Source organism: Segatella copri (assembly GCF_003465495.1).
GTDB classification, from domain to species: domain Bacteria; phylum Bacteroidota; class Bacteroidia; order Bacteroidales; family Bacteroidaceae; genus Prevotella; species Prevotella copri_G.
In genome coordinates this window covers 1-57,671 of sequence record NZ_QSAV01000006.1, presented here as the reverse complement: position 1 = coordinate 57,671, position 57,671 = coordinate 1, and the positions used below count along the sequence as shown (strand labels likewise).

Sequence of the window (57,671 nt, the reverse complement as noted above, 5' to 3'; positions counted from 1 at the left end):
GAGACTCCTACAGCTTTGATCTTCTCTCGCCAGGGCATCGCTAAGTTGCCAGAGGGTACAGACTACGAGCAGGCTGCCAAGGGTGCTTACATCGTAGCAGGCAGCGACGAGAATCCAGACGTTATCTTGGTAGCTAGCGGTTCTGAGGTTTCTACATTGGAGGCTGGTTGCGAGGCTTTGCGTGCCGACGGCATCAAGGTTCGCGTAGTAAGTGCTCCATCAGAGGGCTTGTTCCGTGGTCAGAGCAAGGAGTATCAGGAGAGCGTATTGCCAAAGAACGCTAAGATCTTCGGTATGACTGCCGGTCTTCCTGTAACACTCCAGGGTCTCGTAGGCGCTAATGGTAAGGTTTGGGGTATGGAGAGCTTCGGTTTCTCAGCTCCTTACAAGGTACTTGATGAGAAGCTCGGTTACACAGGCGAGAACGTTTACAAGCAGGTAAAGGCTTTCTTGGCAGAGGCTTAATTAGCATAAACTAAACAGGAGTTGGAAGCTGGAGTTGGAGATCTTGCCGGATGGCAGATTTCCATTTCTGGCATCCGACTCCTTTCACTCTTTTAACATTAACCTTGTGAAGGATAAGGGTTTACACCGGTTTCTTCACTTAAAAACTTAAGTATTATGGAAGTAAAGACAGTTGGTATTGCATGCGATCACGCAGGTTTTCCATTGAAGCAATTCGTTTTGGAATATTTGGAAAAGAAGGGTTATCCTGTAAAGGATTATGGTACATACAGCGATGCGAGTGTAGACTATCCTGACTTCGGTCATGCTCTTGCTAAAGGCATTGAGAGCGGTGAAGTATATCCAGGTATCGGCATTTGCGGCAGCGGCGAAGGTATCGCCATGACATTGAATAAGCATCAGGGTGTACGTGCCGGATTGGCATGGTGCAAGGAGATTGCTCATTTGGTTCGTCAGCACAACGATGCCAACGTATTGGTACTTCCAGGTCGTTTCGTAGACAACAAGACCGCCGAGGCTATTCTCGACGAGTTCTTTGCCACAACATTCGAGGGTGGCCGTCACGAGCGTCGCGTCAAGAAGATTCCTGTTCAGCAGTAAAGTTCTGAATGGATTAAAAAGAATTAAGGCTGAGTCATCGCATGATGGCTCAGCCTATTTTTATGGAAGACGGACATACCAAGAAGATTTTTACGACACATGAACAACTTCAATAAATGCACACAAGCGTAAGATACAATCGCAGAATACGGAAGAAGTTGTCGGAAAAGACAGATGAAGTTGTCGGAAAAGATAGTATAGGTTATCGGAGAAGTTAACTCCGTAGGCCGCACAACAGCTGTTGTGCGCTTGCATAACAGCTGATATGCGCTCGCACAACACCTGTTGTGCATGCGTAGACCAGCTGATGGGCGCCTACAGCAAACCAACATTACTCGCTGATGTTTTTATCAATCATTTTGCCACAAAAAACACAGTCCTATTTGTTATCTTACCGGAACAACCCTACCTCAAAGAAATAAAAAAAGGGATGCCACACCAGGTGACATCCCCCTATGAGAATCAAATACTTATTTGAAGTTCAATCTTTACTTGCTCTCTTCCTCAGCCTTCTTGGTCTCAGGTGCATTAGGACCATAGTAACCATAGTAAGCCTGGTAACGGGTGTAACCCCAGTTAGCCTGAGCCTTCTCTGGATCGAGCTGCTTAGCCTTATCGAGAACCTTAATAGCCTCCTGGTAAACAACCTTGCGGCCGTTAGGATCCTGCAAGTTACCAGCCTTGCTGTTGTAGCATGCACCCAGATAAGTAAGAACAACTACGTTATCCTCCTTTGCAGCAAGAGCCTGCTTCAAACACTTGATAGCGTTGTCAGCATCGTTCTTCTGGATATACATCATACCCTTGTTGGCAAGAGCTACGAAGTTGTTAGGGTTCTTTGCAATAGCTGCGTCCAAAAGTTCAGTCTGCTCCTTCTCCATCTTCAATGAAGAGTACATAGAGTTCAAACCATCGAGAACAACCTCATTGGTCTCGTCCTGAGCAAAGATACCCTTGAGTTTGTTAACGTAGGCGAGAGAATCCTCGTGAGTCTTCAAGCCGTCCTTCATTACATAGAGCTTGAGGTTGAGGGCATCCTTAGCCTCCTTCTCACTCTTCATGGCGATGTCGCAATACTTCTCGCAACGGGCAGCATCCTTAGCCTGGTATGCATAACGGGCTGCAAAGAGAGCTACCTGACCGATATAGTCCTTCTCGCTATCCTTCTGCTTCTGGTCTACAGAAGCGAAGAGAGGCTCATTGTCTGTATCGAGGAATGCACCCCAATACTTCAATACCTCATCAGCCTTATTATTCTGAGCTGCAGTCTGACCCGCATTAACGAGCTGAACACGAGCACCCCATACACGGCTAGCGTTGTTGTTAAACTTAGGAGCAACCTTACCCTTAGCGTTAGGAAGCTGGTCGTACTTGTAGCACTCAATAGCATTGATCAATGCATTGTATGCGCCCTCAGACATAGCAGCCTCGTCAACCGGGTCGTTCTTCTTCATGATCTGATTGGTCTGCTGGATGCTCTGCTGGTCGTTGAACTGCTTCATAGCGAGATCAACGAGCTTGTTGTAAGCCTTGGCCTTCTCTGCATCGTTAGCCATCTGACCCAAATTCTGCTTAACCAAAGCCTCAGCCTCGGCATAAGACTTAGCCTTCATGACAGCCTTGAGAGCGTCACTGTCGCCTGCGAATGCTGATGTGGCACCTAGTACCATCATTGCAGCTACTAAAAACTTTTTCATTTTTCTTAATGAGTTTAAAAGTTGTTGTTATTTATTTTTTACGCGTCTTTTCTTTTATTCGAAATCTACGTTGCCCGAATCGGTATCCTCAGCTTCAGATGCTTCGTCAGCGAGATGAGCCTCAGCCTCAGCAGCCTCTTCAGCAGTCTTGGCACCTACGGTATCATTCTCTATCTCCTCGCTCTTCTTAGCCCAGGCAGAACGGCTCTCCTCTTCTACAGAAGCCTCGAGCTCAGAACTCATCACCTTGCATACGCTGGCAATGACATCATTCTTCTTGGCAAGATTGATGAGGCGCACACCCTGGGTAGCACGGCCCATGACACGGCAATCAGCTACAGCAAGACGAATCACGATACCACTCTGGTTGATAATCATGAGGTCGTTATCATCGGTTACGTTCTTGATAGCTACCAGTCGACCGGTCTTATCGGTAATATTCAGGGTCTTCACACCCTTACCGCCACGCTTGGTAACGCGGTAATCGAGTACATCAGAACGCTTACCATAACCCTGCTCGCTCACTACCATCACGGTTTCCTTCTCAGGATCGTTGACAACAATCATACCTACTACAGCATCATCACCCTCATCGAGGCGCATACCACGAACACCGGTAGATGTACGGCCCATTGTACGAATCTCGTTCTCGTCGAAACGGACAGCACGACCATTGCGGTTGGCAATAATCAGCTCGTTATGACCATTTGTCAGACGAACATCTACCACCTCATCGCCCTCTACGATGTTGATAGCAATCACACCGTTGGCACGTGGACGGGAATATGCCTCCAGACAGGTCTTCTTCACCGTACCATTCTTGGTAGCGAAGACTACGTAATGGTTGTTGATGAACTCTGCATCATTCAATCCCTTCAAGCGGAGGAATGCATTCACCTGGTCATCGCTCTCGATGTTGAGGAGATTCTGGATGGCACGGCCCTTGGAGTTGCGGTCGCCCTCAGGAATCTCGTAACACTTCAACCAGTAGCAGCGGCCCTTCTTGGTGAAGAACAGCATGGTCTGGTGCATGGTAGCAGGATAGATATACTCGGTGAAGTCCTTATCACGGGTACGGGCTCCCTTAGAACCTACTCCACCACGAGCCTGCTCACGGAACTCTGACAATGGAGTGCGCTTGATATATCCGAGATGACTCACGGTGATAACCACTGGGTCGTTTGGATAGAAGTCTTCTGGATTGAACTCATGGTCATCTGGCTTAATCATGGTACGACGTGCGTCACCATACTTCTCCTTCACCTCGTTGAGTTCATCCTTCATTACCTTCTTGCAGAGCTCAGGATCGTTCAGAATCTGGTTCAAGTAGTCGATGGTCTTCATCAACTCGTTGAATTCATTATGCAACTGCTCCAGACGCAGGCCTGTCAACTGGCTGAGGCGCATATCCACGATGGCCTTACTCTGAAGTTCATCGAGTTCGAAGCGCTTCTCCAAGTTGCGCTGAGCATCAGAAGGAGTCTTGCTGGCTCTGATAATATGTACCACCTCGTCGATGTTGTCGCAGGCAATGATCAAGCCCTCGAGAATATGAGCACGCTCCTGAGCCTTCTTCAGTTCGAACTGGGTGCGGCGGATCGTAACATCATGACGATGCTCTACGAAATACTTCACACACTCCTTCAAGCTCAAAAGGCGTGGACGGCCATTAACAAGAGCGATGCAATTCACTGAGAATGAACTCTGAAGAGCTGTCAGCTTAAAGAGTTTGTTCAAAAGAACATTAGCATTGGCATCACGCTTCACATCAACAACGATACGCATACCCTGACGCCCAGACTCATCGTTTACGTTAGCGATGCCATCTACTCTGCCTTCCTTGGCAAGGTCAGCAATAGCCATCACGAGCTGCTCCTTGTTAACACCATAAGGAATCTCGGTGATAACAATCTTGTCATGGTTTTCACCACTTTCAATCTCGGCAGTGGCACGAACCACGATTCTGCCTCGACCCGTTTCGTATGCATCCTTCACACCCTGTATACCATAGATGGTAGCACCGGTTGGGAAGTCAGGAGCAGGGATATACTGCATCAATCCATCTGTATCAATGTCAGGATTATCGATGTATGCACAGCAACCGTCAATTACCTCACCCAGGTTGTGGGTAGGCATATTGGTAGCCATACCTACGGCAATACCATTACCACCATTTACCAGAAGATTAGGAATCTTGGTAGGCATCACGGTAGGCTCCTGCAAGGTATCATCGAAGTTGTTGGTCATATCAACCGTTTCCTTGTCAAGGTCATCCATGATATGCTCACCCATCTTGGAGAGGCGGCACTCTGTATAACGCATGGCAGCAGGAGAGTCACCGTCAACAGAACCGAAGTTACCCTGTCCGTCAATCAAGGTATAACGCATGTTCCACTCCTGTCCCATACGCACCAGAGCGCCGTAAACAGAAAAGTCACCATGAGGGTGATACTTACCGAGCACCTCACCAACAACACGCGCACATTTCTTATAAGGTTTGTCACTGGTGTTTCCAATGCCGAGCATACCGTAAAGAATACGGCGGTGCACAGGCTTGAAACCATCGCGTACATCAGGGAGGGCACGAGCCACGATAACTGACATCGAATAATCGATGTAGCTCGACTTCATCTCCTCCTCAATGTTGATCTTCATGATTCTATCATGATCCATTGTCTGATTTTCGTCCATTTCTTATATTAATGTATTATTGTTTATTCGTTACTTTCAAAACGCCTGTTTTCCATCCAGAAATCGCGTTTAAGGGCATTTCCTTGCGTTCTAAGCCGTTTTACCCTTTTGAAATTCCCGACAAAGATACAAAAAAAAATGATACTAAAACGCTTTAGAGGCGAAAAATCGCATTATTTTAGCATTATTTGTATTTTAACAATGCAAAAAAGTTGGCATATCATTTGCTATTATTGAAAATAATGTGTACTTTTGCACTGAGATTTTTTAAAAATATAAGCAAATATGATAAATCCGTTCTCACATATACAGGACATACTGAACAGAAGTAGCAAAGAAGCAGCACGCACCTTGGGAAGAGAAATCAGCGTGGAGCATCTGATGCTGAGTCTGATCAGCCAGAACGACAGCGATGTCAACAAGCTCCTGAAGGGCGCAGACATCAGTCCGATGGCTTTCAGCGGAGTCCTTAACAGCAAACTGGAAAAGCGTGTGGAAGAAACTCCTGCCGATAACGTGAAGGAGAACAGCCACATCCCATTCAGCCAGATAACAGACAGCATTATCAGAGACTCTATCCGCGAGGCAAACAACTACGAGCACTCCAAGATTGTAGAGCCAAGACATCTGCTGCTTGCCATCTTGAGAAATGACAAGAACCCTGTAGCCAACTGGCTGAGTCAACTGGGCTTAAGCTACGACCGTGCCATCGAAATGCTCTATCCTACTGACAAGGATGATGAGCAGAAGACAGAAGAGTCGAAGGATTTCAAAATGGAACCACAAACACCAGATTCAGAAACCCCTGATGCTGACAGGCAGGAGGAAGCAGAGAATCTGGAGATGGCAGGTGGAATAGAAGCAGAAGATGACTACAACGAGCAGAACGACATGATGGAAACTGACGAAGAGCCATTCGACATGGAAAAGGACCAGAACCCGATGAGACTGTCTACCCGTTCAAATGGAACTCCACGCAAAAAGAGCAGCACCCCTACCATCGACAAATTCAGTTTCGACCTGACCAAGGCTGCAGCCGAAGGAAAGCTGGACCCTGTCGTTGGCAGAGAGAAGGAGATTCAGCGCGTGCTTGAGATTCTGGGTCGCAGAAAGAAGAACAATCCAGTATTAATAGGTGAACCGGGCGTAGGAAAGAGTGCCATCGTAGAAGGACTGGCACAGCTCATCAACAATCAGGAAACATCACCTATGTTCTTCAACAAGCGTCTGGTTAGTCTCGACCTCACTGCCATCGTTGCAGGAACCAAATTCCGCGGACAGTTTGAAGAGCGCATCAAGAATGTCATCAAGGAACTGGAGGACCATCCGGAGATCATCATCTTCATAGATGAGATTCACACCATGATAGGCGCCGGTTCCGGCGAAGGAAGCATGGATGCCGCCAATATTCTGAAACCAGCCCTGGCAAGAGGTATCATCCAGTGTATCGGTGCCACCACGCTCGATGAGTATCGCAAGAGCATTGAGAAGGACGGAGCCTTGGAGCGCCGTTTCCAGAAGGTTATCGTTGAACCGACTACACGCGAAGAGACCCTGCTGATACTGCACAACATCAAGGAACATTACGAGAAGCATCACTGTGTGAGATATACAGACGAGGCTCTCGAGACATGTGTCAAACTGACAGAGCGCTATATCACCGACCGCCACTTCCCAGACAAGGCTATCGACGTGATAGATGAAGTCGGCTCGCGCGTACATATTAATAATGCAAGTGTTCCAGCTCCATATATCAAGCTGGAAAAAGAACTGAAAAAGATAATCAGCAAGAAGCAGCAGGCTGTAGCAAACCAGAACTTCGAGATGGCAGCCTCATGCAGAGATGCCCAGACCAAGATCGAGAAAGAGATTGAGGACATGAAGGCGCAATGGCAGCAGGGAGAGATTGGCGAATATGTTGAGGTGACAGCCGAAGACATTGCCAACGTTATCAGCATGATGACCGGCGTACCGGCCCAACGCATGGCAGAGGGTGAAAGCAAACGTCTGAAAGAGCTGGAACACAACCTGAAGCACAAGGTGATTGCTCAGGATAATGCCATCAACAAGATGGTAAAGACCATTCTGAGGAACCATGTAGGCTTGCGCGACCCTAACCATCCTATTGGCGTATTCATGTTCCTGGGTCCTACAGGTGTAGGTAAGACCTATCTTGCCCAGAAACTTGCCGAGGAAATGTTTGGGTCGAAAGATTCACTCATAAGAATAGACATGAGCGAATTCTCCGAGAGTTTCAACGCCTCACGTCTGGTAGGTGCGCCTCCAGGATACGTAGGCTATAACGAAGGTGGACAGCTGACCGAAAAGGTACGCCGCAAACCATACAGCATCGTATTGCTCGACGAAATAGAGAAAGCCAACAGCAAGGTATTCAACCTGCTCTTACAGGTACTCGACGAAGGCAGACTTACCGATGGCAACGGCCGACTTATCGACTTCCGCAACACCATCATCATCATGACCTCTAATGCAGGAACCCGCCAGCTGAAAGATTTCGGCAGAGGCGTCGGCTTTACTTCTGCAGGTATAAAAGGCGGATTGGCGATGGATGAGAAAGACAAGGAGTATGCCCGCAGTATCGTCCAGAAGAGTCTGAGTAAGCAGTTTGCTCCAGAGTTCCTGAACCGTCTCGATGACATCATCACCTTCGACCAGCTGGATCTCAATGCCATCAAGCGCATCATCGACCTCGACCTGGAAGGACTGGTCAAGAGAATAGAAGACTTGGGATTCCATTTCCAGATTACCGAAAAGGCAAAGGAGATGGTAGCCAAGAAGGGATACGATGTACAGTTTGGTGCCCGCCCACTCCGCCGCGCCATCCAGACCTACATCGAAGATTCCGTTTGCGAGATGTTACTCGATGGCACAATGAAGCCAGGCGATACCATCTCGGTAGGCAAAAATTCGAAAAAAGAAGAATTGACATTCAAGAAACTATAATCTGAAGAGGGACTATCCACTGGCGATAGTCCCTCTTTTATTATGAACCCGGTATAGCAACCAACTAACTTTAGTTAATAAGAGTTAACCACAAGAAAAGTTTAGGCAATAATTTCTTATTTCAAAAAATATTCATTACCTTTGCATCTGCTTTCGGGCAAAAAGCCATGATGGCTCAGTTGGTAGAGCAACGCATTCGTAATGCGTGGGTCGCGGGTTCGAGTCCCGCTCGTGGCTCTTTCTTGTGAAAGGAGTTAGTATTTTCCTTCGCGAGATTAGCACATCGGTAGTGCACGGGCTTCCCAAGCCTGTGAGGCGGGTTCGACTCCCGTATCTCGCTCAGAACATCAGTAACCCAGGGTTGAACCCTGGGTTTCTTGTTTTTATTAACATCTTTTCAGCCTTCTATAGCAACAAAATCACTTTTTTCGAGTTATTACATAAATATAACTAAGATAATAGAACAATAATGAAGAAACATATCATACTTGTACTGGCGCTCGTCCTGTCTTCAGGACCACTTTTCGCACAGAGTTCTCACATGACCGATGATCAGGTCATGAGCTTTGTGGTGAAAGAACATGAGCGTGGCACAGCCAATTCGCAGATTGTTACCAAACTGATGCAGAAGGGCGTAGACATCTCCCAGATTCGACGTGTACGCAATAAGTATCAGAAGATGTCGCAGCAGAACGAGCTCTACAGCACAACCGCTGCAGGAAATGCAGGCAACAAGAGAATGCGGACCAACAATGGTAAGCAAAGAGAAGATTACCAGGACAAGGACAAAGAGAAGCAGGCTTCAACCTATAGCAATTATCGCATCCAGAGCAAGCAGAACGACAGCTACAACTCATCTTATGATGAAACCAACCCAGATTATGAAGATTTCAACAAGGAAATGAACGCCATGGTACCCGATACAGCTACCATGGTAAAACAGCTGCAGGCTGAGCTCAACCAGAAGCGCAGTAAGGTTTTCGGCCGTGATATCTTCAATAACAAAGACCTCAGTTTCGAGCCAAATATGAACATCGCTACCCCACAGAACTATCGTCTGGGGCCTGGCGATGCCGTCATCATAGATATCTATGGCGCCTCTCAGAAAACCATCGAGAGCACCGTTTCGCCAGATGGTGAAGTAACCATCGAGGGTTATGGACCGGTCAGCGTTTCAGGCTTAACCGTAGCTCAGGCTAATGCCCGCCTGCGCAATACTGTGGGCAGCAGATACCGTTCAAGCCGCATCAAACTCACTGTAGGACAGACCAAGACCATCATGGTAAACGTAATGGGCGAGGTTAAGATTCCGGGCACCTATACCCTCTCAGCCTTCGCTACCGTATTCCATGCACTCTACATGGCTGGTGGAACCAACGATCTGGGTACATTGCGAAACATCAAGGTATACAGACACAACAAACTGGTAACGGTTGTTGATATCTACGACTATATTCTGAACGGCAAGCTGACGGGTAATGTCCGCCTTGCCGACAACGATGTTATCGTAGTAGGTCCATACGATTGTCTCGTAACCATCGCCGGAAAGGTAAAGCGCCCGATGATTTACGAAATGAAGAAGAACGAGAGTGTCAATTCCCTTCTGAAGTATTCCGGCGGTTTTACAGGCGATGCTTACAAGAAATCAGTAAGACTGAACCGCAAGACCGGCAGAGAACGTGCCGTATATAATATAGAAGAGTTCGACTTCTCCAGTTTCCGTATCGATGACGGCGACTCAATCAGTGTAGACAGCATCCTGCCACGCTACGCCAACACCGTAGAGGTGAAAGGAGCCGTATTCCGTCCGGGCATGTACAATCTGGGCGAGCAGATCAACAGCGTACGCACCCTGGTAGAGCATGCCGAAGGATTGACTGAGGAGGCATTCACTAACCGTGCCGTAATGCACCGCATGAAGCCAGACCGCTCACTCGAAGTAGTAAGTGTAGACATCGCCGGCATCATGAACGGCAAGACTCCAGATATTCCATTGAAGGAAAACGATGTTCTCTTCATCCCTACCCGACAGGAAAAGATTGTAGAGCGCACCCTCACCATCCGTGGCGAAGTGCAGTATCCAGGCGTCTATCAATATGCCGACAATGAGACCCTCGAAGACTTCGTCCTTCAAGCAGGCGGCTTGACCGACAAAGCTTCAACCGTTAATGTAATGGTAAGCCGTAGAGTAATGGATGCCAAGGCTTTACGTCCAGACAGTGTTATCGCCAAGACCTACACCCTATCTCTTAAAGACGGCTTCGTTATCGACGGCACCCCAGGTTTCAAGCTGATGCCATTTGATGAAGTAATGATCCGTCAGAGTCCGGCTTATGTAGAGCAGCAGAACGTATCGATTACCGGTGAAGTGATGTTTGCCGGTCTCTATACATTAGACCGTCGCAACGCCCGCCTGAGTGAACTCTTCAAGAAGGCAGGTGGAGCTACCGACCAGGCATATCTCAAGGGAGCCCGCATCATCCGCAAAGCCAACGAACAAGAGAAGCAGCGCATGGAGGCAGTATTGAAGATGCAGCGCGAAGAGATGCAGAAGAACCTTCTGCAGCTTGCCGCCAGCAGCAACAATGCCAGTGCCATCTCGCAGACCTCTAAGGATGTAGAGCGTACCAACATAGAGAAGTTCAATGTACCTAGCGAATACCCTGTAGGTATCGACCTTCCTGAGGCATTGGCGAATCCAGGCAGTGATGCCGACATCATCTTGCGCGAGGGTGACCGTCTGGTCATTCCTCAGTACAATGGTACGGTAAAGATCAATGGTGCCGTAATGCTTGCCAATACGGTAGCCTACGAAAAGGGCAAGAAGCCAAGCTACTACATCGACCAGGCAGGTGGTTTTGCCTCAGATGCATTAAAGAGCAAGGCATACATCATCTACATGAATGGTAAGGTAGCCAAGCTCTCGCATGGTGCCAAAGTGCAACCAGGCAGCGAGATTGTCATCCCAACTAAGCTGAAGCGCAAGATGAGTACCGCCGAAATGATGAGTATGGGAAGCAGCATGAGCAGTATCGCCGCCATGATTGCTACGATTGCTAATATGAGTAAGTAAGTGAAGTATGACGGCACTGAAACTCTTACCAAATGTCCTCATTTCAAAGATTCGAAGAAAAGTTGTAATTTTACAAGAAATAACATAAAAATAAAGAAAATGGACTTAAATACATTAATAAATGCTAGATTAGAAATGATGATGATGGGCAACGACAGGCCATCAAGCTCTTGCAGTACGCATGGTGATACAAGAAAAGAAGCTATTGCACAAGCAATAGAATTTCTCCAGCGCGAATACGAGTCTAATGAACTTGATGAACCATCCGAATATGGCTATAGAGTTAATGTAGAAATCTTAAAGAAAGGCAAGCCGAGATTCTAAAATAGTTTTTTGCCAAAAACTCGGAGAATCTGGGTAATCGTTGTACTTTTGCATAGAAAAATAAAAGTAGATAGAAAAATGAGTGAAAATACAGAATATAGTTATAAAACAGCAGATCAAGCATCCGCTAATCTCGTTCATCTGGTTTCTTTACTAAAAAAGAAACTTTTAGCGATCCTAATATTTACCTTTAGTGTGATGATACTGACTGGCATATACATTTTCAGTCTGCCAAGAACGTGGAAATCAGATACAATACTCTTGCCTGAATCATCAGCAAATTCGGTATCAGGAAATCTTGGGTCAATAGCAGCAATTGCTGGAATAAAAATGAATACAGGTTCAACAGAAGATGCTATCTACCCTGAATTTTATCCAAAAGTATTAGGCTCTACTATATTCCTTACCGAATTGCTCAAACAAGAAATAACCGTATCTCGCCTTCATAAGAAGATAAGCATCTTTGAGTATTTTGAAAATTGTCAGATTAAACCATGGTGGGGCAAATTATTCTATTCAAAGAAGGAAATTATAAACCCAAATATAAATCCTACACATATATCCAGACAGCAACAGACTATTGTTGATGCTCTATTTGGCTCGTTTTTTTGCAGTGTGGATAAGAAAACAGATATGATTTCTGTAAGCGTAACAACTCTTGATGCAGATGTTTCTGCACAAATTGCAGATTTGATCCGCAAAAGATTGCAAATATACATCACACAGTATCGTACAAACAAATCTCGTAAAGACGTAGAGTACACAAGAAAGATCGTTGCAGAGTCAAAAGCTCAATATATTAAAGCACAACAAAAGTACTCAGCTTATTGCGATGCCAATGAAGACATTGGTCTCATGTCTTTTACACAGGTTAGAGACCGATTAGAGAATGAGATGCAAATGGCATACAACATGTATCAACAATCAGTACAACAGATGCAACTTGCTCAGGCAAAACTACAAGAACGAACTCCAATATTCGTTACGATACAACCTGCAGCTATACCATCTAAGCCATCTGGACCGAAACGAATGATGACAATGGCTCTAATGTCGTTTTTAGCCTTTTTCTGTAGTTTTTCGTTCTTTATGGTCAAAGATATATACAATCAAAAAATGGGACATGCAACCAATAAAAATTAAACAACAAATTTCAACAAACCGCAAGGAACTGGTTGATACCTTATATCTTATGATGTTACAAGGTATCAACCAGCTACTTCCTATTTTTGTGATGCCATATCTCATGATAAAACTCGGTGCCACAGGTTATGGTTATGTTGGATTTGCTCTGTCTGTTATACAATACCTGATTATCATTGTTGATTTTGGATTTAATCTCAGTGCAACCAAACATATAGCAATGGTAAAAGATGACTATGTTGAACGGAGTCGTGTTTTTTGGAATGTAATTGCAGCCAAATCAGTATTGTTAACTGTTTCAGCAGTTATACTTGGTACTTTGCTTGTCGCTGTACCCACTTTTCAATTCTACTCTAGAGCAATCATCGCTACATTTCCAATGCTACTAGGCTCGGTATTTACATTTATGTGGTTTTTTCAAGGAATAGGTAAAATACGTTTATTTTCTATTATAAACACAATATCTAAGGTTACCCTTCTGCCACTCATATTTATTTTCGTGAAGAGTCCTAATGACTATGTACTAGCAGCATTTCTTCAAGCTGCAGTATTTCTGTTTACTGCAATTATTTCTAATGTATATATAATATACAAACGACTTATAAATTGGGTGCCACCAATATGGACTGGGATACAAAGTGAGCTACATACTAGTTTTCCGCTATTTCTCTCATCGGCTTCAACAAGCATATATACACAACTAATCGTTGTTGTACTCGGCTTCTATTGTACAACTGATATCATTGGCAAATACTCTTCGGCAGAGCGTATCATGCGAGCAGTGTGCTTTCTTGTTTACACCCCACTCAACCAGGTATTCTTTCCAAAGATCAGTTCTGTATCTGCAAAGAATTGCAGTGAGGCACGCCGCTTATTTGGACAAGTACGCATACTTGTATTAATGGTCATGGCAATTGTTGGAGTAGCAATCTGGACTAGTAGTATTTGGCTACCATCAGTACTTGGTGAAGACTACTCCGGTCTTGATATCTATTTGAAAATTTTCGCACTTACTCCATTTGCTATTGGAGTTGGAGGTGTTTATGGGCAAATGGGGCTAATAGCTCTAGGGAACGAGCACACTAGCCATCGTTTTCGTGATGTATATTTCATAGCAGCGATTGCATCAATTTGCATGATGTTAATTTTCATACCTTCCCTTCAAGCCGTTGGCGCTAGTATTGTTGTAACAACAACAGAAGTTGCCGTGGCTATCTTAATGATATATAACTATAAAAAGTTTTTTAAATTATGTTAATAGCAGTATTAATTTTAGCGATTTTGATGACATGTATTGGATGGTATACATCCAAAGATATGTTTTCTCCATATGTAGCTGCACCTGGGGTTTGGGCAATTGCGATACTTATATACTATTTTTTGCCAAATACCTTCTACCCTATAAAAGGGAATTTTCCATTTGTATTATCAATTTGGTTAATAGGTTTCTTTATTTCATCAATAATTGGCGACTTTTTTACGACTAATGCATCCATGATTTCTTGTTTAAGGAAGCCTAATATGACAGTACTTAACATATATACAATCATCGTTTGTATTTGTGTTCCTATTTATTGTGGCATCATTGTACATCAAGCATTTACAGAAGAACCAGAAAATTTATTTAGATATATGAGAGTAATGAACACTGGACAGAGTGAAGATATAGAAATGCCCAAGCTCGGAATATTGACATATACAATAACATTGGCATACGTAATGATATTTTTCGGTCTTCTTTACTTCAAAAGTAAAACAATAAAAGTTGTCATTATCCTTCTCAATATTTTGATTGCAATGGTCACTATGGCAAAAATAGCTGTTCTTAGCATATTATTTTCTTCCCTCTATTTATGCTTTGTCAAAAAATATATAAAGTTGCGACATATGGCATATGGAATGATTGTATTCATAGGTTTTAGTTTTCTTATTCAGAATTTGCGTCACGATTTAGACGATACAGAAACGACTAATTTCCTAGCCCTATATTTATCAAGCAGTATGGTGGCATTTGACTATTATGCACTCCCATGTTCTTCTATTTTTTTTGGAGAATATACGTTTAGAATATTCTATGCGATAGGACATGTGATAGGACTTACCAGTGCACCTTCGGACACCATCCTAGAATTTGTTAGTATTCCAGACACGACTAACACATATACGTGTTTATATCCATTTTATACAGATTTTGGTATTATAGGAGTCTTGATTGGCTCAATTATATATGGACTGTTTTATGGATATTTATATAAAAAATGTAAAACTGGTGGTAAGTATGAACTCATTTTATATGCAATATTCTTGACATACATATTATTAGGTTTTTTTGCCGAATTAATTTTTACAAACATGTCAATTACATTACAATACATGTTTTTTGCTTTATTGCCATTTTTACTTGGTTCAAAAAATATCAATACAATAACTTACAAAATTAAAAACAAATGAATAAAATAGACATATTGATGGCTACATACAATGGAGCATCATATATTATACCACAGATTCAGTCCCTGCAAAATCAAACTTTTGCAAACTGGAAATTATATATTCATGACGATGGTTCAACAGATGAGACTATGAAAATTATACAAAGCATAGCTACAACTGACAGCCGTATCTGTATCATAATGGATGGGATAAGATTTCATGAAAGTGGGCTCAATTTCATGCACCTTCTAAAATTTTCAAAAGCTCCATTCTGTATTTTCTGCGACCAAGATGACATCTGGCTAGAGAACAAACTAGAACTGATGCTTAGATTCATTGAAGCAAAAGATAATACAATACCACAGGCTGTATATTCTAATTCTTATGTATATATACCGGAAACATCAGATATTAGCGGCTATGCTACTCTTTGCTTTCCCCAAAAACTAAAAGATGTATTGTTCCTAAACTGTGGCATACAGGGTTGTGCTCTAATGTTTAACGCAGCTCTGCGAGACATTTGTAAAAATGCACCAGACATAGTAGCAATGCATGATCATGTATTGACAGTTTGTGCTGCTGCCCTAGGAGAATTATCTTATCTCAACAAGAGGCTGATGCTATATCGCAGACACCAATCTACAGTCACTGGACCTACTGCTAAGAAACTGTCAGACAGATACAATTCATTCTTTGATAGGGACAAAACAGTTATGTCTCACAAACACTATCAGGCATTAAAAAGTTTGTATCAAAAGTATGAAACGTATATTTCTGATGACAACAAGAAAATATTTTCCGACTATTTCCGTTTTGAAAAAGAATGCCGTATACGAAGATTCTTTCATGTACTTGCAAAAGGCTATAAATTATATGGACGAACTTCTATATTGGCAATAAAAGTTTTATTAAGAAAATTTGTATGAAAATATCAATATTTACACCAACATATAATCGCGCCTATACCTTAGGTGCGCTGTATGAAAGCCTGCGAAAGCAGACTTGTCAAGATTTTGAATGGATTATTGTTGATGATGGCTCTACGGACAATACAGAGGAACTATGCCATAGATTTAATTCTGATTTGTTTCCCATTCACTATTTTAAAACTCAAAATCATGGCAAACATGTTGCTATAAACTTTGGGGCACAAAAAGCTTTGGGTGAATGGTTCTTCATTGTTGACAGCGATGACCAATTACCAGAACACAGTATAGAAAATATCATAAAAGAATCAAAAAAAATTAGTGACAACAAAGATATTGCTGTACTCTGTGGCATGAGATTTTATAAAAATGGAGAACGAGTTGGAGGCAATTTAAATTTCAAAGAAATCGATTGTTCTGCTCTTGATTTTAGATATAAATATCATATTAAAGGCGATGCAGCAGAAGCTATACGTACAACCGTTATTAAGAAATATCCATTTCCTGAATTTGATGATGAGCGATTTTGCCCAGAAGCATTACTGTTTAATCGTATAGCTAGAAAATACAAGACACATTATTTTAATAAAAATGTATACTTGTGTGAATACTTGACTGATGGCCTCTCCGCAAAAATCACCAAGATTAGAATGAATAGTTGGAAAGGAACTTGCTTGTGTTATTCTGAACTTGCAAATAGTTCTGTACCCTTTAAGATCAAGTTGCGTTCATGGCTCAACTTTTGGCGTTTTCATGCCTGTCATAAGTCAGAAGAAGTATATGACAATTTGTTCAAAATACCTCGATGGTCAAAAATCATCAAACCTTTCGGATATATTATTCATATAATGGACTTAAAAATCATCAAATAATTAGAAAACGAGAAATGAATATTATTCATATAATAAACGCTCTTGAAATAGGAGGAGCGGAGAGACTATTAGTAGAAACTTTGCCGGAAATCAAACAAATGAGGCATGACGTAAAAGTTATCCTACTATATTCGTCAAACAGCTATTTTGAAAAGCAGCTGAAGCAAAGTGGGATTGAAGTGATTGCCCTCAACCATAAACATGAAGCGTATAATATTTGCCTCATAGCCAAACTCCACCAACTAATAAAAGATGCAGATGTTGTACACTCCCATTTGTTTCCATCACAATACTGGGCTGCACTAGCTCATTGTGGCATCAAAAAAGGAATACTAGTAACTACAGAGCACAATACATCAAATACACGTGCAAAGTATTGGCTCACTACACAAATTGACAAATGTATATATGGCTTGTATGATGGTATTATCTGTATTTCGGAAGCAACAGCCGATTTTATGCGCAAACGTACACCCCATAAAGTCACTATCAAGGTCATTGAAAATGGCGTTCGATTACCATCTATAAGCAGTCAAAAAAACTTGAATATTCAGCGCAAAGACATTGTTAGCGGATTGTCAGATACCAACTTCGTATTATTACAAGTTGCACGTTTCTCTACGCAAAAGAATCAAGACTGCTTAATTCGCGCCCTGAAATTGCTACCAGACAACATTCATGTACTATTTGCCGGATATGGGAAACGTGAAGAAGTCTGTCGCCAATTAGTTGAGAAAGAAGGTGTATCTGAACGAACTCATTTTTTAGGTATGCGAGAAGATATTGCACAACTATGGAGTATAGCAGACTTAGGCGTAATGGCATCACACTGGGAAGGTTTTGGCTTGGCTGCAGCGGAAGGTATGGCATACGCCAAACCAGTCATTGCATCAAATGTTCCTGGACTTGCCGAAGTTGTTGGTAACAAACAACTTTTATTTTCTCCAAACGACGAGCATGAGCTTGCAGTAAAAATATTGCAGTTTTATAACGATAAGAAAATGCTCAAAGACATTGGAATAAGATGCCAAAAACAGGCTAGTAAATTTGACATCAAGAACATGGCAGCTCAATATGTAAATTTCTACAATCAGTTGCTAAAACAAAAGAAAAATAAATAACAAATCTATTTTAAAGAAGATTAAATTATGAAAATTATATTTTGCGATAATACCTTATGGGGATTGGTAAATTTTCGAGGCGAAGTTATAAAATATCTCAAAAACAAAGGACATGAAGTTGTACTTGTCGCTCCAGAAAAAGAAGACAAACAAATGAGAACTACCATTCCCGATGGTGTGCATTACATTCCAATCAAAATGGAGCGCACATCTCTGAACCCAATAAAGGACATGAAATATTTTCGTACGATGCTTCATATTTTCCGCAAAGAACAACCAGATTACATTTTTACATATACCATCAAGCCAAACATATATGGATCAATTGCCGCAAGACTAGCAGGATGCCGCTCTACTGCTATGATGGCTGGGTTAGGATATATTTTCATAAATGACAGTATCATACTACGTGCAGCAAGAGCATTCTATCAATTTGGACTTTCATTTGCAGAACATATAATAGTGCTTAATGACTATAATCGCCGGCTAATTGAACAAAAGCATTTATGTGCCCCTAAAAAAATAGTTTTTTTAGAAGGCGGTGAAGGCATCAACATAGACAACTATAAGAAATATAACAATGCCTCTAATGATACAACATTTTTGTTTATCGGCAGAATTTTGTGGGATAAGGGTTATGATGAGTTTACGAAAGCAGCCCGCAAGGTAAAAGTTTTATATCCTAATGTGAACTTTGAGTTATTAGGCTCTCTTGACCCCAAATATCCGAAAAGCGTACCTGAAGAGCGCCTTCGTAAAGACGAAGAAGATGGAATAGTAAAATATATCGGTTTCACACACGATATGGACAAGGTATTTCAACGAAAAGGCATTGTTATTACTGTGCCGTCATATAGCGAAGGTATGAATCGTGCCCTAATGGAAGCGTGCGCATCAGGCAAGCCTATTATTACATCTGATATACCAGGCTGTCGTGAAGCTGTGGTTGAAGGCAAAAATGGCTTTCTTGTACCTGCCCGCAATGCTGACGCATTAGCGGAAGCTATGTTAAGATACCTACACCTCTCTCCACAAGAGAAACAGGACTTTTCGGATGAGAGCCGTAAAAAAGCCGAAAACCTATTTGATGTCCAAAGAGTAATAGCTAAATATACAAAGATTATTCATCAGAATGAAACCCTCATGACAAATAATTAATCGCCAATGTAAATGATAATTGATAATATTAGCTTACCTTTGCAGTTGTAAGTGTGGCCTGAGACAGAATGAAGTCTGATAAATCTATCAAATATAGCCAATATCTGACTTCAATCTGTCTCAGGATACACATTCTTACCAGAAAATTAGCTCAAAAATAATTCATTATTTCTACCTATAAGAATTTTACTTCACTATACTCCTTTAAAGCATCTTCCAATCCATCAGCCCTCTACTTTGCCTGTCAAACTCGAGGGCTAAAGAGATAACGGGTTTAGAAGATGCAGCATAGGCATCAGCATAATGACGAGAAGAGATTTGATGTGAGGCAGAAACTACACCACCATTATCAGACATCTTAAGCTCTAAAATGTAGATATTTTCTGAAGTTTCAACCACCAAATCTATTCTACCTGCAGACATCTGCTGTTCCTCTGAGACCTTAAAGCCACAGAGATAGAAAATATTTTTCAGAATAAAACGGAAATGCTCCTCAAAAACAAAGTTTTCCTTCTTTTGGATACTGTAAGGAGTGCCAGCAACCAACTGCTTAAGACAAAGCATACTCCTATCAATATTAGCAGCTAGCATCGATATCTTTAATTCTTGAATAGCATTGCTTACTTGCGAAGACTCCTTATGCAACATTATCGGAAGAATCATACCAAACATCGCATTTCGGACTTCTCGGTTAGGATAACCTAACATATAGCTGCTACCTACTACCTTTTTGATTGTAAGATAACCGGACTGATAAAGGAAGAGTTTTGGATCATTCATATTGACATCACTCATTTCCAAATAGTCAGAATCAATCAAACAATTGTCCAGCTCAGGAATCTCGTTGATGAATTTACGCAAGACCTTGAGCAACATTTCGTTGGAACCAGAAGCTATCCAATAAGAATTTAGACGCAGATTAGCCAAGGCATTACAGACACTAAAAGGATTGTAAACACCGACGAGACTACGAGAGAAATGATAGCCATCATAGATAGAACTCATTGTATCCATAAGGGCACTCTTCGTGATAGCATAGTTATCTGCCAATTCAGATAGCTGTTCTGAAAAATAGAACTGAATTTCATCTTTAGTCAAACCACATATTGTTGCATACCCATTTCTAAAACTGACATTAGTTAATGTATTAAGCATACTAAACAAACTTATCTGAGTAAACTTAGTGATGCCTGTAATAAAGACGCACTTGATGCAGTAACCATAGTCTTTTAACCCTGTAAAGAAGTTACGATATATCTCACGGCATGCATCATGATGATTGGTTTCATAGGTATGCTGCAAAGGAACATCATACTCATCTACTATAATGGCTATCTGTACTCCCGCCTGTTCGTATGCTCTCTGAATAATACCATTTAAGCGATTACCTAAAGACTGCTCATCCGGATTTCTGCCATATATCTTCTCGTATGAAGACAATACATTGTTCAAATATTCTGTAAGCGTCTGTGCAGAAGAACCACCCAAACTCATACTGAAATAGATTACAGGACGTTTTACCCACTCCGATTCAAGTTCCATAATTTTGAGACCTTCAAAGAGTTCCTTTCTACCCTCAAAATAACACTTAAGGGTAGAGCACAAAAGAGACTTACCGAAACGGCGTGGACGGCTCAGGTAATTGTATTTAGTACCATTAGCCAGTTTCCAAACCATATCAGTCTTATCAGCATAGATATAATGATCTCTACGCATCTCTTCAAAATCCTGTATGCCTAAAGGCAATTTTCTATTCAGTTGCGTCATATTGTCTCATTTTTCTGCAAATATACTCCTTTTATATGAAACTGCCAAACAATTTTTATGTTTTATACAATATTCACGTACCTTTTCAGTTTATATAATAAAATGAAGATATAAATATGTTAACTGAAATATTACCAATCATAGGAGCATTCATACTGAGCATGACATGTGGTGCATTTTTCATTCCATCAGTGCTGAAATTCTGCAAGAAGAAAAAGTTGTATGATATACCAACCCTAAGAAAAGTGCATAGCGCACCTATACCACGATTGGGTGGCATTGCATTCATACCAAGCATGATGATTTCAGCTGTGGCTGTATTGCTTATCATAGCTACAAATAATATTCAAGACAAAATCTCTCTCAGTATGTGGAGCGTAGGTTTTATCTTGAGTCTGTCGATTATCTACTCTGTAGGAATCATTGACGATTTAATCGGTCTTAATGCTAAAGTGAAATTTGCCGCTCAAATTCTCGCTGCCAGCATCATGCCTATATGTGGGCTCCAGATTAATGACCTCTATGGTTTGTTTGGTATTTACGAGATACCTTCGAGTATTGGGATTCCTCTCACAATCTTTACATTTGTATTCATAGATAATGCACTCAATCTGATAGACGGCATTGATGGTTTGGCAACAAGTCTCTCCATCATTGCTCTGCTTGGTTTCTTCTATTGTTTCATACCATACAACCTGATTGCTTATGAAGTAATGATTGCAGGTTTGGTTGGCGTACTGACAGTATACCTATATTATAATATGTGGGGGAAAGTAGAAAAAGGAACCAAGATATTCATGGGTGATTCGGGCAGCTTAACGTTGGGATTCTTCTTGGCATTCCTATTTGTCAAAGCAATTGCCGTAAATCCCAATATTATGCCAATGTCTCCAAAACGCGTACTGATAGCATACAGTCTGCTCATCATACCTACTTTTGATGTCGTACGAGTAGTGTTACATCGCATCAGAAACAGAAAACCAATCTTTGATGCAGACAAAAGCCATATACATCACAAGATATTGGCTATGGGATATAACCAACACTATACGTTATTTTTTATCATCCTACTAGCCCTAACTTTCGTTAGCACCAACGTAATACTTGGCAATATGAATGTAGGTTTAACAGGTATCTTACTTATCGATATAGCCCTCTATACGATGTTACACATCGGTATCAATCAAAAAATCAAACTAAAGAAAAAAGTAGAGAAATGACCATACAAAACAAAACAGAAATAAAGAATAGAAACAACAGAATGGAGCGTTTCGTAAAACGTTCTACAGATATTCTTGTTTCTGTACCTTGTCTCGTTCTATCTTCTCCCCTATTTGTCATTATCTCCCTAGCTATCAAATGGGAAGACGGATTACCAATCATCTACAAGCAAGAACGTATAGGTTTGCACGGGAAACCTTTCAACATCTATAAGTTCAGATCGATGAAGGCTGATGCAGAAAAAGATGGTCCAAATCTACTAGAGATTGAAGGCGACACTCGACTCACACGTGTAGGAAAATTCATTAGGGCTCACCATTTGGACGAACTTCCTCAATTGTGGAACATCGTAAAAGGCGATATGTCATTAGTCGGTCCCCGCCCGGAACGGAAATACTACATCGACCAAATCATCAAGCATGATCCTCGCTATACTTATCTGTATCAGATCCGACCGGGTGCTACTTCTTATGCCACCCTGTATAACGGATATACGGATACGATGCCAAAGATGTTGAGAAGACTGAGTCTTGACCTCTACTACCTGGAACACAGATCCTGGTGGTTTGATGCCAAGATTCTATTCAAAACTATGACGAATATCATGTTTGGCAAAATATTTTAATGAATAGCTACTTATACATCGTAAGCTACTGACTTTTGCATCATAAATCCCTGACTTTCATATCGTAAGTAACTGACTTTTGCATCGTAAGTCTTTGATTTCCGTCTCGGAAACAACCGACTTCTGGGTGACAGGGTGACAGAGGTGACAGGGAATTCTGAAGATTTACTCTCGCGCGGGCAGGCAGGAACTTTCGGCCTGATTTTTCCTGCCTACCCGCGTGCGAGGCGAAAAGTTGAAAAACTCGTGTCACCCTGTCACCGTGTCACCATGAACACTGAGCTGAGAATGCGCTGTATAGCTCTCTTGCTATGGGCATAAACTCTCCTGTCTCCGCCTCCGTTGGCTTTCGGAAGTAGAGATCCGTACATTACTGTTTTTGTCGAGGCGTCTCTAAAGTAGGTAATAAGGTTCTAATCTGTGTCACACGGTGCAAAGATACAAAAAATAAAATAAATGAGAGTTCCCACAGTGGGAACTCGTAAACGACAATTATTGATTTTTAGATTCTTTTAAACGATAAAAGGCTGAAAAATATATCCAATTCTCGAAAGTTACAGAAGAAATTGGTGCGAACTGTATGGTTGAAACAGGCCAAAGGGCTCAGTTGGGTAATTTCAACCGTACAAATCAAAATATTTTAGACATCGAACGCTGTGAAAGGGAAAAAGACGGTTTCGTGACAGTTTTTCCATTTCACAGCTTTTTATTTGGCAATATTTATATAAGAATCTGTTTTCTCATACAAATAGAAAAGACTCCGCAAAGGGTTTTTAAAACTTTTTTTTAAGTTGATGGTAAATTTGTTGCCATTTTATTTTTTTATTTCAGTTTTTTTTAGTACCTTTGCAAACGTTATCCTGAATACAATCTTTTTACCTTAAAGAAAACTAATACCTATTGAATGTAGAGCAGTTGTCTGAGAAGATAGCTGCTCTTGTCTTTTTTATACCTCCCCATATAATAAATACCGCAAAACATCCGTTTTTATTTATAGAAACAAGTCTTATCACTTGTATAAATCATCACAGAAGAAACAATGGAAACAGAAGTAAAGAAGATTCCTTATCTCGACCTGAAGGCTATCAATGAGCCTTACGAGAAGGAGATAAAGGATGCTATCAACAAGGTGGTCAACAGCGGATGGTATCTGCAAGGCGAAGCCGTAAAGAAGTTTGAGAAATCGTATGCACAGTTTATCGGTACTAAATACTGCATCAGCTGCGCTAACGGGACGGATGCGCTCAAACTGATGCTGATGGGCGAACTGGCTATCGGAAAGTTGCAGAAAGGTGATGAAGTGATTGTGCCTGCCAACACTTATTTCGCTACCGTACTTGCCATCAGCAGCGTAGGACTGACACCTGTATTGGTGGATGCCAATATCGATACATTACAGATAGATGACCAACTGATAGAAGCCCGAATCACACCGAAGACCAAAGCCATCATGATTGTTCATCTTTATGGTAAACTGGCATGGACTCCGAAGATTGCTGAAATCTGCAAGAAGCATCATCTCTTGCTTTTTGAAGACAATGCACAGGGATTCGGATGCTCCACTACTCTATCTGATTCTTCTGAAAAACCATCGAAAAGAAGATATACCGGAAATCTTTCGGATGCTGCCGCTCACAGTTTTTATCCTAGCAAGAATCTGGGAGCATTGGGAGATGCGGGAGCTGTAACTACCAATAACAGGGAATTGGCGGAAGCCATCATGTCACTACACGAATATGGAAAGATAGAAGACGGCATCTTCAGATACCAGGGCGTCAACTCGCGCATGGATGAGATTCAGGCTGCAGTACTGAATGTGAAACTGCAATATCCTGAGAACGAACAGAAAGCGAGATACAGACAGGTACAGCTATACCTGGAGCATCTGGATGACAGCATCAAGGACAGATGCATCGCTGCGAAACTCATCTCTCCTGCTCATGAAAATGTTTTCCACGTCTTCCCTTTCCTTACCCGGAAACGAGACCAACTGAAAGCATTTCTGGCAGAGAATGGGGTCGGCACAAAGATTCATTACTTCCGCCCACCCTATCTGCAGCCATGTTATCCGGAAATGAATCATCTGGAATTTCCGGTAGCCAAGAGAATAGCTGACGAAGAACTGAGTCTGCCTTGCAACTCATCGCTCAACGATGAAGATATCATCAGAGTAAGCAAACTCATCAACCAGTTCTTGGTTTAAAGGTACTGCACTTTGGCACCGATAGAGAGGCCGAAGACATCCCAGAAACCGGCATTGCCATTACGGTAGAAACGCATAAAGTAGATATCCGTTGTACCCAACTCATAGAAGAACGTAATACTCTTGATACGCTTACGTTTATTGTGCGGAATATCATACTTAAAACGTTCACCCAAGGCGATATTAGGACGGACTCTGGTAGAGAACGGATAGTAGCCGCTTTCATACTTGGTAGGCTGCTTGGTCCAGAAATCATGTCCGAACACCGTATTGAAATACAGGCTGCACTCCAGCGGTTCAAACCACCAGCCCTTACCGATATTGCGACGCCAAGGAATGAAATTTTCCTTGAGCGTCATGGTTAACTTCTCATCGTCAGAACTGAACTTCGGGATGTAGCCAAACAAGAGCTGCGTTTCCCACTGGCGGCGCTTACCATATTCCCATCCGATACCCAGCGAAATGATACCCATATTGCCACAGGTCTGAATGATACCACTAGTAGGTATCAGCAAATTCCAATGCTTACGGTAGCGCATAATGCGGCGGTCATATCGGGTCAGTTTGCCATCCGCCAACACCAGCGTATCATGAACGATAGTATCCGTCAGTTCCAACTCCTCACTTTTCCCGGTAACCTCATCGGCAGCATGAGCCTGTACAGAACCTGCAGCAAGCAAAGCTCCCAGAATGAATATATGCTTAAAACTCAATAATTTCATAACGATAACCTTTTGGAGTAATGGTGAATATATAGTATTGATGCTTAGCGGCATTGGCCACCTGATAATAGATGATGCCATCGCCATAAATGTCATTTTGCTCGGTATGATGACCATGACCGTAAAGGCAGCACATCAAACCTGGGAACTGATGCGTATAAAAATTGAAGACCTTAGCCACATTATTATTAAACTGCTCTGAATAAGGGGCAGCATGCATACAGACAATGGTACGCGAAAAGTCATCTGCATCTGCCTTAACCTGCTCTTCCATGAAATCGAAATTAGGTACAGGGCGGGAATAGTCAAACTCTATGGCATTGGTATTGAGACAGACAAACTTTACCTTACCGGCGATGAAACTGAAATCCGGATTACCAAAGATTTTCTCATAAGCCTGGTTACCTGTTCCCAAACAGTCATGATTACCCAGCAGAGCCACGAAAGGTATCTTCAACTTCTGAAGATGGTCACGGGTCCACTGAAACTCACGGGTAGCACCAAAGTCGGTAAGGTCTCCACAATGAATCACGAAATCGAGGGAATCACTGCGACGATTGATATCATTAACCTCACTCTTCAAATCATCCAACCACTGGTGCGAATCGCTGATCATAGCAAAACGGATTGTATCTTTCGACTTTACTGCAGCCTCAATCTTCTGAATATTGGTAACATTCAGATTTCTATCGCCGTCGATTTGCACATCATACGGATGAACATCGAAGACGGTATCGCAGGATGCCACCATACAGAGACAACAGGCAGCCAGGATATAGGGAATAATTTTATGCATTCTTGTCTTATTTATCTTTAAAAACTCTTTTTTATAACTCTTAAATACTACTTTTTCTTCTTTTTCAACCTTGCATAGAAACCTTGCAACCTGCCTGGCTGGCAACCGGCATCGAGCAGTTTCTTCAAATCACGATAGGCTTCATCCTTTCTTCCAAGCAGAATCAGGATGTCTACATGATTGAAAGCAAAATCCTCATTACCGGCATCCAACTCCATCGCCTTGGCGTAATCAAACTCTGCCAGCTCAAGCATACCCCTCTCCTTCTCCATGCCACCTCTTGCAGCATAAGCCATCGCACTGTCAGGGTATTGCTCTATCAGACTGTTAATGCCATCGTAAGCCTCGGTATAATGCTTATCTTTCTCATTGAGCAAAGCCAGACCGAGTTGCGCCTGGAAGTTGCCAGGAACAAGTACTAGAAGATTCTGATAATCTAAACGCGCAAAGTTATAACGGAGCAACTTCTCATTGACAAAGGCACGATAGAACAAACCGGCGATATTGGTATTGTTCAGAAAGAGTACCTTATCAAGATCATCCTTGGCATATTGCCACTGTTCCAACTGGATATTCCAAGCAGCCTTTTTCAGTCGCAGATCGATACTGTCGGGATGATATGCAAGCACTTCTGTAGCCTTGGAGAGTGAATCGCGCAAGGTTTTATTCTGAGCAGCACGTGCCTTGTCGGCATCTACGTTCTGCGCAGATACAGACAAAGAAACCATCGATGCCAATAATAATGTATAAAAACTTTTCATGGTGCAAAGTTAAGAAGACTTTTGCAAACTGCCAAATAAAAAACTATAAAACTTATTTGAGTTTACAAAAAGAACTAAATTTCAGAAAGACAGGACAATCAACAAGAAAGCCTTAAGAGAAAGAAACACTCCTCTTAAGGCTTTTATCTATAAAGCATCTGGATAGAAAATTCACCCAGCGCCGAAAAATCCATTTACAGATTAAGCATTCTTAATCCAGTTAACGATCCATGCGCCAACCTCAGTTGTGCCATAGTGAGCACCACCCTCAACCTGAATTTCAGGTGTGCGGACATTGGCATCGAGAGAAGCATCTACAGCCTTGCGGATCAAGGCACCCTCCTCGTTCAAACCGAAGTGCTCCAACAACATAGCTGCAGAAAGAATCTGAGCTACTGGGTTAGCCAGGTTCTTGCCAGCTGCCTGTGGCCATGAACCATGAACAGGCTCGAACAATGGTGTGTGCTCACCGAGAGAGCTGGATGGCTGCAAGCCCATAGAACCGGTGATGCAAGAAGTCTCATCGGTCAGGATATCGCCGAAGGTATTCTCTGTAACGATAACATCGAAGAATGTAGGCTCAGTCAATACGCGCATAGAAGCGTTGTCGATGAACATATAATCGGTGTTTACCTCAGGATACTGTGGCTCCATCTCCTTGGCAATCTGACGCCAGAGACGAGAAGATGCCAATACGTTTGCCTTATCTACTACTGTCAAGTGCTTGTTGCGCTTCATGGCAAACTCGAAAGCTACCTTCAGGATGCGCTCAATCTCAGGACGGGTATAGATATCAGTATCGTATGCCTTATCGTTATCCTGATACTTCTCACCGAAGTACATACCGCCAGTTAACTCGCGGATAACTACGAAGTCAGCACCCTTCAGGAGTTCATCCTTCAATGGTGACTTGTGGAGCAGGCAATCGAATGTAGCTACTGGGCGAACATTGGCGAAGAGGCCCAACTTCTTACGCATAGCGAGCAAGCCCTGCTCAGGACGAACCTTGGCTGTAGGGTTGTTGTCGAAACGTGGGTCGCCAACGGCTGCGAAGAGCACAGCATCAGCATCCATACAAGTCTTGAAGGTCTCCTCTGGGAATGGATCACCTACCTCATCGATAGCGTGAGCGCCGCAGATAGCCTCGTTGTAAGTAAACTCGTGGTTGAACTTCTCTGCAATGGCCTGCATAACTGCTACGCCCTGCTTCATAATCTCTGGTCCGATACCATCACCGGCGAGAACTGCAATGTTTAATTTCATCTTATTTGATTTTTTAATTATTTTATTGTTTATAACCTTCGGAGATAATTCTGTAATCTTCGGAGATATTTTCATAATCTTCGGAGATATTTTCGTAATCTTCGGAGATATTATTCCATATCCAGATTTCGAGGCGATACAGCCTGTTCGTCGCTTTTATCTGCCTCGTACATATTAATCATCTTCAGCGTTGCCTTGATAGCTGCTTCTGTCTGGTCAGCATCCAAGCCTCGGGTGCGCCAGATACGGTCACCTTCACGCCAGGTAATGACGGTCTGAACGAGGGCATCGGTACGACCACCAGGTGGGATGGTTACCTGATAGTTGTCGAGCTTAGGGAAAGTCTTGCCTAACTTCACCTTGTAGATATTGCGGAGGGCTTTTACGAAAGCATCATACTGACCATCACCGGAGCTACGGTCTTCATACTCCTTACCCTCTATTTCTACCTTCACGCTGGCGATAGGCTTCAAACCGTATGAGGTTGATACCATGTAACTTACCAGTTTCACCTTATCCTCTGGAGCTCCATGCTTCAACACATCACTCACGATGTATGGCAGGTCGTCCTGGGTTACCAGTTCCTTGCGGTCACCGAGTTCTGTGATTCGCTTGGTCACCGCCTTGGTCTGCTCAGGCGTCAGTTCCAATCCCAGTTCATTGAGGTTCTGCACGATATTCGCCTTACCAGAGTTCTTGCCCAATGCATACTCACGATGTCTGCCGAAACGCTCAGGTACCAGGTCGTTGCAATAAAGCTTGTCCTTGTTGTCACCATCGGCATGCACACCAGCTACCTGGGTAAAGACGTTGTCTCCTACTACCGGAGTATTCGGAGCCACGGCAATGCCACTATATCCTTCAACCAATCGGGAAATATCGTTCAGACGGTCTTCCTTAATATTGGTCTTTGCCTCGAACATGTCTTTCAGAATCACTTGAACACTTGCCAATGGTGCATTGCCACAACGTTCACCCAGACCATTCACGGTAACATGAAGACCCTTGGCACCGCTCAATACGGCAGCCAGCGAGTTGCTCACAGCCAGATCGTAGTCGTTATGGGCATGGAAGTCGAAGTGAGAGTTCGGATAACGGCGCACCATCTGGCGCATATACTCCACACACTGCAATGGGTTCAGAATACCCAACGTATCAGGAAGAAGGAAGCGCTTGATAGGCAGTTTTACCAACTCATCCATCATCATGAAGAGATAGTCACGACTGTCACGCATACCACTCGACCAGTCCTCCAAGTAGAGATTCACGGTGAATCCCTTGCTCAAAGCATAGTCGATGGTCTGCTTGATATGAGCGAGATGCTCCTCAGGCGACATTTTGAGTTGCTGGGTGCAGTGCTTGTAGCTACCCTTAGCCAAGAGGTTGATGACATGACCGCCGCATTCAGCAATCCAATCCACACTCTTGTTGTTATCCACGAATCCCAATACCTCAACGGAATCCAGTTTACCTATTGTCTTGGCATAACGGCAAATTCGAGCGACAGCATCCTTTTCACCTTCTGACACACGCGCTGAAGCCACCTCAATGCGATCTACATTGATGTCGTGCAACAGCATTCTTGCTATCATCAACTTCTCGTGAGGAAGGAAACTGACACCATTGGTCTGCTCGCCGTCGCGCAGCGTGCAGTCCATGATCTCAATCTCCTTGATGCGGGAATTATCTCTCTTTGCGTTAACGTTCATAATTACTTGTTTTTAGCTTCCCAAGCCTCAACCTTGTCGCGGTTCTGAACGAGGAAGTCTACATCGTCCAAACCATTCTCCAAACAGTGTTTCTTGTAGCCGTTGATTTCAAAGTGCTCGCTCTTGCCGGTAGCAAGATTGGTCACGGTCTGGTTAGGAAGATCTACCTTCACCTCTGTCTTGTGATCCTTGTCGATGCTCTCGAAGAGTTCTTTCAGGAATTCCTCGCTTACTACTACTGGCAATACGAGGTTGTTCAACTCGTTGTTCTTGTGGATATCAGCAAAGAAAGAACTGATAACAACACGGAAGCCTGCACCTGCGATAGCCCAGGCAGCGTGCTCACGGGAAGAACCAGAACCGAAGTTCTTGCCTGCTACGAGGATGACGCCACTGTAGGAAGGGTCGTTCATCACGAAGTCTGGCTTTGGAGTTCCGTCGGCATTATAACGCCAGTCGCGGAAGAGGTTGTCGCCCATGCCCTCTTTATCGATGGCCTTGAGGAAACGGGCTGGGATGATCTGGTCTGTATCTACATTCTCCAAAGGAAGAGGAATGCAACTTGATGTAATTACATTGAATTTCTGTTTCATTTCAATTTAACATTTAACATTGAACACTTAACATTACATAAACTCTCTTGGGTCGGTAATCTTACCTGTAATAGCGGCAGCAGCTGCTACGTATGGACTGGCAAGGATGGTGCGGGAACCAGGTCCCTGACGACCCTCGAAGTTACGGTTGGATGTACTTACAGAGTACTTGCCTGCAGGAATCTTATCATCGTTCATTGCCAGGCAGGCAGAGCATCCAGGCTGACGGATTTCGAAGCCGGCAGCCTCAACAATCTTATCAATTCCCTCTTCACGTATTTGTTTATCAACCAACCAAGAACCTGGTACAAGCCAAGCAGTTACACCGTCTGCCTTCTTCTTTCCTTTAACAAGAGAAGCGAAAGCACGGAAGTCTTCAATACGACCATTGGTACATGCGCCCAAGAATACATAATCGATAGGATGACCCTCGAGTTTCTCGCCTGGCTGGAAGCCCATGTAGTTGAGGCTCTTCTTGAAACCAGCCTGCTCTTCCTCAGGAATCTCATCGAGAGTTGGGATATTCCCGGTAATGCCGATACCCATACCTGGGTTGGTACCATAAGTGATACGTGGTTCGATATCCTTTGCCTCGAAAGTCAACTCTTTGTCGAAGACTGCATCATCACCACTCTTCAAGGTCTTCCAGTAAGCCACAGCCTTGTCCCACTCTTCACCCTTAGGTGCATATTCACGACCCTTGATGTACTCGAATGTTGTCTCATCAGGAGCAACGAAACCACCACGGGCACCCATCTCGATAGAGAGGTTGCAGAGGGTGAGACGACCTTCCATAGACATATCCTTCACTACATCGCCACTGTACTCAACGAAGTAACCGGTAGCACCTGAAGTAGTGAGCTGGCTCATCAGATAGAGAGCAACGTCCTTGGCAGTAACGCCCTTGCTGAGCTTACCGTTGATGCTGATACGCATAGACTTTGGCTTGCTCTGGAGAATACATTGTGAAGCCATCACCATCTCCACCTCAGAAGTACCGATACCGAAAGCAACGGCACCCATTGCACCATGAGTAGAAGTATGAGAGTCACCGCAAACGATAGTCATACCAGGAAGAGAAAGACCCTTCTCAGGACCTACTACGTGGATGATACCATTATCCTTTGTGTTCATGGCAAAGTGAGTAACACCGAAATCAGCGGTATTCTTTGCCAAGGTATCTACCTGCTTCTTTGAGATAGGATCCTCGATTGGTTTATCCTGATCGTGAGTAGGAGTATTGTGGTCAGGCATACAGAAAATCTGGTCTGGACGGAACATCTTGAGTCCGCGTGCTCGCATACCAGCGAATGCCTGAGGTGAAGTTACTTCGTGACAGTAGAGACGGTCGATGTAAAGCTGTGTAGGACCGTCCGGAACAATCTGGACAACGTGCTTGTCCCAAATCTTGTCGAATAATGTATTCATAATATCTCTTGTTATATATATGTTTATCTAATCTTAAACTTGTTAATACAATCAATGTAAGCCTCAACAGAAGCCGTAACGATGTCGGTATCTGCACCGAAGCCATAATATACATGACCATCGTATTCTACCTGCATGTGAACCTTGCCCACATCATCAGAGCCCTTGTCGATAGCCTGAATGGTGAACTCCTTGAGGTTCATCTCCTTGGTGATGACCTTCTTGAGAGCATTGATAGCAGCATCTACCGGACCGTTACCAGATGATGCAGCCTCAAACTTCTGACCTGCAATATCAAGACCGATACTTGCCACGCTCTTCACGCCCTTACCTGTAGTAACCTGCAACCAGTCGAGCTGAACACCATGCTTATCAGCAGAATCAGCACCGGCAAGCATCAAAACATCCTCATCGGTAACTTCCTTCTTCTTATCAGCCAGTTGGAGGAACTTCTTGTAAATCTTGTCGAGCTTCTCCTCATCATTAATCTCTACACCATTGACATGGAGACGGTACTTCAATGCAGCACGACCAGAACGGGCTGTCAATACGATAGCATTGTCATCCAATCCCACATCCTTAGGATCAATGATTTCGTAAGTCTGAACATTCTTCAAGACACCATCCTGATGGATACCGGAAGAATGAGCAAATGCATTGCGACCCACGATAGCCTTGTTTGGCTGGACAGGCATATTCATCAGGCTGCTCACCATGCGTGAGGTAGGAATAATCTTGGTGGTATTGATGTTGGTATCAATATCGATATGCTTGTGACACTTCAGAATCATGGCAATCTCTTCGAGCGAAGTATTACCTGCACGCTCACCGATACCATTGATGGTAACCTCAACCTGGCGTGCACCATTCAAAACACCCTGCAGAGTATTGGCAGTAGCCATACCGAGGTCATTATGACAGTGGGTAGAAAGGCGTGCCTTGTCTATGCCATCAACATGCTCCATGAGATACTTGATTTTGTCACCATATTCATCAGGCAGACAATAACCTGTAGTATCAGGAATGTTCACTACAGTAGCACCCGCCTTGACAACAGCCTCTACGACACGAGCCAGATACTCATTATCGGTACGGCCTGCATCCTCAGCATAGAACTCTACGTCCTCAACATACTTTTTAGCATACTTGACAGCAGCTACAGCACGTTCGATGATTTCCTCGCGGGTAGAATTGAACTTATACTTGATATGACTGTCGCTGGTACCGATACCGGTATGGATTCTCTTATGCTTGGCATACTGCAAAGCCTCAGCAGCACAATCAATATCTTTTTCTACGGCACGGGTAAGTGCACAAATAGTAGGCCAGGTTACAGCCTTAGAGATTTCTACCACTGAATTGAAGTCGCCCGGACTTGATATAGGAAATCCAGCCTCAATTACATCCACGCCCAACTGCTCCAGTTGCTTTGCCACCTGAATCTTCTCAACTGTGTTCAACTGACATCCCGGAACCTGTTCGCCATCGCGGAGGGTCGTGTCGAAAATGTATAATCTGTCACTCATATCTTTAAAATTTTAAATTTACACCTTATTATATATAAGAGCTACACATTCAGAACGCACTACGTTTATATAGCAATCCGTGCAAAAGCATCAGATAAAGTAAAAAGCCTTCCCCCACTCCATAGACGGAAGTGTAGAAAGGCTTTTAATATCTTATGCGATGAACTATACGCACACCTTATCACTTCCGCCCACAAACTGCAGTCGAAGTCGAATAATAATGCTTGTAATGTTCAACGATGTTGTTCTCATATCTATCTCATTATGTTATATTCTTAAATTCGCATGCAAAGGTAACACTTTTATTTGATACTAGCAAACAATTTATAACTTTTTTAATAGAAATGATAACAAATTCCTATAATCTTATGGATTTTTTACCCAAAAACGTTAATCCTGTGCAAGAATTTGGCGAAAAAGCCAGTTTTTGAGTGAAAAAATTGACAAACTCTAACCTTAGAAAGGCAGATTCTCTGCAGGCGGCGGTGGTAGCGGACTACCATCCTGCCCTCCGCCATTCATCCTAGAGCCTACAATCTCACCACCTTCCTCGACAGGTGCTGCTGCAGCATCCTGCGGATCCTGGAATCGGGTAAATTCTCCACGGAAGTTCAGGAGAACATCTCCAACAGAGCCCTTACGGTGCTTGGCAATGATAATCTGTGCCATACCATGAAGGTCGTTACCCTTTTCATCCTGATAGATGTGATAATATTCCGGGCGGTGAACGAAAAGCACCATATCGGCATCCTGCTCGATGGCACCGGATTCACGGAGGTCACTCAACTGAGGTCGCTTTCCTTCCAAACCCTCACGGTTCTCTACATTACGGGAGAGCTGCGAAAGAGCAAGCACAGGAATATTCAGCTCTTTGGCAATACCTTTGAGCGAACGGGAGATGGTAGATACCTCCTCCTGACGGCTGCCAAACTTCATACCATTGGCATTCATCAGCTGGAGATAGTCGATCATCAACAGTTTAACACCCTTTTCCCTTACCAGTCGGCGCGCCTTGGTACGGAGTTCGAAAACAGAAAGACCAGGCGTATCATCAATATAAATAGGTGCACCTGTCAGTTTTCTCAGTTTTTTATCCAACCGTTCCCATTCTGGCTGTTCCAATTGTCCGTTCAGTATTTTTTTACCCGAAATCTCGCAAACATTCGAGATGAGTCGGTTCACCAACTGAACGTTATTCATTTCCAGAGAGAAGAATCCGATAGGCACATCATAATCTACCGCCACATTCTTAGCTATACTCAATGCAAAGGAAGTCTTACCCATGGCAGGACGACCGGCGATAATCACAAGGTCGGACGGTTGCCAACCTGATGTCATATCATCCAAGCCACGATAACCCGTAGGAATACCGGTAAGACCACCCGAGTTCTGAGCAGCGCGCTGCAAGATGGCAACGGCCTCCTTAACAACCGGATCAATCTGTGTATAATCCTGCTTCATATTGTTCTGCGAAAGCTGGAAGAGTTCACCTTCAGCTTTCTGCATCAGTTCATCCACATCCACACCTTCTTCATACGCCATCGTCTCGATGTCGCCGGCATAATGAATCAGCTGGCGCTGCATATATTTCTGCGCCAGGATACGGGCATGCGACTCTACATGGGCAGCCGAAGCCATGCCTGCAGAAATATCCATGAGATATTGTGCTCCTCCCACCTTATCCAGTTCGCCAGTCTTGGCTAACTGATCGGCAAGAGTCATGATATCCACAGGCCGTTCCTCCATGTTCATCACCTGGATAGCCTGATATATTCTCTTATGACGCGGGTCATAAAAAGTATCCGGCTTGAGCAACTCCGACACCACCGAAAAGGCATCAGAATCTATCATCAAGGCACCCAGTACCGCCTGCTCCACATTCACAGCCTGCGGCTGCAAATGGGCGTAGGTTGGATCTATCTGTACCTTATTCTTATTTTTATTATTCTCCGCCATCTTTATTGTTTTTTCCTTTCCTCGAAAACTTTTTTTGTTATAAATTCCAATTCTATAGGCGCAATACCACGATTATCGAGCCAATCTCCCATCTCGAGCAGGCCGAGTGCATCTATATCTTCCTTAGGGGAAAAAGCTGCATGACCAGATGCTTCATTCAAAAATCTGATAGCTGCAGTTCCTCCCTTTTTCACGAGAACGCAGAGTCCATAATAGAAAAATTTCATAGACTCCCATCTGTGGTCTTGTGGCTTGGAAACTTTGCTCACCATCGCAGATAACATTTTCATGAACATGCGTTCCTTTTCATCCTTATCCATATCTGTCATGTCAGAATTCAATATATCCCTGATTTCATTATCATCACTATTTTGCAGATAAGGTTCTATTAAAGCCATTGCGTGGTCAATGTTTTTATCGCCTTCCGATTCTGAAAAGAGCAAAGAGAAAGCCAGTCTGCATTCAACCTGTTCTTCCTTAGGATACTGTTCATCCATCTGGAAAGCCCATTCCAAAGCCTCTTTATAATGATGGAGTTTCAATAAGAGATCGGTCTTTTTCAGCTTGAGCTTAAACTGCTTACTCTCATCTGATTCTTCTTTAATCAAGCAATTCAATGTTATTAAAGCCGCCGGGTCTTTTATCTCTTCTTCTATTTCTAATTTCAACTCCGTGGCAGCCTTATAAGTTGGGCTTGTATTCTTAATCACATAGAGATGTTCAAGCGCTTCATCATATTTTTCCTCCGATTTGTATGCCAATGCAAGCATCATATGCTCTTCGTCGGTATATTTTTCCAGATTACGCAAAATCTTGCTAACAAAGGCATAGTCACCTCTTTTAGCAGAGAAACGGGCCAGCGACAGGCGATACTTGTCATATTCCGGTTTAGCAAACAGTCCCGTAGTAAAGAAAGGAATTTCCTTCTGCACTTCGAAAGGATTATCAAATGCCTTCCTCATCGGAGAGAGAGTATAGAATCGGTAGAGGTCCTGCACATAGCGATGACGAACCCTGATTGCACGTTTCTTCTTTTCCTCTTCAGAGAGATTCTCTTCATGTTCCATTACCGAATCAAGCAGTGTGACATTTTCAGAATCCTTTGCTTCTGTAGAATCAGTCTCATCCTCTACTGGCTCTTCGGTATTCTGCTCTTTTTCCACCTCATCTTCTTCGTCATAAAAAACAGGACCAGACACCATATTTTCCGGAGCAACATCCAATGATTCAATAAATTCCTTAGATGCATTATTCAATGAAAGAATGATGCTATACAGATCGGTATCACACATAGAGGCACCTCTCAAGAGATTGTTGATGAAATTGCGATGCTGTTTCATCGTAACCCGAACATTCTTGAGCGTAGAATTACGGACATAGAAAGGAACAAACCAATTATAGAGTGAATGGAAATGACCGAAGCTCTTCTGGTTGGCAAACTGATGATAATAGACATCAACTCCTATATCTTCTGAATTCAACATATAGTCGAAGGCTCCCTTAAGGGCATCATCAGGATTCTCCCCATCTGCAGAGAAGCAATTAAGTCCCAATTCACCCGTTTGGTCTATCTTTTCGGCCAAATCCTGAGTAAAAGAAGTGAGCATGGTCTTCACCACGGAATGCATCATCTCCTTGCTATCCTTTTTACTTGTAAGACATAGACGCATCTGGCGTTGGAGATCAACACAGGCTGCCAAAAATTCATCATCCATGATCAAACCAGCAGCAGAATCCCAATATTTCTGTTTTTCACCCGAATTGGTTATTGCAGAGAAAACAAAACCCACCAAAGCTCGCTGGCGAACACTGCAAGTACTGTCGTCAGACTTGATTAAGCGCATCAAGACTGCAAGTCTAGGGGCATCCATGAATACAGAGCATGACAATGAAACAGCCGAAACTATCATATTGATGGTGTATGGATCTACCAAATCAGAAGCGATGATATCAAGAATATCCTTGACAAAATCATCATTCCATTCACCAGTTGTCAAAATATAAGAAAACACCATATTGCGATAGGCATTAAGCTGCTCTTGTATCTTTTGTCTTTCCTCGTCTATCTGTTCTTCAGACAAGTCTACCCTCAAATTTAGCATAGCTTCATCTGTAGCAAATTTTTCAAAGGTTTCCTGTACCTCATCAAAACTTGTCAGATTCTGAGCTCTTTTGCGAAGTGCAACAAATGTAGACTCATTAGCCAAAATCCATTCGTGGCGCATTTTACTATAGAGCTTGTCTATATCCATATCCAAATCTGAAGCAAGATCATAAAGTTCCCGATGTTTAAGTTTGCCATCTATATAATCATGATATAAAGCATCATATCTTTGTTCAATTTCCGCTATTCCAGACAGACATGGCTCCAAACCCACTTCCTGGTCAATTATCTTGCGAATTGCCTCTATTCTGGATATCATAGTGACATTTTCATGCGAAAACTTTGTCCAGCTAAAATCTTCTCTTTTCATAAGCCGCTTATTTTTGTGCTACAGCCAGGTCACGACGTCTTGGTTCCATAGCGTGTTCATATTTAAGTTTTGGAAGATTACTGATGGTTTTAGCATCGGCACCCGTATATTTTGTGATGATACTTGCATAATGCTGTACCCCACGACTGTTTATGCTATCAACAGCAATATTATACGCCTTGATAAACTTGGCAACCTGGTCTTTACGGCGCTGTTCTGAAAGTATTTTCTTGCGGAAAGCAACAACACCCAACTGCAAGTTCTTATCCCTGCTGTCAAAGAGTTTTACATGCTGTTCAAGTCGGGCTTTGGTAGCTTGAGGTTCTGGCAGCAACATGGCATCCATCTCGTTGTTAAGCAACATATGCAGACGGATGTTCAAATCGTTGATTTGAACCTTATAAGCATCATATTTAGGCTTACCGCTATCGATTGCTAAAGTAGCCAGATAATCAGTTGCAGAGTAGCGGGTCATTGCCACCATCTTATCTGACAGTTGTTTCAGTTCGGATATACGCGAACGCTTATTGGTGATAAACTGCCAATAAAGATTGGTAGAAATAGGGTACGCCAAAGCAGTACCCCGTTTCTCTATATGATGAGCACGAATCAGATCGGTCACGGCTCCCTCTACGCGCTTGCGCTCGATAGCAGTATCACAATCCATTTGTGCAGTATATCTACGCAAATGTACGTCTACACCTTGCTGCTGGAAGATACTGTCATCACATGCCAGAAAGATTGGCAGGCAGTCCATTGTTGGCATCACCGCTATCTTCAGCGCAGCACGGTCTAGGCTATCCAATCTAGCCTTTTCCTTCTTGCTCAAACGATGACGTTCTGCTTCCGACTTGCCACATCCTGCAAATCCTATAGCCAGCAAGAGCATCAAGGCTGTAAACGTTTTGAACTTATTCATTATCTATCCTTTAATCATTTGTTATTCTACATAGAGAACCAATCCCTTCAAATATTCACCTTCCGGATGATAAATATTGATAGGATGGTCGGCAGGCTGGTGCAACTGGTGCAAGATGCGAACCTTTCTTCCAGCCTGCGCTGCAGCAGTAAACACAGCATTGCGGAACTGATCCTTCGTAACCACCTGAGAGCAACTGAAGGTAAAAAGGATGCCGCCCTTCTTAATACGCTGCAAGCCCTTTACGTTCAGGCGGGTATAGCCCTTCAACGCATTGCGTAAAGCCGCACGGTGCTTGGCAAAAGCAGGAGGATCAAGAACTATCAGATCATACTGCTGGTCATGTTCATCAAGATACTTGAAGGCATCTTCGCAGATAGCCTCATGGCGTGCATCTTCAGGGAAATTGAGCGCAATATTCTCATTGGTCAATTCTATCGCCTTGGCACTGCTGTCTACGGAGTGAACAGCCTTAGCCTCGCCTCTCATCGCATAAACAGAAAAACCGCCGGTATAGCAGAACATGTTGAGCACGCTCTTACCCTTGGCATAATGCTCGAGCAGCGAACGGTTCTCACGCTGATCTACGAAGAAACCCGTTTTCTGACCACGCAACCAGTCGATATGGAATTTCAGTCCATTCTCTACAGCAACATCGTCAGCATCACCTCCCAGTATAAAGCCATTTTCCTGTCTGAGGTCAGCCTTATATGGTAAGGTTGTCTCACTCTTATAGTAGATATTCTCCAGCGCTTCGCCCATCACCTTCTTCAAAGCTTTGGCTATCTCCATGCGGCAAACATGCATACCCACACTGTGAGCCTGCATGACAGCAGTAGGACCATAGCAGTCGATAACAAGTCCCGGCAAGTTATCGCCCTCACCATGGACCAAGCGATAAGTAGTATTGGATGAATTACCGGCAATACCCAAAGCGAGTCTCATCTTATATGCCGAATCCAATCTGGCACACCAGTACTCCTCATCAATCTCAATATCTCTAAAAGAAAGAACACGTACAGCGATAGAACCGATCTGATAATGACCTATAGCAATGAATTCACCACTACGGGTAAACACTCTCACAATGTCGCCCTCCTCTATGCCCTCATCCATTGTCTGGATAGCACCCGAGAAGATCCATGGATGAAAACGCTTGAGCGATTCTTCCTTACCTTTCTTTAAATATACGCTTTTATACATATTTTTATATATGAAGTTTCTTACGATTATCAATTTCTATTCCTTACCACCTTATATCATACCCTGAGTTCATCGAGCTCGTAATCGCCTGTAGTAGACAAACGCTTAAATTCCTCATACAGATTAATGCAGCACCAGGCATCTGTAGCTGCATAGAGAGCCTGCGATTCCTTCAAATCGCTAGCCTCCCAATTGCTCAACCGTTGCGCCTTGCTGATTTTCTGGTGAAACAGGTTAGCATACAGTTTCTGCAGACTCATGTCTGCGATACCAAAGTTCTTTGCAACATCCTGCAACTCGATAAAGTAACCAGCCTTAAAAGCAGCTCGCTTATGGAGCTGCAGCAAGTCATCGTGCCAGGAAAGTCCTACTTTTGGCACGGTGGTATCTTCGAGCAAGCGAATGATGGCAGGAGTCATGCCCGTATGATGCAGGCGGAAGAGATAACATGTATCATGTGTACTCACCTGCAACAACGAAACATGGTAAGCCTGACCACGCTTGAATGATGGGCGCGTTTCAGTATCCACGCCCAGTATATAATGGCTAAGTAGGTCATTAACAGCCGCTTCTGTATCTTCAGGCTTGTCAACGACTACGATTTTGCCAGGAAACAAAGCTCTTGGCAAATTCGTGATTGCCGCCTTGTCGAAACTAGTGAAAATAATCTTCATTATACTTTTTATTCTTTACAAGTTGCAAAATTAGAAAAAAAAGATGAGAAAAAGAATTGTTTTCTCAATTATTTTCGCTAATTTTGCAGATAAATTATTCAAAAATATATAAAATGGCTAAAAAAAGAACTGAAAAAAAGACCAAAACCTTTAGCGAAGCTATTGGTTTACAGTATATTTTCAACAATACTATCACTGACTTTTTCATAGGATTAGCCTTGGTAGTCATTGCTGTGGTTATCATCATCGCTATGATCTCCTTTCTCAACACAGGAGCCAATGACCAGAGTTTGCTCGAAAATCTGAAGCCGGGCGAATGGACCAACACGGAAAAACAGTTTCAGAACTACTGCGGATCCTGGGGAGCCATTGTATCCTATTGGCTCATTGTCATCAATTTCGGATTTCCAGCCTTCTTGCTCCCATTCTTTGTCATCATGGTGGGATTACAGATGATGCATGCCTACAAGCTGAACCTGTGGAAATGGTTCTTCTGCATGATTGTGATCATACTATGGATGTCGGTAACCTTTGCCAAGTTCATCGCACCTATCATGCCAAGCCTCATCTTCAATCCGGGCGGAAAGCACGGACTCTTTGTCGTGCAGAATCTGGAGAACATCATGGGGCCTCCAGGACTTACTGCCATTCTTTTCTTCGTGGCGGTAGCATTCCTCACCTATCTCACCACTGAAACTATTACGGTTATCAGAAAAGCACTCAACCCTATCGGTTATATATCAAATAAGGTGAAATTTGAGATTACTAACCATGGAAAGAACAGGAAAGATACGGAAGCTATCGACGAGGTATACGCCAACGCAGCATATGGTCCTGGCACAGAGGATGAGAAAGAAGAATATAAGGAAGAAGAACCTGCCAAAGTCATCGACCTGAATCTGGATCCGGACCAGACTTTCGCAAACCCGGACACACCTTCTACGTCTGTTGAGTCAGAGGCAGACGGACAGGAAGCTACAGGAACAGAAGGTGATACTGACAAAGATGAAACCATCGCTATAGCCAACGGCACGCAGAACGAGAATATGTCATTCATTGCACGTCAGCGCGAACTCCGTACAAAACGGGCTGAACAGGAAGCATTGGAAAAGCAAGCTGCCGAGGCTGCTGCAGCTTCTGAGCATATAGGTATGGACATCTCTGTAGCCACAGCCGACGAGAAGGCTACAGGCAACACCTTGAGCAATGCAGAAGTACTGAATACTCCGATCAATCCGAAGGAGCCGTTCACCAGATATAAATATCCGGTACTCAACCTTCTGAAGAAGTATGAGGATGACGGCGTATCCATCGATGAGGAAGAGCAGCGCGCCAACAAAAACCGCATCATCGAGGTGCTGGGCAACTTTGGCGTACAGATCAAAACCATCCGTGCTACGGTTGGTCCTACCATCACACTCTACGAAATCCAGCCTGCAGAAGGCGTACGTATCTCTAAGATCAAGAATCTGGAAGATGACATCGCCTTGAGTCTGGCAGCTCTCGGCATCCGTATCATCGCTCCTATCCCAGGTAAGGGAACCATCGGTATTGAGGTACCTAACGCAAAGGCGAACATCGTTAGTATGGAAAGTACTTTAAACTCAAAGAAATTCCAGGAAACCAAGATGGAGTTACCTATCGCTTTGGGTAAGACCATTACCAACGAAGTGTTTATGGTTGATTTGGCAAAGATTCCTCACCTGCTTGTTGCGGGTGCTACCGGACAGGGTAAATCTGTAGGTTTGAATGCCATTATTACTTCTTTATTATACAAGAAACATCCAAACGAACTCAAACTGGTTCTCATCGACCCTAAGAAGGTGGAGTTTAGCGTCTACTCCCGTATTGCCAATAAGTTTATGGCTGCGGTTCCTGATGAGGAAGAACCTATCATAACCGACGTAACCAAGGTGGTTAGAACCCTGAACAGTCTGTGTGTACTGATGGATAGCCGTTACGACTTGCTCAAAAAGGCAGGAGCACGCAACATCAAAGAATACAACCAGAAGTATATCAACCACAAGTTGAAGTTGACAGATGGACATGAGTATATGCCATACATCGTGGTGATTATAGATGAGTTCGGTGATCTGATCATGACAGCCGGCAAAGAAGTAGAACTTCCTATTGCCCGTATCGCCCAGCTGGCACGTGCCGTGGGTATCCACATGATTATTGCCACCCAGCGTCCTACAACCAGCATCATCACGGGTAATATCAAGGCTAACTTCCCTGGCCGTATCGCCTTTAAGGTTACATCTGCCATCGACTCAAAGACCATTCTTGACCGTACAGGAGCCAACCAGCTGATTGGTCGTGGTGATATGCTCTATCTCTGCGGCAACGAACCTGTACGTGTACAGTGTGCCTTTGTTGATACACCTGAAATCGAGCGCATCAACGAGTATATCTGCGAACAGCCTGGCCCTATCGAACCTATGGAGTTGCCAGAACCAGCTAATGATGAAGGAAGCGCAGGTGGAAGCGGCAGCATCAGTGCCCGCGAACTGGATCCGTTCTTCGAAGAGGCAGCCCATGCGATTGTTCTTTCACAGCAGGGTTCTACCAGCATGATCCAGCGCCGGTTCAGTATCGGCTATAACCGTGCAGGACGATTAATGGACCAGATGGAAGCTGCAGGCATCGTAGGTGCAGCACAGGGCAGCAAGCCTCGTGAGGTACTGATACAGGATGAAAACCAGCTTAATAATCTGTTAATGGCACTTCGAAACTCTTAATTTTAGTAAATAACTAAGGGTATGAAAGAAGATAATATTGGAAAAGGTTAAATTATTAAACCCTGAAGCCGTGAAAACGTCTAAGAGAGAAAAGACGTTTTTACGGCTTTATGATAGAGTATGAAATTTTAGAAGATATAACATAGAATTTTAAAAGAAAGGAAAAGATAAAAATGAAAAAGATTTTAGCATTGACTTTCGTTGCAATGATGAGCATCGGAGCCATGGCGCAGACTGCGCAACAGGTACTTGATAAGACCGCTGCCGTTATTGGCAACAAAGGTGGAGCTAGCGCCAACTTCAAGATGAGCAGCTCTAAGTATGGATCAGCAAGCGGCAGTATTGCCATCAAAGGCAACAAGTTTAACGCCCGTACCCCGCAAGCCATCGTCTGGTTCAACGGCAAGACCCAGTGGACTTATCTAAAGAAAACCAACGAGGTGAATGTCAGCAACCCTACACAGGCTCAGCAGATGTCCATGAACCCTTATACCTTTATTAATATATATAAGACTGGTTATAAGTCAACGCTCAAGACAGCAGGCAGTAACTATGTAATACATCTCGTTGCCAATAACCAGAAACGTTCTGTAGCCGAAATGTATATCACCATCAACAAAAAGACACATATTCCATCAGTTGTCAAGATGCGACAGGGCAATACCTGGAGTACCATCACGGTAAGTAACTTCAGAGCCAAGAGCGTTTCTAACAGCACATTCAATTTCAACAGCAAGGAATGTCCAGGAGCTGAAGTCATCGACCTGAGATAATCGCCTGAAATATCGTATAAAGTTTATTTTCAAATAAGATTCCCCGCCACAACCCTCCGGTAGCGTGACGGGGAATTACTTTTTCCAAAAGGGTTTTAGTATCAATAATTTCCAAAAGCGAATCATAGGATCTACCTTTTTGCACAACAAATCTTAAAACAACTATGCAATTGTAAAATATTCAAAAATACTTTGGAATTTTTGCAAAAATATTTGGCGGATACAAAAGAATTGCTTATCTTTGCAACAAGAAATTATAACAACAAGTAATTATGAAGCAGACAGAAGCCTATCAAAGACTCGTGGAGAAAGGTATCCGACCATCACTCCAGCGTATTGCCATCATGGATTGGCTTATTAATCATCCCACTCATCCAACTATCGAGGATGTGTACAAAGGATTAGCTGAAAGTATCCCAACATTGAGCAAGACAACCGTTTACAATACACTCAGAATGTTGAGTGAGCACAATGCGGCTCAAATGATCACAATCGATGAACATCGCGTGTGTTATGATGGAAATATTAAAAGCCACGTTCACTTCTATTGCAGAAATTGTGGCAAGGTAATTGACTTTTTCGGCGAACCTGCTCCAACAGTGGAACCAGGAAAGGAAATTGAAGGAAACATCGTATTGGAAGAACAGCTCTACTACAGAGGAATCTGTACAGAATGCGCTAAAAAAGGCGTAAAGTCACCTCTCACAGAGACTGTTCATTAATTCAAAAGACAATAATTATACAACAACTTTAAAACAAAAGCATTATGAAGAAAAAGTTTATTTGCACCGTTTGCGGTTACATTTACGAAGGTACAGAAGCACCTGAGAAGTGCCCTATCTGCAAGGCTCCAGCCAGCAAGTTCAAAGAGATGGAAGATGCAGTAGATGACGATATGACATTTGCTACCGTTCACGTTCTCGGTCAGGCATTTAAGGATAGCGTTAATGAAGACGTTATCAAGGGTTTGAAGGACCATTTCAATGGTGAGTGTGGCGAGGTAGGTATGTATCTTGCTATGGCACGCCAGGCAGATCGTGAAGGCTATCCTGAAATTGCAGAGGCTTACAAACGTTATGCCTATGAGGAGGCTGATCACGCTTCTCGTTTTGCAGAACTTCTCGGTGAGGTTTTGGGTGATACCAAGAGCAATCTCGAGGCTCGTATTGCAGCAGAGAAGGGTGCTTGTGAGGATAAGTTCCGCATTGCCAAGCTTGCTAAGGAGCAGGGTTCAGATGCTATCCACGATACCGTTCATGAGATGGCTAAGGATGAAGCCCGCCACTGTGCAGGTTTTGCAGGTCTCTACAAGAGATACTTCAAGTAATAGATTTTAAAAGACGTAACTTTAAAAATTATAATACTATTTAGTATTGTAAGTCAAGAAAACAGGAAAGCCGATTCTTGTATAGTAATATACTTGAATCGGCTTTCTTTATGTGATGATAAATATTGTTACTTTGTTTCAGGAACCAGGAACTTGTCTCCTGTTTGCTTAATAAGTTCCTTGGCATATTTCTCAGGATACCCAGTACGAACTGGGGTTGCACCTAATCCATAAGGAGTCTTCTCGAAACTGCCATCTTTTTTGGTTGGCTTGATAATCATGTCATTATACTTCACTACCATAAACTGGAAGAGCTGTTGCCAACGCGCCAACATCTGCTGTGCCTTCTCAATACCATAATTATTGAGATACTTGACAGCAGCCTGTGGATCCTGTGCATACAGTTCCTGAGCCTTAGCCTCAACACCTGGCTGTGCAGCAAAATAGCTGTTATCCAGACTATCACGAACCTCCTTCAAAGTTGGGAACATCTGGCTGTAACGAGGATAAACCATATTGCTGGTCATATTGCACACCCAGTAAGCATTCTTGAAACTGAAATTCACTGCATCTGCTCCCGGTGTGTTATAACACTCAGGACGAACTGTAGAAGAACAGTAGATTGGTGTGAACGCTACCATATTGGCATCATCATTACCAAACCAAAGAACACCGCCAATCTCTCTAGGCATCCATGAACGCATCTGGCTAACAAAAACAAAACCACTCTGCTGGGTGCTGACCGGTCGTTCGTTGAAGCACTGCTTTCCATCCACCTTAAACATCAATGGAGTTGGCCTGTAAGGCATCTGCCAGATACCACCCCCGATATCAGTGCCATCAGCAACAGAAAGAGGTGTACCCTCATAATGGTCACGCATGCAAGCCTCAACATCAGCAACACTCACCTTCTTGTTTGGAACCACCCAGAGAGGCATATCCTTCGCATTAGGATCCTTGCCCAAAGCCCAATCAAGATAAGGACTCATATCATAGAAATGATTCAAAAGAGCCCAAGCACGAGCATCGCAGAAACGACGTCCTGAGAAATCAGGCTTAGCATATGCCATTTTCCATGAGAAATCAGCATCCTTGCCCTGATACCATCCCTTACTACGAGCAAAAGAAACGACATCCTTGGCATACATCACGTTTTTCTTGTCCTTCATATTGAACTTGCCGATGCGACTCTGGTTAGCATGTGCACAAACTGCATTATCAGGAATACGGAGAGCTACCCAAACCACGCCCTTAGAACCTGGTCCCTTGCCCATCATCTCCATAATCCAAGCTTCGTTCGGATCACAGATGGTAAAGGTCTCGCCTTCTGAATTATAGCCGTAAGTATTGGCGATGGTTGTCATCACTTTGATAGCCTCACGGGCAGTCTTACTACGCTGCAGGGCAACATAAATGAGTGAACCATAGTCCATGATACCTGTAGAATCAGCCATCTCCTCACGTCCACCATAAGTAGTTTCACCGATGGTGACCTGCCATTCATTGATATTGCCAATCACATTATAAGTCTCGGCAGCCTCCGGAATCTCACCATGATATTTATTGGTATCCCAATCGTAAATCTTACGCATCTCGCCCTTAGCATGCTTACCGGCAGGAAAATGACAGAGATTTTGGAACATACCATAGTCATCGGCACTATATGAACACATCACAGATCCATCAACCGATGCTTTTTTCCCTACTATAAAGTTGGTACATGCCTCAGCCTCAGAGACACTGCCCAACATAGCCACAGCCATCAAGGCAGAAGCAAAAATCTTATTCATAAAATATACCTTAATTTATATATACAAAAAGAGAAGAGCATTTGAATTCTTCACTCTTCCCTCTTCATTCTTCACTTATTCGCAAGCCTTGAAACTCATATCCAAGCCCTTCACACTATGTGTCAAGGCACCAACTGAGATGAAATCAACTCCCTGCTCTGCATAATCGCGGATGGTATCGTAAGTGATACCGCCAGAAGACTCAGTCTCATACTTACCTGCGATGATGTCTACTGCCTTCTTAGTATCAGGCACAGAGAAGTTATCGAGCATGATACGATTTACACCACCATGCTTCAATACCTGGTCAAGTTCATCGAAACTGCGAACCTCGATTTCAATCTTTAGGTCGAGGCCCTTCTCCTTCAGATAAGCATGGCAACGGTCGATAGCGTTATCGATACCACCAGCAAAATCGATATGGTTATCTTTCAAGAGAATCATATCAAAAAGACCAATGCGATGGTTCATACCACCACCAATCTTCACAGCCTGCTTCTCCAACATACGAAGACCTGGAGTTGTCTTACGGGTATCAAGGATATGAGTCTTTGTACCCTCAAGACGCTTTACATACTTAGCAGTCATGGTAGCAATGCCACTCATACGCTGCATGATATTGAGCATCAAACGCTCTGTCTGGAGCAAAGAACGGGTCTTACCCTCTACAACCATTGCAATGTCACCCTTCTTAACATGGGTTCCATCCTGAAGCAACACTTCTACCTTCATGGTAGGATCGAAACGGGCAAATACCTTCTTTGCCATTTCAACACCAGCCAACACGCCATCTTCCTTGATAAGCAAGTGGCTCTTACCCATGGCGTCTTCTGGGATACAACACAAAGTTGTGTGGTCGCCATCACCGATATCCTCAGCAAATGCCAAGTCTATCAACTTGTCTTCTAATTGATCTACGCTTAACATATTATTAATGTTTATGTTTAATGTTTATTGATTACTTTTCCGTTCCACAGGGCACGAAGGATGCCTTCCTCATCGCGTTCCACCCGGATTTCGCCGCCTAACCATTCGGTCATCGGCAACTCCTCGCGAAACTCGAAGTAGTTCACCACCCTGCCCTCTTGTATTTCTACCACAGCCTGCTGCAATATCGAGCCATCCGGCAATATCACCTGATGGGCTCCGCATCTCCTCATTTCAGCCATATCTTAAACATCCAGACTAATTACTCGTCATCTGAATAGGTTTATCAGGCATAGAAACCGGTGCACTGGTCGGAGGCGCCAAAGCTCCATCCGGACGCGCTGGAACACTCGGACCTGGTATACGGGTCTTACGAGCAGTATCTACTTTTGCCGAATCAGAAGATGCTGCAGAAGAAGAAACCGGTGCCACCTTTTTAGGATGCATACGGATGAGACGAATCTTATTGACAAACATCAGTTTAAGAGTCGTCAAAGAACCGGCATCAGAACTGAAGCCACCCTCATTCAACATAAAGTACCCCTTTATACATTTGATTCCAAGGCTATCATTATCAGCGAGTTCTACACTATAGTGCTGAGCACTCTGAATATGAATTACAGTCTGTGCCACACTATCGTTCTTGAACTGAACAGCCAGCAAAGCGATACCATCACGCATACCATCCTGGAAGATAAACTGCGATTCGAAATCAAGACGGAACCGGTCACCCTTATGGAAAGCAGTATCAGCTTCAATTTTAAAACTGCGACTGTTGAAGCCCTCATCAGGCGAGAATACCATCGAAGTAGCATCCTTCCAGATATTGGCAGTATCGCCAACAGCAGTAAGATTGTCAAAATCACTATTTCCTGTACTGTTTCCACCCAATGCAACCACCTCTTTATCCAATCTTTCAGCCAAATCCTTATACACATCATGCAGCAATTCTGTATGGCGCATATAATAAACCATCGAACTGTCGAAGTCTGCCGAGGTGACATCATGTTTCTTCAGTACAGCCTCGCGATAAGCCAGACTATTCTTCTCACTACCACCGTCTTCGTTCTGCGCCATAGCAAGAGCGATGTGATAATCGAAGAGAATATCCGTCATCTTTCCTTTAGAGAGCACATCTCTTGGCAGCGAAGGCTTGCAAGAAGCAAAGGCTGCACAAAAGGTTACTATCCAACAGAGATAAAGAAAAGCTTTCTTCATGATTACTTGTCCTCCTTATTTTCTTGAGATTGAGACTTTATCTTTTCTTCAGCAGTTTCAATAAAAGAGGAATCTTTAACCTTCTTCTCCTTATCACCACCTCCGAGAGCTTCCAGTTCTTTTCTACAGAAAAGCAAGAGAGAAATAATGCCGACTGATACACAGGAATCTGCAAAATTGAATACAGGATCGAAGAATGTACCATGCTGTCCACCCCAGAAAGGGAACCATTCAGGCCATGTATATGTAAAGAACGGAAAGCGGAACATATCAACCACCTTGCCCATGAGCACGGGTGCATACCCCTCGCCGAAAGGCACAAGATAAGATACATAATAAGGTGAAGCACCGGTAAAGATAAGTCCGTAGAAGATGGAATCAATCATATTGCCGATTGCACCCGTCAGAACCAGCGCCACCAAAATGATGTATAACAAGCGATAGGTACCACACTTAATGATGCGATGCAGATAAATGCTCAACGCACAGATGGCTACCAGGCGCAACAGACTTAGCCAGAACTTACCGATAAACGACATACCCCAAGCCATTCCGTTGTTCTCTACAAATTCGATATAAAACCAATCAGTAACACGAACAGACTCGCCAAGGCAAAAATGGGTCTTGATGTACACCTTGATAATCTGATCGATAACAAGAAGCACAACCACCATTGCCGTGACGAGCCATCCGTATTTAATTTTACTTGTTTTCTCCATTTATTACTTTTTTCTAGCCTCCTTAGAAGCTACACTCAAAGTGGCATGAGGTACAGCACGCAAACGCTCCTTAGGAATCAACTCACCTGTTTCGCGGTCAATACCATAGGTCTTGTTCTGGATACGAACCAAAGCTGCTTCCAATCCCTTGATGAACTTCTGCTGACGCTGAGCCATCTGGATGATTTCTTCCTTGCTTTGTGCTTCACTACCCTCTTCAAGAGCCTTGTAGGTTGGTGATGTATCTACCACATCATTACTGTCTGAGTGGTTCAGCTGAGCCATACAATCATGATAAGTCTGCTTTGCCACCTTCAATTTCTCATCAATGATAGCGCGAAACTCCTCGAGCTCCTGATCGCTATAACGTAGTTTTTCGTTAGCCATAGATGTTATCTATTATGTTATTTGTTAATGTTTTTAGGGAATAAGGGCTAGAAAGTTAGAAGCAAGCAGTTTGGAAATGCTCCTAACTTCTAACTCCTAACTCCTAACTATTTAATTCTTCTCTACGAGAATGTTCAACTTAAAGTCATCAAACTCGGTCTCAACACCTGCGTTGTCGCCGATTTCGATACTGTCTGCCAATACCTGACCCTTGATGTAGTCGGCGAATGCCTCGATGGCTGCGTCAGTCTCCTCATTAGGAGCCACAGTTACGTTGATGCGGTCGGTAATCTCCAGACCTGTCTCCTTGCGGAGGTTCTGGATACGGTTGATCAACTCACGAGCCATACCCTCCTTCTTCAATTCTGGGGTCAACTCTACTTCAAGCGCTACGGTCAGATTGCCCTCGTTAGATACGAGCCATCCTGGAATATCCTCAGAGATAATCTCCACGTCGGCTACCTCTACCACGGCTTCCTGTCCGTCGATATTCAATGTGATGTTGCCTGCCTTCTCAAAGGCTGCAATCTGGTCCTGATCGAGCGCTGACATCTGGGCAGCAACACCCTTCATCAGCTTGCCGAACTTCTTACCCATCACTCTAAAGTTACACTTCACCTTCTTAACGAGAATGCCCTGACCCTCAATGAAGTTAACCTCCTTCACGTTCACCTCGTTCTTCAACAGTCCGGCTACTGCCTCGATGTGTGCCTTCTGTACATCATCTACTGCAGGAATCATGATCTGCTGGAGTGGCTGACGCACCTTGATGTTCACCTTGCGGCGCAATGCCAATACCATAGAAGTAATCTTCTGGGCGATGGCCATACGTTCCTCCAGGTCGGCATCGATAGCAGCTTCATCTGCTACAGGGAACTTGTCGAGATGTACGCTCTCCAACTCGCCGCCCAAGTCGTGATACAACTCGTCTGCATAGAATGGAGCGAATGGTGCCAGCAGCTTAGCCACTGTCATCAGGCAGGTATAGAGAGTCTGGTAAGCACTCAGCTTATCCTCGCTCATCTCCTTACCCCAGAAACGTTTACGGTTCAGACGAACGTACCAGTTAGAGAGGTCATCGTTGACGAAAGCATCGATGAGACGACCTGCGCGGGTTGGATCATAGCCAGCCAACTCTCTGTCAACGCCCTTGATGAGGGTATTGAGTGAAGAGAGAATCCAGCGGTCAATCTCTGGGCGCTTCTCAAATGGCACCTGAGCAGCCTCAGCATCGAAACCATCTACATTAGCATAGAGGGCGAAGAAGCTGTAGGTATTATATAAGGTACCGAAGAACTTACGACGGGTCTCGTCCACACCATTAGGGTCGAACTTGAGGTTGTCCCAAGGCTCGCTGTTGGTCATCATATAGAAACGAACAGGATCGGCACCATACTTGTCAATCATCTCGAATGGGTTAGTCACGTTACCCACGTGCTTACTCATCTTGTTACCCTTAGCATCAAGAACGAGACCAGAAGAGATTACATTCTTGAAGGCTACGCTATCGAATACCATGGTAGCGATGGCGTGCAGGGTGAAGAACCATCCACGGGTCTGATCCACGCCCTCGTTGATGAAGTCGGCTGGATAGAACTTAGGAGGAATAGCATATCCCTCGTAGGTGCTGTGGATGAGTGCATCGCGGTCTGCCTCTGTGCCACGGGCCATCTCACCCTCGAATGGGTAGTGGAGCTGGGCGTAAGGCATTGAACCTGAATCGAACCAAACGTCGATGAGGTCGCTCTCACGATACATTGGCTTGCCCTCCTCGTTAACCAATACAATCTTGTCAACGTATGGACGGTGGAGGTCAATCTTATCATAGTTCTCCTGACTGTAGTCGCCAGGAACGAAACCATTCTCCTTCAATGGGTTGCTCTGCATGATACCGGCAACCACAGACTTCTCGATTTCAGCATAGAGTTCCTCAAGACTGCCGATACACTTCTCGCCACGATTCTCGTCACGCCAGATTGGCAATGGAGTACCCCAGAAGCGGGAACGTGAAAGGTTCCAGTCGTTCAGATTCTCGAGCCAGTTGCCGAAACGGCCAGTACCGGTGCTCTCAGGCTGCCAGTTGATGGTCTTGTTCAATTCTACCATGCGCTCCTTGCGAGCGGTATCCTTGATAAACCAGCTATCCAATGGGTAGTAGAGGATAGGCTTGTCGGTACGCCAGCAGTGAGGATAGTTGTGCACGTGCTTCTCGCTCTTGAAAGCCTTACCCTCCTGCTTCAACTCGTAGCAGAGCACGATGTTCAGGTCTTCAGCCTTTTCAGAAGCCTTCTTGTCCCAGACACCATCCACATTAAACTGTGGGTCGTAGGCATTCTTCACGTAGTCGCCTGCGTGATGAGCGTATGCCTCCTTGTTGACGCAAGCGCTTACGAAGTTGTCATCGAGGTCTTCGATGAGATAGAACTTACCCTGGAGGTCAACCATTGGGCGGGTCTCACCCTTCTTATTAATAAGGTAGAGGGCTGGGATGTTGGCATCCTTAGCCACCTTGGCATCATCGGCACCGAATGTAGGAGCGATGTGCACGATACCAGTACCGTCATCGGTAGTAACGTAGTCGCCGAGGATTACACGGAAAGCCTCACTCTCCATCTCGACGAACTGATCGCGACCATCCTCAGAAGCGAACACCTTCTCAGGATGAGCAGCAGCATATTCTGTTACGAAAGCCGGTGCGAAGAGATCAACCTTCTCGCATGGCTTTACCCATGGCAGGAGCTGCTCGTAGTGCATGCCTTCGAGGTCTGTACCCTTCATGTGGTCGATAATGCGCCATGGGCACTGCTTCTTCTCCTTGTCGAATGGCAGGAGATCGCCTTCCTTGCACTCCTGGTCTGCCTTCAGATATGAACCTACCAGAGCCTCAGCCATCACGAGTGTCATAGGCTCGCCATTGTAGAGGTTGTAGGTCTCGATGGCTACATAGTCAATCTTAGGACCTACACAGAGAGCCACGTTTGATGGCAGAGTCCAAGGTGTAGTGGTCCATGCGATGAAGTAAGGCTTGCCCCACTTGGTCCACTCTGCCTTAGGATCCTTGATGAGGAACTGGGCTGTGGTGGTGAGGTCCTTCACGTCGCGATAGCAGCCAGGCTGGTTCAACTCGTGAGAGCTCAAGCCTGTACCTGCGCCTGGAGAATATGGCTGGATGGTATAACCCTTGTAGAGCAGGCCCTTGTTGTAGAGCTGCTTGAGGAGCCACCAGAGAGTCTCGATATACTTGTTATCGTAGGTGATATAAGGATGATCGAGATCTACGAAGTAACCCATCTTCTCGGTCAACTCGCGCCACTCAGCGGTGAACTTCATCACGTTCTCGCGGCACTTGTGGTTGTAATCCTCTGTAGAGATATACTTCTCTGAAGCCTTGTTGTCGATATCCTTCTTGGTGATGCCGAGTTCCTTCTCGACACCGAGTTCAACAGGGAGTCCGTGGGTATCCCATCCCGCCTTGCGGTGAACCTGGAAACCCTTCATGGTCTTGTATCTGTTGAATGTATCCTTGATACTACGTGCCAACACGTGGTGAATACCCGGGTGGCCATTAGCTGATGGAGGTCCCTCGAAGAAGATAAACTGAGGGCAGCCTTCACGCTCGTCGATAGACTTGTGGAAGATATCATTTTTCTCCCACGCTGCTAGTACGTCATTGTTTGTCTGAGTCAAATTCAGACCGTTGTGCTCGGCAAATTTCTTAGCCATATTATCTATTTTATTTTTATATTGTTTTTACTTTTGGGCGCAAAGTTACAAAAAAAAAAGGGTTTACCCAAAATCTTTAATATATTTTCTACTTATATATACAAAAAAGACTCCTAAATGACTGAAAAATTGCTCTTTTCAAGTCATTTAGGAGTACTTAAACCTAAAATAAATGAAATATGATAAACTAAATGTTTCTAAAAGTAATGGCGGCTAACCATTGACTACTTGATAACAAACTTCTTGCCATTGCAGATATACATACCTGGAGCCAGAACGTATTCTGCATCAGAAACCTTGTTTACTTCGGCTACCTTCACACCATTGATAGAGTAAATCTTCAACTTAGCAGGAGCCATCTTGCTACCTACCTGGTTGATACCTGTTGAGACAGACTCATTGGTCTTACCGGCAAAGTTATAAACTGCACCGTTTTCGAATTCCAAATCCTTTGTCTGCTGACCACTGCCGTTGCTGAAGATGATCATGGTAGGAGCAGTTGTCAAATCGCCATCATACTTCCACATCCAAACATCAAGACCATTCTTCTTCATGTTAGTCTTGGTACAGCTTACACCTGGCCAGTTACCACCGGTAAAGTTGTCTGTATTATTCCAAGCCCAGCAATCTACCTGACTCCAATCTGAAGGAGCGAGGAAGTAAGCGAAGATACCTGTTGGAGTAGGAACAACTACCTCTTTAATCTTGTTGAAGGTTGCAGAACCAGTCTTGGTTTCATTGTCAGCATTAGTTGCGCTCCAAGTTACAGTTTTGCTCTCGCCTTCCATCATGTCAGCACCGAGTGTGAATGTAGCAGCCTTACCAGGGGTAAGAGCGATCTGCTCACCATTACCAATCTTATACCAACCGCTCTTGGCATTGCTGCTCAGTGTGGCTGCTACGGTAACAGTCTTCTCGAAGTCACCACCATTAGGACTCAAAGTAACCTTGGCTGCAGTATTGACAGGAGCGTCAATCTTCTGAGCATTTGCACCGCCGTCATACTTCAGGTAGATATCACCTGTGATACCAGTGATGTCACCAGACTGTGCACCGCTATTATTATTCAAGATGACATTGAAGTTATCTACGCCATCAAAAGCGCAAGTCCAGTACTTTTCGCCATTGATTTCTTCAGACTCTGTCATCTTTGTACCAGGCCAATCGCCTGTCAATTTCTTAACAGAAGAACCTTTTGACCAAGCATAGATAAAAGGAGCATTTTCTGCCTGTACGTAAACCGTGATAGAAGCATTAGGATCTACCTTCTTAAAGGTCAAGCTACCGCTCTTTACTTTACCGTCCTGGGCCTCTGCGCTCCACTCAATAGTCTTGGTGTCGCCAAAGTTCATACCGTCGCCAATGGTAAGGTTCTCACTCACACCAGGAGTCAAGTTCACCTTATCCTGACCTTGTATCTGATACCAACCAGACTTAGCGTCTTCAGAGAGAGTAACTGTCAGGTTAATAGTCTCAGTACGGAATGAACCACCAGCCTGTGAGAATGAAACGCTTGCTGGCTGAATAGGACCCTGCTCGTTCCAAATTGTACCAGCCTCCTCTTTACCATCATAGTCTTGACCGTCCAGAGACTTAGCTGTAGTATCGTAGATGAAAGCACCATCCTCACCGATCTTACCACCCTTCCAGTCCTTTACGAGAACACGGAGCTGACCCTGAGTAGCAGGAGCTTCAACATCAATAGAAGGACCTTCATAAGTCTTACCAGTTACCACGTCGGTATAAGTACCAGCTGGGCAATCTGTGAAGGTAGCACCACCATTGAGGGCTACGAGCGCATAGCAATCCTTAGTAGCACGCTTGAAAGCTATACCATTCTTACCTGTTGCCTTACAACCATCTGTTGTCCACTGACCCTTACGGAGAGCAGGCACAGCCTGACGGATCTTGTTCAGACGGATGAGGTGCTGAGCTACATCGTGATTCAAAGTAGCAGCTACGTTACCTGTAGCCTTATACTCACCGAAGTCTGTTGCTGTTACATCACCTGTGATATAACCACCGAAGTAAGCACGACCAGTTTCAGAAAGAGGACCGTTAGGACCTGGGTCGATTCTTACACCACGACGGAAACCAACCTCAGAACCATAGTAGATACATGGAATACCACGGAAGGTAAACAAGAGAGAGAGGTTCTCAGCCCACTGAGCATCTGTACCACCGAAACGGTTGAGATCGTTTGGACCTGGACTGTAGTCATGGCTGTCAACATATACTACATTATATGTAGCGTCATTATAGAGTTCGTCTTCCTTTGAAAGACGGAATGCATCACTTGCTGTATTGTAGCTATAGTGCATTGGGAAGTCGATGACATTGAAACCACTTGCCTCAGAATAGTCTGGCTCATGCCATGCGCCATTGATCATCTTGGCATTTTCGCTCTTCTTGTCACCAAATGATTCCTTACCGCAGAGTGCCTGAGGACCGATAGGACCAGAACCCTCTGGCAATACCTGAGCGTCCCAGAAGCTTTGGCTTCCATCCCACTGATTCATCAAAGACTCATCAGACTTCCATGTATAGAAGTAGCAAGAAAGATTAGCCTGACCTCTATAGGTTGCTTCGTGACCACGGGTACAAACCTCACCATACATAAAGAAAGGTGCCTGATTGATGCGCTTGTCTTTGTATTTCTCACCGAGGGCTGCAAACTGTGGAACAAACTGATGATTGAAAGTGAGTCGTGAGATGTGACAGGGCAAACGCATTAAATTGCGCTGCCCTCCAAAAGTTTT

The 57,671-nt window shown here is 43.8% G+C and carries 43 protein-coding genes and 2 tRNA genes (1 of these 45 running past the window's edge); 21 read left to right on the top strand and 24 right to left on the bottom strand.

The genetic code is table 11. From position 1 onward, the window contains the following. Both DWV53_RS02840 and rpiB read left to right on the top strand, forming a co-directional pair. On the top strand, positions 1-465 hold the 3' end of the coding sequence (locus DWV53_RS02840) for a transketolase family protein (RefSeq protein ID WP_118151535.1). The gene continues 1,557 nt to the left of window position 1, outside the view; 465 of the gene's 2,022 nt are visible here — the last part of the coding sequence; its start codon lies off the left edge, out of view; its stop codon occupies positions 463-465. A gap of 156 nt (positions 466-621) precedes the next feature. Beyond that, a complete protein-coding gene (gene rpiB, locus DWV53_RS02835; protein ID WP_006846783.1) occupies positions 622-1,065 on the top strand; it encodes a ribose 5-phosphate isomerase B in 444 nt (147 codons plus the stop codon). 488 nt (positions 1,066-1,553) lie between these two features. Here rpiB and DWV53_RS02825 read toward each other — a convergent pair whose 3' ends face one another. After that, positions 1,554-2,762, bottom strand: coding sequence for a hypothetical protein (locus tag DWV53_RS02825; RefSeq protein ID WP_118151533.1), 1,209 nt, complete (start codon positions 2,760-2,762; stop codon positions 1,554-1,556). Positions 2,763-2,816: 54 nt separating this feature from the next. Next, on the bottom strand, positions 2,817-5,453 hold the full coding sequence (gyrA, locus tag DWV53_RS02820; protein WP_118151531.1) for a DNA gyrase subunit A: 2,637 nt from the start codon (positions 5,451-5,453) through the stop codon (positions 2,817-2,819). A gap of 285 nt (positions 5,454-5,738) precedes the next feature. Between gyrA and DWV53_RS02815 the strand changes: the two genes are divergently transcribed. The 12 genes from DWV53_RS02815 (at position 5,739) to DWV53_RS02760 (ending at position 19,467) form a co-directional block, all read left to right on the top strand. Further along, positions 5,739-8,417: an ATP-dependent Clp protease ATP-binding subunit gene (locus DWV53_RS02815; RefSeq protein WP_118151529.1), complete on the top strand. Its 2,679-nt coding sequence runs from the start codon at positions 5,739-5,741 to the stop codon at positions 8,415-8,417. Between the two features lie 164 nt (positions 8,418-8,581). Continuing rightward, positions 8,582-8,654: transfer RNA gene (locus tag DWV53_RS02810), tRNA-Thr, on the top strand. A 32-nt stretch (positions 8,655-8,686) separates the two neighbouring features. Then, positions 8,687-8,757, top strand: a tRNA-Gly gene (locus DWV53_RS02805). A gap of 129 nt (positions 8,758-8,886) precedes the next feature. After that, on the top strand, positions 8,887-11,490 hold the full coding sequence (locus tag DWV53_RS02800; protein WP_118151527.1) for an SLBB domain-containing protein: 2,604 nt from the start codon (positions 8,887-8,889) through the stop codon (positions 11,488-11,490). Positions 11,491-11,589: 99 nt separating this feature from the next. Next, positions 11,590-11,814 (top strand): DUF2188 domain-containing protein, encoded by a 225-nt coding sequence (locus tag DWV53_RS02795; protein ID WP_147468726.1) that lies wholly within the window; start codon positions 11,590-11,592, stop codon positions 11,812-11,814. A gap of 78 nt (positions 11,815-11,892) precedes the next feature. Next, positions 11,893-12,957 carry a Wzz/FepE/Etk N-terminal domain-containing protein gene (locus DWV53_RS02790; RefSeq protein WP_147468725.1) on the top strand — a complete coding sequence of 355 codons (1,065 nt, stop codon included), beginning with the start codon at positions 11,893-11,895 and terminating at the stop codon, positions 12,955-12,957. Continuing rightward, complete coding sequence (locus DWV53_RS02785; protein ID WP_118151521.1) at positions 12,938-14,215, top strand: oligosaccharide flippase family protein; 1,278 nt, start codon at positions 12,938-12,940, stop codon at positions 14,213-14,215. Before DWV53_RS02790 ends, DWV53_RS02785 begins: the two co-directional genes overlap by 20 nt. Then, positions 14,209-15,408 (top strand): O-antigen polymerase, encoded by a 1,200-nt coding sequence (locus DWV53_RS02780; RefSeq protein ID WP_118151519.1) that lies wholly within the window; start codon positions 14,209-14,211, stop codon positions 15,406-15,408. Before DWV53_RS02785 ends, DWV53_RS02780 begins: the two co-directional genes overlap by 7 nt. Then, positions 15,405-16,316, top strand: coding sequence for a glycosyltransferase (locus DWV53_RS02775; protein WP_118151517.1), 912 nt, complete (start codon positions 15,405-15,407; stop codon positions 16,314-16,316). The genes DWV53_RS02780 and DWV53_RS02775 overlap by 4 nt, the downstream gene beginning before the upstream one ends. Further along, positions 16,313-17,188: a glycosyltransferase family 2 protein gene (locus DWV53_RS02770; protein WP_118151515.1), complete on the top strand. Its 876-nt coding sequence runs from the start codon at positions 16,313-16,315 to the stop codon at positions 17,186-17,188. Before DWV53_RS02775 ends, DWV53_RS02770 begins: the two co-directional genes overlap by 4 nt. A gap of 14 nt (positions 17,189-17,202) precedes the next feature. Continuing rightward, positions 17,203-18,309, top strand: a complete 1,107-nt coding sequence (locus DWV53_RS02765; RefSeq protein WP_181992394.1) for a glycosyltransferase — start codon at positions 17,203-17,205, stop codon at positions 18,307-18,309. A 27-nt stretch (positions 18,310-18,336) separates the two neighbouring features. Continuing rightward, positions 18,337-19,467, top strand: a complete 1,131-nt coding sequence (locus DWV53_RS02760) for a glycosyltransferase family 4 protein (RefSeq protein ID WP_118151511.1) — start codon at positions 18,337-18,339, stop codon at positions 19,465-19,467. Between the two features lie 204 nt (positions 19,468-19,671). On the opposite strand, the gene DWV53_RS02755 is transcribed toward DWV53_RS02760, so the two are convergent. Continuing rightward, positions 19,672-21,234, bottom strand: coding sequence for an ATP-binding protein (locus tag DWV53_RS02755; protein ID WP_118151509.1), 1,563 nt, complete (start codon positions 21,232-21,234; stop codon positions 19,672-19,674). Between the two features lie 116 nt (positions 21,235-21,350). Between DWV53_RS02755 and DWV53_RS02750 the strand changes: the two genes are divergently transcribed. The 3 genes from DWV53_RS02750 to DWV53_RS02735 all read left to right on the top strand — a co-directional run bounded on the left by DWV53_RS02750 (position 21,351) and on the right by DWV53_RS02735 (position 25,283). After that, a complete protein-coding gene (locus DWV53_RS02750; RefSeq protein ID WP_118151507.1) occupies positions 21,351-22,454 on the top strand; it encodes an MraY family glycosyltransferase in 1,104 nt (367 codons plus the stop codon). Next, positions 22,451-23,080, top strand: a complete 630-nt coding sequence (locus tag DWV53_RS02745) for a sugar transferase (protein ID WP_181992393.1) — start codon at positions 22,451-22,453, stop codon at positions 23,078-23,080. The genes DWV53_RS02750 and DWV53_RS02745 overlap by 4 nt, the downstream gene beginning before the upstream one ends. A 1,039-nt stretch (positions 23,081-24,119) precedes the next feature. Next, complete coding sequence (locus tag DWV53_RS02735; RefSeq protein WP_118151503.1) at positions 24,120-25,283, top strand: DegT/DnrJ/EryC1/StrS family aminotransferase; 1,164 nt, start codon at positions 24,120-24,122, stop codon at positions 25,281-25,283. On the opposite strand, the gene DWV53_RS02730 is transcribed toward DWV53_RS02735, so the two are convergent. From DWV53_RS02730 to DWV53_RS02670, 13 genes are all read right to left on the bottom strand, one after another. Next, positions 25,280-26,005: a hypothetical protein gene (locus DWV53_RS02730; RefSeq protein WP_118151501.1), complete on the bottom strand. Its 726-nt coding sequence runs from the start codon at positions 26,003-26,005 to the stop codon at positions 25,280-25,282. The genes DWV53_RS02735 and DWV53_RS02730 overlap by 4 nt on opposite strands. After that, complete coding sequence (locus DWV53_RS02725; protein ID WP_234699054.1) at positions 25,986-26,801, bottom strand: metallophosphoesterase family protein; 816 nt, start codon at positions 26,799-26,801, stop codon at positions 25,986-25,988. Before DWV53_RS02725 ends, DWV53_RS02730 begins: the two co-directional genes overlap by 20 nt. A 47-nt stretch (positions 26,802-26,848) precedes the next feature. After that, positions 26,849-27,562, bottom strand: a complete 714-nt coding sequence (locus DWV53_RS02720) for a tetratricopeptide repeat protein (protein ID WP_228114982.1) — start codon at positions 27,560-27,562, stop codon at positions 26,849-26,851. Between the two features lie 201 nt (positions 27,563-27,763). Further along, positions 27,764-28,825, bottom strand: coding sequence for a 3-isopropylmalate dehydrogenase (gene leuB, locus DWV53_RS02715; RefSeq protein WP_117693074.1), 1,062 nt, complete (start codon positions 28,823-28,825; stop codon positions 27,764-27,766). A gap of 110 nt (positions 28,826-28,935) precedes the next feature. Then, entirely contained in the window at positions 28,936-30,534 is a 1,599-nt protein-coding gene (locus DWV53_RS02710) for an alpha-isopropylmalate synthase regulatory domain-containing protein (protein WP_118080508.1), read from the bottom strand. A 2-nt stretch (positions 30,535-30,536) separates the two neighbouring features. Continuing rightward, positions 30,537-31,127 (bottom strand): 3-isopropylmalate dehydratase small subunit, encoded by a 591-nt coding sequence (gene leuD, locus DWV53_RS02705; protein ID WP_006846819.1) that lies wholly within the window; start codon positions 31,125-31,127, stop codon positions 30,537-30,539. 33 nt (positions 31,128-31,160) lie between these two features. Beyond that, a complete protein-coding gene (gene leuC, locus DWV53_RS02700) occupies positions 31,161-32,555 on the bottom strand; it encodes a 3-isopropylmalate dehydratase large subunit (protein ID WP_006846820.1) in 1,395 nt (464 codons plus the stop codon). Positions 32,556-32,578: 23 nt separating this feature from the next. Beyond that, positions 32,579-34,081, bottom strand: a complete 1,503-nt coding sequence (locus DWV53_RS02695; RefSeq protein ID WP_022120958.1) for a 2-isopropylmalate synthase — start codon at positions 34,079-34,081, stop codon at positions 32,579-32,581. A gap of 456 nt (positions 34,082-34,537) precedes the next feature. After that, complete coding sequence (gene dnaB, locus DWV53_RS02690) at positions 34,538-36,037, bottom strand: replicative DNA helicase (protein WP_022120959.1); 1,500 nt, start codon at positions 36,035-36,037, stop codon at positions 34,538-34,540. A gap of 2 nt (positions 36,038-36,039) precedes the next feature. Continuing rightward, a complete protein-coding gene (locus DWV53_RS02685) occupies positions 36,040-38,460 on the bottom strand; it encodes a hypothetical protein (protein WP_118151497.1) in 2,421 nt (806 codons plus the stop codon). Positions 38,461-38,518: 58 nt separating this feature from the next. Further along, positions 38,519-39,430 carry an ABC transporter substrate-binding protein gene (locus tag DWV53_RS02680; RefSeq protein WP_118151495.1) on the bottom strand — a complete coding sequence of 304 codons (912 nt, stop codon included), beginning with the start codon at positions 39,428-39,430 and terminating at the stop codon, positions 38,519-38,521. 21 nt (positions 39,431-39,451) lie between these two features. Then, positions 39,452-40,633: a class I SAM-dependent rRNA methyltransferase gene (locus tag DWV53_RS02675; RefSeq protein WP_118080500.1), complete on the bottom strand. Its 1,182-nt coding sequence runs from the start codon at positions 40,631-40,633 to the stop codon at positions 39,452-39,454. A 56-nt stretch (positions 40,634-40,689) separates the two neighbouring features. Next, complete coding sequence (locus DWV53_RS02670; RefSeq protein WP_118080498.1) at positions 40,690-41,310, bottom strand: 3'-5' exonuclease; 621 nt, start codon at positions 41,308-41,310, stop codon at positions 40,690-40,692. A 110-nt stretch (positions 41,311-41,420) separates the two neighbouring features. On the opposite strand from DWV53_RS02670, the gene DWV53_RS02665 reads away from it, so the two are divergent. The 4 genes from DWV53_RS02665 to DWV53_RS02650 all read left to right on the top strand — a co-directional run bounded on the left by DWV53_RS02665 (position 41,421) and on the right by DWV53_RS02650 (position 46,148). Further along, a complete protein-coding gene (locus DWV53_RS02665; protein ID WP_118080496.1) occupies positions 41,421-44,048 on the top strand; it encodes an FtsK/SpoIIIE family DNA translocase in 2,628 nt (875 codons plus the stop codon). Between the two features lie 173 nt (positions 44,049-44,221). Next, the gene (locus DWV53_RS02660; protein ID WP_118151493.1) at positions 44,222-44,821 is read left to right on the top strand and encodes a LolA-like putative outer membrane lipoprotein chaperone; all 600 of its coding nucleotides are present in this window, start codon (positions 44,222-44,224) and stop codon (positions 44,819-44,821) included. A 272-nt stretch (positions 44,822-45,093) separates the two neighbouring features. Further along, positions 45,094-45,543 (top strand): Fur family transcriptional regulator, encoded by a 450-nt coding sequence (locus DWV53_RS02655; RefSeq protein ID WP_117586626.1) that lies wholly within the window; start codon positions 45,094-45,096, stop codon positions 45,541-45,543. Between the two features lie 44 nt (positions 45,544-45,587). Further along, a complete protein-coding gene (locus DWV53_RS02650) occupies positions 45,588-46,148 on the top strand; it encodes an NADH peroxidase (RefSeq protein ID WP_117586627.1) in 561 nt (186 codons plus the stop codon). Between the two features lie 128 nt (positions 46,149-46,276). Here the strand turns inward: DWV53_RS02650 and DWV53_RS02645 are convergent, their stop codons facing one another. From DWV53_RS02645 to DWV53_RS02610, 8 genes are all read right to left on the bottom strand, one after another. Further along, on the bottom strand, positions 46,277-47,911 hold the full coding sequence (locus DWV53_RS02645) for a dipeptidase (RefSeq protein ID WP_437181741.1): 1,635 nt from the start codon (positions 47,909-47,911) through the stop codon (positions 46,277-46,279). 102 nt (positions 47,912-48,013) lie between these two features. Next, positions 48,014-48,865 (bottom strand): carboxylating nicotinate-nucleotide diphosphorylase, encoded by an 852-nt coding sequence (gene nadC / locus DWV53_RS02640; protein ID WP_118151489.1) that lies wholly within the window; start codon positions 48,863-48,865, stop codon positions 48,014-48,016. Positions 48,866-48,882: 17 nt separating this feature from the next. Beyond that, positions 48,883-49,107: a hypothetical protein gene (locus tag DWV53_RS02635; RefSeq protein WP_117586629.1), complete on the bottom strand. Its 225-nt coding sequence runs from the start codon at positions 49,105-49,107 to the stop codon at positions 48,883-48,885. Positions 49,108-49,123: 16 nt separating this feature from the next. Continuing rightward, on the bottom strand, positions 49,124-50,083 hold the full coding sequence (locus DWV53_RS02630) for a DUF4296 domain-containing protein (protein ID WP_118085799.1): 960 nt from the start codon (positions 50,081-50,083) through the stop codon (positions 49,124-49,126). A gap of 2 nt (positions 50,084-50,085) precedes the next feature. Beyond that, positions 50,086-50,802 carry a lipoprotein signal peptidase gene (locus DWV53_RS02625; protein WP_118151487.1) on the bottom strand — a complete coding sequence of 239 codons (717 nt, stop codon included), beginning with the start codon at positions 50,800-50,802 and terminating at the stop codon, positions 50,086-50,088. A 3-nt stretch (positions 50,803-50,805) separates the two neighbouring features. Beyond that, complete coding sequence (locus DWV53_RS02620) at positions 50,806-51,189, bottom strand: TraR/DksA family transcriptional regulator (protein WP_022120972.1); 384 nt, start codon at positions 51,187-51,189, stop codon at positions 50,806-50,808. Between the two features lie 111 nt (positions 51,190-51,300). Further along, the gene (ileS, locus tag DWV53_RS02615; RefSeq protein ID WP_118151485.1) at positions 51,301-54,912 is read right to left on the bottom strand and encodes an isoleucine--tRNA ligase; all 3,612 of its coding nucleotides are present in this window, start codon (positions 54,910-54,912) and stop codon (positions 51,301-51,303) included. A 224-nt stretch (positions 54,913-55,136) separates the two neighbouring features. Beyond that, positions 55,137-57,671, bottom strand: a 2,535-nt coding sequence (locus DWV53_RS02610; protein ID WP_220431996.1) for a starch-binding protein, incomplete at its 5' end; no start/stop codon positions are given.

What these genes read in the sequence shown, in the direction of transcription:
- rpiB (WP_006846783.1), top strand. Translation starts at nt 622, where the DNA reads ATGGAAGTAAAGACAGTTGGTATTGCATGCGATCACGCAGGTTTTCCA.
- DWV53_RS02825 (WP_118151533.1), bottom strand. Translation starts at nt 2,762, where the DNA reads ATGAAAAAGTTTTTAGTAGCTGCAATGATGGTACTAGGTGCCACATCA.
- gyrA (WP_118151531.1), bottom strand. Translation starts at nt 5,453, where the DNA reads ATGGACGAAAATCAGACAATGGATCATGATAGAATCATGAAGATCAAC.
- DWV53_RS02815 (WP_118151529.1), top strand. Translation starts at nt 5,739, where the DNA reads ATGATAAATCCGTTCTCACATATACAGGACATACTGAACAGAAGTAGC.
- DWV53_RS02800 (WP_118151527.1), top strand. Translation starts at nt 8,887, where the DNA reads ATGAAGAAACATATCATACTTGTACTGGCGCTCGTCCTGTCTTCAGGA.
- DWV53_RS02795 (WP_147468726.1), top strand. Translation starts at nt 11,590, where the DNA reads ATGGACTTAAATACATTAATAAATGCTAGATTAGAAATGATGATGATG.
- DWV53_RS02790 (WP_147468725.1), top strand. Translation starts at nt 11,893, where the DNA reads ATGAGTGAAAATACAGAATATAGTTATAAAACAGCAGATCAAGCATCC.
- DWV53_RS02785 (WP_118151521.1), top strand. Translation starts at nt 12,938, where the DNA reads ATGCAACCAATAAAAATTAAACAACAAATTTCAACAAACCGCAAGGAA.
- DWV53_RS02780 (WP_118151519.1), top strand. Translation starts at nt 14,209, where the DNA reads ATGTTAATAGCAGTATTAATTTTAGCGATTTTGATGACATGTATTGGA.
- DWV53_RS02775 (WP_118151517.1), top strand. Translation starts at nt 15,405, where the DNA reads ATGAATAAAATAGACATATTGATGGCTACATACAATGGAGCATCATAT.
- DWV53_RS02770 (WP_118151515.1), top strand. Translation starts at nt 16,313, where the DNA reads ATGAAAATATCAATATTTACACCAACATATAATCGCGCCTATACCTTA.
- DWV53_RS02765 (WP_181992394.1), top strand. Translation starts at nt 17,203, where the DNA reads ATGAATATTATTCATATAATAAACGCTCTTGAAATAGGAGGAGCGGAG.
- DWV53_RS02760 (WP_118151511.1), top strand. Translation starts at nt 18,337, where the DNA reads ATGAAAATTATATTTTGCGATAATACCTTATGGGGATTGGTAAATTTT.
- DWV53_RS02755 (WP_118151509.1), bottom strand. Translation starts at nt 21,234, where the DNA reads ATGACGCAACTGAATAGAAAATTGCCTTTAGGCATACAGGATTTTGAA.
- DWV53_RS02750 (WP_118151507.1), top strand. Translation starts at nt 21,351, where the DNA reads ATGTTAACTGAAATATTACCAATCATAGGAGCATTCATACTGAGCATG.
- DWV53_RS02745 (WP_181992393.1), top strand. Translation starts at nt 22,451, where the DNA reads ATGACCATACAAAACAAAACAGAAATAAAGAATAGAAACAACAGAATG.
- DWV53_RS02735 (WP_118151503.1), top strand. Translation starts at nt 24,120, where the DNA reads ATGGAAACAGAAGTAAAGAAGATTCCTTATCTCGACCTGAAGGCTATC.
- DWV53_RS02730 (WP_118151501.1), bottom strand. Translation starts at nt 26,005, where the DNA reads ATGAAATTATTGAGTTTTAAGCATATATTCATTCTGGGAGCTTTGCTT.
- DWV53_RS02725 (WP_234699054.1), bottom strand. Translation starts at nt 26,801, where the DNA reads ATGCATAAAATTATTCCCTATATCCTGGCTGCCTGTTGTCTCTGTATG.
- DWV53_RS02720 (WP_228114982.1), bottom strand. Translation starts at nt 27,562, where the DNA reads ATGAAAAGTTTTTATACATTATTATTGGCATCGATGGTTTCTTTGTCT.
- leuB (WP_117693074.1), bottom strand. Translation starts at nt 28,825, where the DNA reads ATGAAATTAAACATTGCAGTTCTCGCCGGTGATGGTATCGGACCAGAG.
- DWV53_RS02710 (WP_118080508.1), bottom strand. Translation starts at nt 30,534, where the DNA reads ATGAACGTTAACGCAAAGAGAGATAATTCCCGCATCAAGGAGATTGAG.
- leuD (WP_006846819.1), bottom strand. Translation starts at nt 31,127, where the DNA reads ATGAAACAGAAATTCAATGTAATTACATCAAGTTGCATTCCTCTTCCT.
- leuC (WP_006846820.1), bottom strand. Translation starts at nt 32,555, where the DNA reads ATGAATACATTATTCGACAAGATTTGGGACAAGCACGTTGTCCAGATT.
- DWV53_RS02695 (WP_022120958.1), bottom strand. Translation starts at nt 34,081, where the DNA reads ATGAGTGACAGATTATACATTTTCGACACGACCCTCCGCGATGGCGAA.
- dnaB (WP_022120959.1), bottom strand. Translation starts at nt 36,037, where the DNA reads ATGGCGGAGAATAATAAAAATAAGAATAAGGTACAGATAGATCCAACC.
- DWV53_RS02685 (WP_118151497.1), bottom strand. Translation starts at nt 38,460, where the DNA reads ATGATATCCAGAATAGAGGCAATTCGCAAGATAATTGACCAGGAAGTG.
- DWV53_RS02680 (WP_118151495.1), bottom strand. Translation starts at nt 39,430, where the DNA reads ATGAATAAGTTCAAAACGTTTACAGCCTTGATGCTCTTGCTGGCTATA.
- DWV53_RS02675 (WP_118080500.1), bottom strand. Translation starts at nt 40,633, where the DNA reads ATGTATAAAAGCGTATATTTAAAGAAAGGTAAGGAAGAATCGCTCAAG.
- DWV53_RS02665 (WP_118080496.1), top strand. Translation starts at nt 41,421, where the DNA reads ATGGCTAAAAAAAGAACTGAAAAAAAGACCAAAACCTTTAGCGAAGCT.
- DWV53_RS02660 (WP_118151493.1), top strand. Translation starts at nt 44,222, where the DNA reads ATGAAAAAGATTTTAGCATTGACTTTCGTTGCAATGATGAGCATCGGA.
- DWV53_RS02655 (WP_117586626.1), top strand. Translation starts at nt 45,094, where the DNA reads ATGAAGCAGACAGAAGCCTATCAAAGACTCGTGGAGAAAGGTATCCGA.
- DWV53_RS02650 (WP_117586627.1), top strand. Translation starts at nt 45,588, where the DNA reads ATGAAGAAAAAGTTTATTTGCACCGTTTGCGGTTACATTTACGAAGGT.
- DWV53_RS02645 (WP_437181741.1), bottom strand. Translation starts at nt 47,911, where the DNA reads ATGGCTGTGGCTATGTTGGGCAGTGTCTCTGAGGCTGAGGCATGTACC.
- nadC (WP_118151489.1), bottom strand. Translation starts at nt 48,865, where the DNA reads ATGTTAAGCGTAGATCAATTAGAAGACAAGTTGATAGACTTGGCATTT.
- DWV53_RS02635 (WP_117586629.1), bottom strand. Translation starts at nt 49,107, where the DNA reads ATGGCTGAAATGAGGAGATGCGGAGCCCATCAGGTGATATTGCCGGAT.
- DWV53_RS02630 (WP_118085799.1), bottom strand. Translation starts at nt 50,083, where the DNA reads ATGAAGAAAGCTTTTCTTTATCTCTGTTGGATAGTAACCTTTTGTGCA.
- DWV53_RS02625 (WP_118151487.1), bottom strand. Translation starts at nt 50,802, where the DNA reads ATGGAGAAAACAAGTAAAATTAAATACGGATGGCTCGTCACGGCAATG.
- DWV53_RS02620 (WP_022120972.1), bottom strand. Translation starts at nt 51,189, where the DNA reads ATGGCTAACGAAAAACTACGTTATAGCGATCAGGAGCTCGAGGAGTTT.
- ileS (WP_118151485.1), bottom strand. Translation starts at nt 54,912, where the DNA reads ATGGCTAAGAAATTTGCCGAGCACAACGGTCTGAATTTGACTCAGACA.